Consider the following 57671-nt stretch of genomic DNA (forward strand, 5'->3'; position numbering starts at 1 on the left):
AATCGGTACCGACGTACCATTCAAGATTGCTCAGCCCTGTAATAAAATTAACGGTGTTCTGCGCATAAAATCCGCTATCGCCATAAAGCCCGGCGCTGTTCTCAAATCCGCGCACGTTCCAGCGGTTACCTATTGTAAACTGATCCTGTAACGTCAAAGCATCAGGAGAATACTGCCCGCCCATTCGGAGTTCGTAATAACTCTCGACCAACGGCAAATTCAATAATTTTGTGTAGTTCACGTCCAGGTTAAACAGGTTACTTTGTCGACTGACGTCACCTGAGTCCATGTCCGGCGTGTACTCAGCGCCAAGCCAGGGTAAAAATCGCTGATACGAAAGCGTCGTATCCAGCAGCGCACCTGGCATATTCTTCTTAAAATTAACACCAAAGCGCACGTTGTTCATATCACGTTTTTGTAGCGCTAACTCAACGTCTTCTAATTTATAATTGACCTTTCTGCGCAATAACTCTGCACTGAGAGTGACCTTCTTGTCCATGTCACGATAAACGGTTCTGGCTGCCTTCAGGCTTAAATACTCACTGTTACCGTTGTAGTTGAAGGCGTAAGGGTCAATATTAATGACCTGTCGGGATTTACTGTTACTGTAGAACAGCTCGTAATCCCAGTAACCATAAGGTATCGAGTAATAAGCACTGACGCTGTTGTAACGACCGCTTTCATGTTCGGCATTGGTGGTACCAGACAGGTAAAATACGTCGTTCATTTTGGTCAGGTTATAGAGATAACCTGCACCACCCATTAAATTTCGACCGGTACCCTTATCACCCCAGTTGTTAACCCAGGCGCGTGCATTCCAGTTTTTAGTGCGACCGGTATTAATCAGCACATTGCTGTAGCCGCCCTGACTGCCCGGTTCGATATTTATTTTTACGTTAAGGCCAGGCACTTTCTGCAGCACTTCCAGCCCCTGTTCGATATCCCTGACGTTCAGAATCTCGCCGGATTTAAACGGTAAAATCCAGTCGCGAACATCGTTACCCTCAATGATGACGCTTTCAATTCGGCCAGGAACAACATCGAGGATTAATTTCTTCGTCGATAAATCCTGACTGGGTACGTCGATTCGCGTGGTGACATAACCAGAATTAATGAAGTAATCCTGCAATTCAGTCGCCAGTTTGCCAACACCCACCGACCCCAGACAACGCCCGGCCACATCCGCTTTAATTTTTTTAATACTGGCGTCATGCAGAAAATCATTGTTTAAAATCAGTTCATCGATCTCAATACAATGTTCCTCTATCGGAAAATCAATGTTATTGATCTTAAAACTCTCTACTTTTGACCAGACATCCTTTTTAACAACCCTGTTTTCCTGACGCGTGCTGCGGTCAATGTCCTGCTGCGCTTTAATCAGCCGGTTTAAATCAACGTCAGCAACAGATTGCTCGCTAAAACCCAGAGCAACTAAAATCAATAACGGTTTTATTGTGCTTTTCATAACGCCTTTGCCAGGATAAAAGCAGCAGCATAGCTGCTGCTTTATTATCCTATTTAATTACAGTCCAACTACTTTACCGTTACCAGTAACGGTATTTGCAATCAGTTCCAGTCCCTGGCGACCGCCAAGCACGGCTGAACTGCCAGTGTTATTAACAGTTTTACCCGTAACACTTGCGGTACCTTCGGTGAACATATTACCGGAGTTATACACCGTGCCAGTGGAGTTAACGGTTAACTTATTTTCACCAACCATATCGTTGTAGTTGTAAATCGCGGTTTTTCCGTAAACATTGGTTTCTTTATCTGAGTAGATAGTATTACGGTTATACAACGTTCCTTCTGAATTAACGGTCACTTTTTCTTTACCGGTAATCCAGCCGTAGTTGGTAAAGTTGCTGCCGACATTCAGCGTCAGTGCGCCATCGGCTGCAATAATACCGGTAGCATTATTATCGATCATATTGCCGCTGCTGTATAAAGACAGAGTACGGGTATCAATCGACAGGTCACCTGTTGAGTAGACGGTTGAGTAGTTGCTGCTCATGGTTCCAGCCTTAATGCTTGACTCGCCAGCACCGACCAGCATGCTACGGTCATTATATAAAGCATTGGTAATAGCCAGAGTTAACGGTGCAGATTGGGCAATAATACGGCTGTTATTATTATTCAGCTCTTTTGCAGTAATCTCTACGCCGCCGTTACCAATCATGCCACCCTGCTGTTCAGGCATACCGAAGTACAGACCATACCAGGTCGCGAAACCTTTGCTATCCTGGTTGGTAACCGTAGCGCCAGCATTAACGGTCAGTTTCTTTTTAGCAACGATCAGCGCGGTATTGTTATCGACATTATTAACCGCATTAAGATTAATATTTTGTCCTAACACCAGGCCAGCGGTGTTGTTAATGCGACGAGCCTGAATATTCACATCACCATCTTCAGAAGAGATGGTACCGATACGGTTAGTAACGTCACCGCTTAAATCGATGTTGATACCGGTCTTGCCAACAATGCTCGACTCATTGTTGTTCAGCGAGGCTGCTTTGATAGAAACATTCTTCACAGTCGCGACTTTGCCATTGGCGTTATTTACGCTGGAGGTCGCCAGTAATCCGATATCGCCAGAAGAGGCTATCTGTCCATTACTGTTGTTCAGATTTGCTACGGAAATTTCGATACCACCTTCACCGGCAACAAGCCCCAGCGAGTCGGCACTTGATGCATCAGCAGTTTTGGTACGATTGTTTGTCAGAGTACTTTTCGAAGCATCAATTTTCAGATATCCCGCTGCGGCGCGGATCAGTCCACCGGTATTATTAATTGCACCGGTGCTGGACATATCAATGTTACCTGCAGACTCGATAATGCCGCTGGTGTTGTTAACGCTGGTTGACTTAGAACCAACATAATAGCCCTTAATCTGACCATTACTGTTGTTCAGCGTACCGGTTTCCAGTGCCACGATTGCCGCTTCCATACCGACGGTGGTTCCCTTGCCGTAGTTAGTCAGCGTATTATTATTGGTATTAAGCGCCAGAGTGTTGCCGGCAGCCACCTTACCGTTGGTGTTGTTAAATGCTCCGCTACTGATATAGACATTGGCGCCGGACATAATGTTACCCGCACGGCTATTGTTGATAGCGTTTTTATTGGTATCAATAGAAACGGTCTGATCGCTGACAATCTTACCGGTGATATTATCAATCGCACCATTCGTTTTCACGCCAATAGCACCGGCAGATTTAATCTGCGCAGCGTTATTAATCAGACGGCCCTTAGTATCGATCTGAATGCCACCGGTACCGGCAGCCAGCACGCCGACGTTACGCACGCCGATACCGCTTTCAGTACTGATCAAATTGATTTTATTTGCGTACATGCCACCCAGTTTGGCAACATCAACCGCATAAGTATTTCTGGAACCAGTGGCGGAAACGGTGCCGGTTACCTGATTATCCATATCGACATAATTATTGCCGGCAATCAGAGAGAGCTCTTCGCCAGAAACATTGATGTCGCCATTAACCACAATCGAACGCGCCAGAATCGCGGTTGGTGAATCGCTGGTTAAGCCATTGGTTGTAATAATGCCACCGTTAACTGAATATCCTTTCAGCTCACCATTATCCAGATCCGGTTTACCGGTGGTGACAGTCACTCTATCCGTGTTGATAAAGCCGCAGCTTTCACAGGTAATACCGTTTGGGTTGGCGATAATCAGGTGCGCTTTATCACCGGCCACTTCCATCATGCCACTCAGGGTACTTTTATTTCGCGAGGTCACTTCGTTCAGGATAACTTTGGCGGTTCCTGAAGCTAAGTTGCTGTTACCCGCAATCTGGCCAGCGAGGGTAGTATTAGCTCCATTCTGGCTGTTGTTGAAGATTAAGCCTTCTTTACCGACATTCAGCTTGTCATAGATATTATGAGAAATACCATTGGCATTAGCTTCATTGATATTAACTACCGGCACACCGTTTGCCATGGTGGTGCTGCCATTTGTCATGCTGAGATCGGCAGCATTGACGACCACTGGCAGTGCCAGCAGAATCGATACCGCTAACGGATTAAATTTCATTAAGCCATGCTTACTTTTCATTTTTTACCTACTTTATAAGTTAGTGTTTACTTTTAACGCTAAAATAGTGATTTCCAGTCGAAAAATTAGAAAAACTTATATTTAAGTATCTAATTTTTCAACATAATCACTAATTTCAAATTGATATTAAAACGCCAGCATGCCCGGCAAGCGTCAGGGCATCAAAGCTGAAGTGCGGTTAAGCGCGCTTCAAATTGTAGAAACTATTTTTGACTTCAATCTGGCCTGCCATGATAAACCCTCATTATCGGGCTATAGCTTTATGCCTATCGATATTTCATTTAAATAAGGTTTTACACAGCCAGCAAGCACGTCAGAAATCCATGATGGATATATTCACAGAAGTTTCTTACAGCCAGCTAAACACTGCGACTGAAATAAGTTTTTTTAAGATTACTGCCGGGTAAATTAGGAATTTTGCTTAAATTTATCGACTCCATGTCGTTGTATCATCCTTGCACAGTCAGTGGACAGAAGAAGTGTTGAGATTTCTTTTTGTTTGTTTTGTTGTGCTGTTTTCAATATTACTTTTCATGTTTTCCGTTCCAATGTCAAGTAATTGGTAACTGCAAATGACAAATAATTTCCATGAGAAAAATCTCTTCTCCTCGTTACACAGGAAATACTGGCCATCGTTGACATCCTGAGACTAAGAATAGGTTTAGTTATCGCAATCAGACAATTGCTAACATGCATCAGACTATACTTGTAATGCTAAGAGTAAATCTAAAAAACCTCCTCCTTCAAATTTCTCTAATTGGAGTCAGCTGGCATTATATTTCAATTGTTTATCGGCGTTATATCAGGCGCTGGCGAATAGAGTAGTAATAAAATTGGCTCTTAGTAGCTACGTAATCTAGATTTATATCATCCGGTAATAAAGTCAGTGAGGATCGGTTCACTACCTTGCCCAGTGCTTTATATATTCCTGGTAGCCATTTCCGGCGATGAATGCGGTTACAGAAGGCAGAAAAGGAGAGATTACTTGCAGAGAATACAGATTTCACGGCCGACTCAACGTTTATCCTACCGTGTCAGGGATTTGCAACCTGCACTTCATCTGTACGTGAGCCGTATGCACTCCTCCAACATAAGTACATCTGCTCATGTCATGCCAAAGATTTGCATGCTGCAATCGACAGAACGGAAATCGAAACGCAACATCCTGATTCAGGCCAGTCAGAATAATTTGAACTTATTCGTCCGGCATTAATCTTATCTGCGATGCGCTTAGTGATCAGATCAGAAAGACCCTGGTCCACCTCCTGGTATCGCCTTAACACGAGCGTCTGGCTTGTAACATTGTAAATGTTAATTAAATTGCTTACTTATTAACAAATTTGAAACATAAATTTACAAAATCTCCGCCTGTATTCGCTTTATAGCTCATTTTTGACTTTTTGTGCTGTTTTTTTTTAACCAATTCAATGAAAATATAGGAATTATTCTTATATCAGCAGGAAATAATCTTATCTAATTATACAAATGTAGTTCTTTTCAATGCCATATCCGATTGAATATGATCAATTTTTTACCCTCCCCATGTACATAATCTTTAAGAATTTTCCCCCTGGGAAAAAATCATTAATATCATATCCACATCTTGTCACATTATTTATTGATTTGTATTATGCGTCTCAATGGAAATTTGACAGGGTATGTTGATTCTAATGCAAAGTGAAAAAATCGAAATTGACGGGGATCATTTCAATCCTGAAACGAGCGGCGAACCGTCAATTGAAAACAATAACTATTCAGATAAAAAATATTCCATATGGCCGGATAACAATCTCTATCTGCGCGTTGGGATTTACTCAAAACTAATTGAAAAGCATTACAATCATCTGAATAGCAATTTAATCTTTGTTGATTTTTCACACTACAACATCAAACTTTTCACAGATTCACAGTGGATTGAAAAGTTAGCCACAACCGGCACCGGTTTAATCTTATTATCTGATTATAAGATGGATAACTTTGCTTCTTACTGGTGGAAGAAAAATCATAGCATTGCAACAGTCATCTATTCCAGCGACAGCAAATACACGATCAGAAGAAAAATAAAAGATGTATTCATTGGGCGCTGGCGCAGAGATATCAAGTCTCGCAGCCTGACTTCTCTTGAAGCCGATGTGCTAACTCTGCTAATAAAAGAGCACTCGGTAAAAGATATTGCAGAGCGCCTTGGTCTGGATAAAAAGAAGTTATACAACACTAAGTATTCTTTACAAAGAAAATTGAGCGGGGAGATAAACAAACTTTTTCTATCTTGTAGCGTTATTTGAAGTGTAAGTCGAAGTAAAATCATTGAAAAGATTCCTACTATGGAATGTATCTATATTTTAATTAAGGATTAAATAATGAAAAAATTAGTATTAGCTGCTTCTGTTGCAACCGCTCTGTTATCTGCCAACGCCATGGCTGACGTTACTGCCAGCGCAACTGCAAGCTGGGATGCAAGTGCAACTAAAGACACCAACAGCATTCTGGTGGTCACTCCGCTGAAATCCCTGACTTTCCAGTATGCTCAGGGCCTGCAGGCGTTTAACACTCAGAAAGGTGCTTTTGATGTCACTATCGAAGGTCAGTCAGGTGCAACTGATTTTGAACTGACTTCTCAGATTGTCTCTAACACCCTTGCACGCACTTCCGATGCTTCTACCCTGGATGTTGGTGTGGCATGGAACGGTGAAAAACTGAGCAAAACCGCTCCGGTTACTCTGATTGATACCTCTGAAGGTGTTTCTTCAGGTCTGGATGCACTGGCAGTTGCCTCCGCATATGCCGGTTCTGAGCGCGTAAGCACCCAGGGTAATTTTGACTTCTCTATCGAATCTGCTTCAAACGGCACTCAGACCACTGCATTCAGCGAGCTGGCTGACGGTTACTGGAGTGGCGATGTGAAAGTTCAGTTCACTGCCGTCTGGACCGTACCCGCTGCTACTGAGTAATACCGTTTTAATTCAGTAAATTAAAAAAAGGGGGCTTCTGGCCTCCTTTTAAGGATTCCCCGTGAAAAAAAAATACTCCATTAGTCTGGCTCTTACCGCCATGATGTCCTTTTCAGCCGAGGCAATTAATGTCGGAGAGATCACGTCAATGATGTCTGCCGATAGCAGTATTCTGGCTAAAGAGGTCTCAAATACCACCGATACCGCACGCTATGTCAGTCTCAGTGTGGAACGTATTTCCTCCCCAATGGCTGGGGGTGTCGTTATTCCGATGGAGAGCAAGTCAGAATTACTCTCTACTCCGGCCAGTCTGATTATGCCGGCTGACGCCAGTGAGAACTTCAGGTTTATTTATAAAGGGCCAGAAGATGATAAAGAACGCTATTACCGTCTCTCCTGGACTGACGAACCGGTGACTGAACAGGACGCCAGTAAAAGTGCCAAACTTGGTCAGGCCACAACCTCGGCAATTATTAGTACCATTCTGGTAGTCGCTCCTCGCAAGGAACGCTTCGACTTTGTCAGCAAGGATGGAAAGATAACCAATACCGGCAACTCTTCTTTTCGTGTGATTTCCTATGGACCGTGCCGTGATGCCAGCAGAGATATCGGTAAAGGCTGTCGTGAAAGATATTACTTAATGCCAGGAATAAGCACAAAGATTCAGTATACCGATCTTACTAATAAAAAAACCCGCATTGGCATCTGGCATGACGGGAAGTATATAAACGTAGAATAGAGATTCTTTTATGGATAAGTTAGATCAGGCAAAGGGAACGCTTTTCATTGGAATACTGCTTACTGCCAGCACTGCATATTCAGCTAACATTAATGCGCCAGTACGGATAAATAATTATGTTATTCCGGCAGTGTTCGCTAATGCACTTAATCAGGGTATGACCGTGCCGGTATTTATTCGGTATGAAGAGGAGCAAGGCACTCAGCGAAGCAATCAAAAAATTGCGGACGCGATAATTTCCATCAAAGATGGTGCTTTTCAAATTAATCAAATCACGCTGAATGAACTACCCAACCGCACTGAGCTAGCGCAAAACCTCAAATCAGGGCTTGCTGAGCTAAAAAATCGAAGCCTCGGTGAAAGCAATATCATCCATATCAGTAAAGATGCATCAATATCTCTTGATACCCGAACATTTTATCTGGAGATGACGGTAAACAAGGAAGCAATGGCCGCTGCGGTACTTCCACGTACTAACATTCTCGGCGAATCTTCAGCAGAAAATGTTTCAAATATACTGAATTATTCAGTCGGTAGCTATTACAGCAAATTCAACAATTCTGATAATGCCAGCAGCTATATTACCCTGGATAACACCACTTCCCTGCGCGAACATCATTTCAATCTAAACGGCAGTATTTATGGTATCGGCTCTACCGGGGGTACCAGCGGTCAGCTGTATCGCAGCATGTATGAACGCGATTTTCAGGGTCGTCGCCTGGCGATGGGCATGGTCGACACCTGGAACTTACAGTCGATTGCCAGCATGAGTGCGCTCAACTCGAGCCGTATCTATGGCGTCAGCTACGGTAATAAAAGCAGCACGCAAATTGAAGACAATACGCTTTCTCTGATCCCGATAACGGTGTTTTTACCCGCAGCCGGCGAAGTCCGTATTTATCGCGAAGAGCGGTTGCTTAGCATCCAAAACTTCTCGATGGGAAGTTATGAGGTGGATACGTCCCGCCTGCCCTTCGGTGTTTATAACGTCAATGTTGAAGTGGTGGTGAACGGCAGAATCGTCAGTTCCCGCACCGCACAAATCAATAAATCCTTTGCGCGTAGTTCCAGCGTAACCGGCGATTTATCATGGCAATTCTTTGGCGGTATGCTCCAGTATTCACGAATGGATTATCGCGATCGCAAAAACATCAATTATGGCGACAAAGATACCTGGATCTCCGGTGTGGCAGCATCGCTCAGTCAGCCATGGCTATCCGGGGTTAATTTTAAGTCCACGCTGTATGGTTTTGATCGTAATTTGGTGAACGAGAGCGAAGTTAACGTTGCCTTTAATGAGTTAGTGACCGCCAACCAACAGACGCTGCTGGCCAATGATTCCAGCTGGCAAAGTATCAGTACGCTTAATCTGAGCATACCGAATGGCTATGGCTCAGTATGGACCTCACGCGAATTCAGTTCGATTGGCGATCGTTTGCCGATGCAAAAAGGAGATTATTTCTCTGTCGGTGTTACTGCCAATTTAAGCAAATTCACACCGTATCTGGGGTCACTTACCGTTAGCAGAACAGATAATAAGTATAACGGTAACAAATACACCAATGCGGATTATAGCCAGTCATTGTTAGCTAATCGCTATGCTTCGATTTCAATGCGCGCCGGTATCCAGCGTTACTATTATGATAACCGCGATGGCGTTAGTGATAAATACATCAACCTCGATATCTCGCTGCCGCTTTCCACCTGGTTTAGTGCCGGCGTCTCCAGCGAAAATGGCAATATGCTGGCCAATGCTACGCTGCGTAAAAACTTTGATAACAGCCCGATTACTCAGGCAGGCGCCTCACTGTCGAAGCGTATAAAAAGTAGTAATAATGATAACAGTTATCGCTCTGACGATTTCTCTGCCAATGGCTACCTCTCGTATGACACCAAATACAATGCCGGTACGCTGTCAGCCACTCAAACCTCGAATAACAGCAGTAACTTCAGCCTTAGCTCACAGGGTAGCGTGGCCTGGACCAAAGACAATGTCGCCCTCGGTAAGGGCACCCAGACCTCTGGAGTGATGGTTAACACCAACTTCAGCGAAGCAGGAAAAATGATTGCACAGATCAATGGCCGCGCATATCCCCTGAGCGGTAAGAAAAACTTTATCAGCCTGCCTCCTTATGCTCAGTACAAGGTTGAGTTGATGAATGACAAAAAATCTGAGGACAGCGTCGATATCGTTAGCGGACGGACTAATAACGTCGTGCTCTACCCTGGGAACGTCAGCGTGCTTAATCCTGAGATTAAACAGTTAGTCACCGTATTTGGTCGGGTTAAAAATCCTGCCGGGGGAGTTTACGCTTTCACTGATATTCATAACCACATTGGTAAAAGTAAGACCGATGAACGCGGTGAATTTGCGATGGATGTTGATAAGCGTTATCCGGTGATCACGCTGATTGACAATAAAGGTGGCACTTGTGAAGCCGATCTCGATCTGCGCGAAGCGCGTGGTGCGGTCTGGGTGGGTGATATTCAGTGTCAGGTATTGCAGCAAACTGCATCACTTACAGAGGAAAAGCAAAATAATGTCTATTAATCTTAAATCGCTACTGCTGACCTCAGCGTGTATGTTGATGGCACCGTCCGTACTGGCGGCCACCGCCGGCAACGCTGGCAGCGGTGCAAATAGTTACCTGTTTATCGAAAATGCGGTCGATAATGAGTATTTCATTACTTCAAATACCCGTACTCCGCGTTTTAGCGGAGCTAACATCTGGACGCGATATAACAATGGCCAGGAAGCACTGGGATATATGGGGTGGGCTCTGGCGGCCAGTAATCGCTATGTGGATTTCTGGATAACAGACTCGCCGATTGCAACGCCCTTCGTCGGTCTCCGCTGTCGCCAGGATGGCGGTAACTGCCCGTCGGTTGGTCATATTCCGGCGACCTATCTCGACAGTCAGGGCTTATATCATACGATGAACGGTAATAGCATTAATAATGGTAACTCCAGCTATGGCACGTTCAGCCCCTCCTCCTTCGAATATTTTCGTCAGCTTCCGGTTGGCAGTACCAATGCCTTTGAGCTGAATTTCTGCTATACCACCACCAATTACGATTATGAGTCTGGGGTACGCTGTAAAGATATCACTACCGGCGGTGCAACCTGGCGATACTACACGCAAACGGTGACCAAAGTCGGCCATCTTAATTTGCTGAGCACCGGTTCAATGTCTGAAATTATGGTTGCCAGTGATGGCAGCGCCAGCGTCACCGGCAGTGGCGACTTGTGCAATGTTGGCGTGGTTGGAAACGTTAACGGTGTCATCTGCAAAATGGTTTCCTATAACTATCAACAGACGCAGCAGGTCACCAACCAGCTGTTTATCAGCATGATTATCGATACCGCGACTTTGGGCTTTACCCCTGGCAACCGTGATATTCAGTTTAGCGGTGACAATGCCAACTGGAAGCTTTACAACGCAACTAATACAGTCTATTCCGATATTTTCACCACCGGAGGACAATATGTGTATGTTTTCCTGTCAAACACCTTTTTCCGCAACGTGCTGAATAGTGGCAATAATATTACCAATAACGATGCGTTATTTACCTTCGCATTTAATAACACCGCCTATCCAACCTCCGGCTACTACCAGTTTACCGCATCCAATCAGGTGAACATCACGCCAAGAGAATATGGCATTAGTATTATATCGAGTGACGGCAGCAGCAAGCCGAAAAACGCGGGCAATATTGGTAGCGCCCAACCGGTGGAGTTTGAATATAAAGTCACGACCTCGGCCGTGCGTCAGGCAGACAGTATTACCGCCCAGGTGACCGGTGACAGCACCACGATCAATGGAATACCTTACTGCCTGTTTACCTCGACAGACGGCACATATAGCGTGCCCATTCCGGCCTATTTATCCTATACCGCGCAATCCGGCTCCACCGTCACCGAGCGCAACAGCTGTGCAGAGGCGCCGATTGATATGACCGCCGCTAACTGGGTACAGACAGCCTGGGATGCCGCAGTTAATGATGGCTTCTTTTACACCACCACATTGAAATTGCTGTTTCCAATGAATGACTCCCGCTCACGACTGACAGTAGCCGGTGATGACTGGATGGGTACCGTAAGCGCCAGTGGTGAGGTCAAAGTAACGGCAACCTGGGTGGGAGTGGATAAATAAATCTGACGGATACCGCCCCACGTCGGGGCGGTTTTTTAAAGGCTGGAAAAATGTTGCTTCAGTACTTATGAGAAAGCATATGGAAGGTAATATCATTCCCCATTTTTTTCTTTAATGCTGACTTATGAACATAAACGCTCTTCAGACTGCAGTTAAGCTTTGTCGCAATCTCGTGGGTATTTCTGCCAAGAGATATCATGCTTAGTACGTGCATCTCACGCGCAGTGGCGGCTGGTGCTTTAACGCGTATACAGCTTCTTCCACAAAGTATTTTTTTCAACTCTTCGGTAAAACCTGCGATCCCATCGTCCGTTCTGATGATGGCTTTTATGCTACTGGACTGTTTAAGCCAGTAGTTAGCAATTGCGATCATTCTTCTGTCAGAAATGAGTACAATACTCATGTCCGTTTTACTGAGGAACTTCAACCACTCATCATTGATAAGTAGTGCGACATTCCTGAATGAAAAGTCGATAACAATCACCCCTTCAGAGAGGTAACAGGGGCAACGCTTAAAAATCAGTTCATTTAATGCCAGTCTGAAGTAGTGATTATCTTCAGGCCAGACGAAGAGTTTTTTATCCGTGCAAAAATCTATCTTCATGTTTTCATCGTAACTAATACGACAACCGAGCCCGCATCCCATGCAACTCAACGTTTTTTTTATAGTGTGTGTCACCAGGCATCACCCCTTAGCTGAGTTTCACCGCGAATATCTTTAAATAGGTTTTACCATACCCAGCATTAAAGATTTCACCTAAGAAAAATCTGCTTGTCGTCGGTTCTTTACCTTTTAAAACATTCATTAAAATGACTTACAATTCATCCAGGAATAAGCCATATTTTATTGCATCAGGTCAAAGTTAGTGGCATCAGAATATGGTTATCTAAAAGGTATATTTATTTCTCAGCCCGTTAAATTCCTCATCTGTCACATAATAATAACTATTTTATAGCTGCTGCCGATCGGGGATGCCGGAGGTGCTCTGCCGCCACCAGGCTAAACTCTGCGCGGTTGGCCAGTTTCCTTACGCCACGACAGTTGGATCTCCCGGCATGACGATGCCATAATGAAATTTAATTGATGCTCTGATACGAGGAAAAGTTAACGCTATGAAACATATTGTTGAGGGTTTTTTAAACTTCCAGAAAGACATTTTCCCCGACCAGAAAGACCTGTTTCGCAGCCTGGCTTCCAGCCAAAATCCTAAAGCGTTATTCATTTCCTGTTCAGACAGCCGTCTGGTGCCGGAACTGGTCACTCAACAGGATCCGGGTCAGCTGTTTGTAATTCGCAACGCGGGTAACATCGTGCCATCTTTCGGTCCCGAGCCGGGTGGCGTATCGGCGACCATCGAATATGCCGTTGTGGCACTGGGCGTCACCGATATCGTTATTTGCGGTCACTCTAACTGCGGAGCGATGAAGGCGATTGCTACCTGCCAGTGCCTTGATTCTATGCCGGCAGTGGACCACTGGTTGCATTATGCTGATGCAGCGAAAGCCGTCGTTGAGAAGAAAAGCTATGCCAGTGAGATTGATAAAGTTAATGCGATGGTGCAGGAAAACGTCATTGCACAGCTGAACAATATCAAAACCCATCCGTCGGTAGCCGTCGGTTTACGTGACAAGACATTACGCCTGCATGGCTGGGTCTACGATATTGAAAGCGGCGTAATCCGTGCCCTGGATAAAACCAGCAAAGAGTTTGTTACTCTGTCCGATAATCCGGATGTTTGCTTCGAGTAATTTTTTTTGGGGCCGGGACGCCCCTGTAACTTCCACCAGCAGCAAATCAATGAGATGACTGCGACATCGCTGCACACCATCATTACCTGACTGAAGGTATCTATTCCCTCCATTTCGTCCCTCCCCTCGGCATACAGATCAACACGCTATCATCAACCGGACCAGTCTGTGACGCCTGGTACACATTTCGCACATTACTGTGATGACAAAACCGAATTATCATGCATAATCGTGCAAAATCAGGATTAAACATGAATGGAGCCGTTATGCTTTCCAGCCAGAGAAAAAAGCTGATTCTCGAGCTTCTCGCCCGGGATAAGCAGGTATTATCAACCGAGCTCAGCCAGCGATTTTCGATATCCGAAGACTCAATCCGTCGCGACCTGAGAGAGTTAGCCGCTGAAGGACTATTACAACGTGTGCATGGCGGTGCCCTTCCGGTTTCAGCGGCAAACGCGCCGTTTGAAACCAGAAAAAGCGTGCAGATGGACTCAAAGCGGATTATTGCGCAGAAAGCCGTAAACCTGATTCAACCCGGTCAGGTCGTGATTATTGATGGCGGCACCACCACGGGTGAGATGATTAAACTGTTGCCTGGCGATCTTGCCTTCACCGCCGTTACTCACAGCCCAGCCATTGCCGTGGGACTGGCCGATTATCCGCTGGTAGAAGTCATTGTGATCGGCGGACAGCTGATGAAGCAATCTCTGGTGACGGTTGGCGCCTCGATGCTGGAAGGCATCAGGCGAATCAATGCCGATCTGTTTTTCATGGGGGTGACCGGTGTTCATCAAAGCGCAGGCTTCACCACCGGTAATTATGAAGAAGCCTGTGTAAAGCAGGCGTTATGCGCAAGAGCTGCCGAAACGATGGTGATGGCTTCACCGGAAAAGTTAAATTCGGCTTCTCCTTTTACCATCGGCGACTTAACGCTGGCCAGCACGCTGCTGATCAATGGCACGCTGGATAGCGAGATGAGCCAGCTAATGCAAAAAAGACAAATTACCGTTATTTAATCACTCAGTGAGGATGACCATGAATCCGTCCGAAGCCCGTTTTGAACTGATCGCTGTTCCGGCACCCAAAACCTTTCCCAACGTCAAAACCCCGGTGATTAGCGATGAGGTTATGACCCAGCGCCTGAAGAAAATTCTGAACGCGCTGCATCAGCATAAACTCGATGCTGTGATTATCTATGCCGATAAAGAACATGGTGGAAATTTTGAATACCTTGCTGGCTTTATTCCACGCTTTGAAGAGGCATTGTTGATTCTCACGGCTGACGGACAACTCAGTTATGTCATGGGGAATGAGAACCTCAAACTGGTGCCGCATGCGCGAAACAGCGGAAAGTGTCTTCATGCTCCGGCCTTCTCGCTGCCCAATCAGCCAATGGATAACGATGCGCCGCTGTCTGAGGTGCTGGCTCAGGCTGGCCTGAAGAACGGAAATAAGATTGGCGTAGTTGGCTGGAAGCTGTTTACCAGCAAGCTTAGTGATACTCAGTATCAGTTCGATGTGCCTGCTTTTATTCTTGAGGCGATTATTGAAACCGCTGGCGACCGGAAAAAGGTGGTCAATGCGACCTCACTGTTTATCTCTCCTGCTGATGGCGCGCGTCGATTGAATACCGCCAGCGAAATAGCCTTTTATGAGTTTGGTGCAAATCTGGCATCGACCAACGTGATGGCGGCGCTGGACCAGATTGAACCGGGTAAAACGGAGAAGCAGATAGGGCACTGGCTGTCTGCCGACGGGCAACCGGGCAACGTAGTGATGATTGCAGCAACCGGCGAACGTTTTGCCGATGCCTGTTTGTATCCCTCGGATAAGCAGATTCAGCGCGGGGATAAATTCTCGCTGACCGTTGGTTTTAAGGGCGGACTGACCAGCCGTGCTGCCTATGTCGTGGCGGATGAAAATGAACTGCCCCCAGCCGTGGCCGATTATCTTTCAGCGCTGGCCATTCCTTACTATCGTGCGGTAACAAGCTGGCTGGAAACCCTTCGTCCCGGCCTGACGGGCGGTGAACTTTATCAAACCATCGAAAACGTCATGCCCAAAGAGAAATGGCACTGGCATCTGAATCCCGGTCATCTGGTGGCAGATGAAGAGTGGCTCTGCTCACCGGTATCTGCGGATTCAGCGATCAAGCTGGAGAGCGGCATGATTTTTCAGATCGATATTATTCCTTCGTTGCCAGGTTATGGCGGCTGCAGTATTGAAGATACTGTCGCGCTGGCTGATGCCACCTTGAGAAAGGAGCTGCAAAGCCACTTTCCGGAAGTCTGGCAGCGCATGGAGACGCGCAAAGCCTATCTGCATGATGTGCTGAATATTACCGTGTCAGAGGACGTTATCCTGCTGTCTAATACCGTGGGATATCTGCGCCCTTTCCTGCTGGATAAGCACAGAGCGCTGGTTCGACAGCCATAATAACGCTGCCAGCTACCTCATTGGTGGCTGGCGAAAAATAGCGCCTTAACCACTCAAGCCTGACCACGTTAAAAGCTGAGATATCAATCTCATCCCCCTCTGATACCCCCCCCATCTGATCATCTATATATCAACGCGTTGTCACCTTTATCGGCTGTTTTAATGACAACCAATGGGCTGAACGTGCCGCAAAATTTTCACTTTCAGGTTGACTTAATATTTAGTGATCACTATAAATATAATTAAATAGCAATCACTACATATTATGAACCTCTGCGCTGTCGGACACGTCAGCAAGGAATGATTAACGCGGGGGCAGGCCGCCCTCTTGTTCAGCCAGCAAACCGTAATACATCTTTTTGATGTGAGGATTGAATCATGACCAAACCCGTTTATGTGCAGGAATATAACGAAATCGTTAGGGTACTGAATAAGTACAATGAAGGTGGTAAGCAAGCTGACAGCAGCATTATGAAACCGGCTTTTAGCCCACAAGCCACCATTTTTGGTGTGGACGGTGACGGTAAACTGACCGGTGGGGCGATCAAGGGGCTGTTTGACACCATTGACTCCGCTTTCCGTCCGTCGCCTGAGGCACAGGGCGTAATTGTAAATATTGATATCGTCGGAACGGCGGCCAGCGCACGCATTGACACCAACGATATCTCTGGCTTCTGCTTCACGGATTTTTTCAATCTGCTGAAGGTCGAAGGAAAATGGACGGTAGTCAGCAAAATCTACCACACCCATGTCGCGCCATAATGCTCTGATATTGAGGGTGTAAACCCTTCAATGCTGCCCCCCGGCGTCCACTCCGGGGTGGCAACATTTTCGTCCTTCATCAGGCCGTTTGCTGATTTACAACGTGTATCGCCGCGTATCAGCGCCCGCTGGCATCCCATGAGGCTGAAACAGTCTCCCCTTTCAAAGGGAACAGCTTTTATCAGCGATGATTTACCGGGCGAGGTAAAAGCAGCACGGCCTGACTGGCGACGCGTTTCAGTTCTTCCTGCGTAATACCATCCTGCGCCGGGATCGACATCCCTTCCAGAAGCGTATTCAGCGTCAGGGCAATGCCCTCAACATCGGTATCAGGCGGCAGTTGACCCGACTCAATGCCTGCCTGCAGGCGCTGCCTGAAATAGACACGCCCCTCTTCTCTGAGTGCCTTCACCGCGTCGTAGACATCTTTAGATTCTGGCGAAACATTGATCGCGGCGAGAACAACCAGGCAGCCGCAAGGAGCATCCTGCGACGTCAGAATGACGGCGGACTCCTCAAAAAAGTCACGAATCGCGTCATGCACATTCGCTTTCTGCAGCATCCTTTCCCACGGGGCATCCCAGTAAGTTCTTTCGTAAAAGTTTACCGCTTCAAGAAACAGCTCCGCTTTGCTGCCGAATGCCGCATACAGGCTCGGCGGATTGATATTCATTATCCGGCAAAGTTCACCGACCGAAGCCGGTTCGTATCCGCATCGCCAAAACAGACCCAGCGCGCTGACCAGGGCTTTGTCTCGATCGAAATTACGCGGTCTTCCTCGTCGTGAGGGCGTGTTGTGCGTTGAATCTGTCATATATCCAGCCTGATAAAAAAGAAAAAACTAATGGCTCACTATACAAGATTTTAACGGGAGCTATCGCGCCGCTCCATAAAAGAGCGTAATCCGTCATCGCTGGTCAGGTTTATCTCACGGCGCAATGCTTCATTCTCAGACTCTGTTGCTGGCTACCGAACGTCTATCATGCAGATGCTGTCACATCGATCTCAATGACATCGGCGACAGAAAACGGTCCCTGTAACATGGAGAATCTCTGGAGCACCTTAAACTGTATCGGACACTACATATTAGTATTATTATATAGCGATTGATACATAAGCTTTGTGTTTTGTTATTGAGCTAATCAATGACAATTCGAACGCAACAGCCAGCCGTGCTGCCGTTCAAAGGGCATCCGCGAAGTCTTGACTGGGAGGAAACGGTAGAATACGCGGCCCGCATGCACCCCGGGGATAAATGCAGTTTTATCTTTAAATTCAGCCACCTGATAAATAATTCATCCAGCCGTAAAATCCATAAGACATTTTTCTATAGAAAATTGAAGAAAATCAGCTTGCCTTTTTATGTATCGATCGCTATAAATACTCAAATACTTAGTGACCGATACATAATTAGGCAAGCAACCTCTTCTGACGCGCAGCGGAACAAACAACATCACGAAACGATAAGGCTCCATCATCCGTTCCGTTCAGAGAATTTATAAGCTTACCGACAGCATATCGCTGGTGCCAACGGCAAAACGGCGAGATGACTATTACCAGGAAGAAAATATGATGAACCCGAAATACGCCCCATTATTCGAGCCCTTTACCCTGAATAACGGTGTCACGATCAAAAACCGATTTACCGTTGCGCCAATGACGCATTTTGCCTCTCATGAAAATGGCAGCATCAGCGATGAAGAGCGCCACTTTCTGAACGACCGCTTCGACGGCTTTGGCCTGTTTATTGCCGCCGCCACGCTGGTATCTGCGGAAGGTAAAGCCTTTGTCGGCCAGCCTGAGGCCATTGGTGAGAAAGACTTGCCCAGCCTGCGTGAAGTCGCCCGCATTGCTAAAAAACAGGGCGCCACGGCTGTTCTGCAGATCCATCACGGCGGCCACCTGTCAATTGCTGAACTACTGAACGGCCGTGAGATGGTCGCTCCGTCGGCAGATGAGAAGTCAGGCGCCCGCGCCCTGACCGACGAAGAGATCCGCAACCTGATTTCCGCCTTCGCCAATGCCGCACATTTAGCCATTCAGGCGGGATTTGACGGCGTCGAAATTCACGGGGCCAATAATTATCTGATCCAGCAGTTTGTCTCGGGGGAAAGTAATCGCCGGACCGACATCTGGGGCGGCAGCATCGAGAACAGGCTGCGCTTCCCGCTGGCGATCGTTGATGCCGTAACGGCAGTCAAACAGCAGTACGCCAGCGACAAGTTTATTGTCGGCTACCGCTTCTCTCCGGAAGAGCCGGGCGAGCACGGCCTGACAATGCAGGATACCTTTGCGCTGATTGACGCCCTGGTCGAAAAACCGCTGCAGTACCTGCACGTTTCGCTGTGGGATTTCTATAAAAAGGCGCGCCGTGGGGCCGATACGTCACTGACCCGCATGCAGTTAATTCACGAGCGTATTAACGGCAAACTGCCGCTGATTGGCGTTGGCAACCTGTTTACCGCGGAGCAAATTCTGGCAGCGTACCAGACGGGCTGGGCTGAGTTTATCGCCACCGGCAAAACGGTAATGATGAACCCGGACCTTATCCGCCTTATCGTTTCCGGTCAGGAAGAGCGGATTGTCACGGCCATCGATCCGCATAAAGAGGACCGCTACCGCATCCCGGATAATCTGTGGAATCAGAATATGCAGCGCCTGTCGTATCTGCCACCGGTCAAAGATGACGCCAACTGGCAGTCTCCGGATATTTAATCACTCGACAAGTTTAAATAATCTCCACGCCGGGTACGCACACCGGGCGAATAATTGAGAGGAACAGAATATGAATTACATTCAAAATAAAACCGCGATAGTGACGGGTGCCTCTTCAGGAATAGGTGCCGCAACGGTAAAAGCCCTGCTGGAAAATAATGTTAACGTAGTGGCGGTGGCACAAAACGAGGAGCGACTGAATCACTTCGTCGAGCCGCTGAAAAAACAGGGCCATAACATCTCCGGCTATGCCGCCAGCGTCGCAGATGCAGAAGCCATGAAAGTCGTTGCAGAATTCGCCAGTAAAACCTACGGTTCGGTCGATATTCTGGTGAACAATGCGGGCCTGATGCTGTTCTCATACTGGGAAGACCTGGCGGTCAACGACTGGAACAATATGGTGGACGTCAATATCAAGGGCTACCTTAACGCTATTGCCGCGGTGCTGCCGTTGATGTTGAAGCAGAAATCGGGCCACATCCTGAACATGGCTTCTGTTGCTGGCCATCAGGTTGATGCGGCAGCAGGTATCTACAGTGCCACCAAGTTTTTTGTTCAGGCGATGACCGAGTCCATGCGCAAGGATCTGGGCGTGAAACACGGCATTCGGGCCAATACGGTCAGCCCTGGCGTCATCAACACCGGCTGGGCGGATAAGGTTGTCGATCCGGAAGGCCGCAAAGCCGCCCAGGAACTGAACAAGATCGCCATCAGCTCTGAAGATGTCGCTAATGCGGTGATTTACGCGCTGAACCAGCCGGAAAATGTCACGGTAAACGATCTGATTATTTCTCCTACGCGTCAGAACTGGTAATGAGGGCCGTTGAACGAGTAACGGCCGTTAAGCTTTTATCCAACACCGTCACTGAGTTCAGAAAAATATACGATTATCGCTACCAGCCACTGCTGGTCTGGCACCCGATCAAACCTCACCTCGCAGAGGCTGGCGAGGCAAGCCGGATTCAGGCCATGCATCTTTACCCATTCTGACATATTATCTAGATACCCCTTTGCGTTGTATCAATTTCAGCCCCTGCGGTTGTGCCATGATATTGATAATCAGATAAGAGGTGTTGGATATGTTGAAGTTTCGCAGTGGTGCTTTTATGGGGTGCCTGTCTTTAATTGGATTAATGTCCACATCGGCTTTTGCCGGTGATGCTGAATTAGCGGGCAATACCGAGGGAGCCAGCATTATGCAGGTTGAGGTGACTCGCGGACAAATTGACGCGATAAATAATGTTGTTTACGCCCAGATTAAACAAACCCGTTCAAGCCGGCCGATGTCTATGTCGCTGCTGGTTCCCAGAAACGACAGTAAAAAACCGGCTATTCTCTACTTCCCTGGCGGCGGATTTACCTCTGCCGAACAGGATAAATTTATTCAGATGCGAATGGCGCTGGCTGAAGCCGGATTTGTTGTCGCCGCGGTTGAATATCGCGTTATTCCTGATACCTTCCCAGCCCCGCTAGTTGATGCAAAAGCTGCCGTTCGCTATCTGCGTCAGCATGCCAGCGAGTATGGCATCGACCCGACCCGCATTGGTGTGCTGGGTGATTCAGCCGGGGGCTGGCTTGCGCAAATGGTCGCCATGACCGCCGGTGAGAAAACATTCGATAAGGGTGATTTCCTCGATCAGTCTTCCGATGTGCAGGCTGCGGCAACTATTTATGGCATATCTAATCTGCTAAATATCGGCGAAGGTTTTCCTGAGTCGGTGAAAAAAGTTCATCAGTCTCCTGCGGTGACAGAAGCGCTGCTGGTTAACGGTGCCGCTTTCCGTGATTTTGCCGGCGCACCGATAGACTCAGATAAAGAAAAAGCGCTTTTCGCCAGCCCGCTGGGGCACATTAACGGTAAAAAACCGCCATTTCTTATTATGCACGGCAGCGCAGACACCCTGGTTTCACCAGAGCAAAGCGCTCAGCTTTATCGTGCACTAAAAAAAGAAGGTAATCAGGCCGACTATATTCTGCTTAAAGGCGCTGAGCATGGCGACGCGCAATGGTATCAACAGCCGGTTATCGATAAAGTTGTTTCCTGGTTCGCCTCCAGTTTTGGAAAACCTTCGGTGAAACCGACAGGCCAGCAGAGTACCAATCCTGATGATAACACCTGACAGCTAGCGATTGACCGGACGGTATGGCGCAATGCTCCGCCGTCCGGTAATCACCACCTGGCTCAACAACAGATTCGTTGTCAGCAATATTCATTTACATCGGTATTTCGCAATCTTTTATATCTGCCAGCGGGCCCAATATGCTGCTGTCGAATTCATTCAGTGGCTGCCCGTCCCTGACGCGCTGTGGCCAGTTGTGATTTGCCAGCGCACCGCGCCCCAGTGCGATAAGATCCGCACCATCGGCTAATAACGCCTCCGCCCTGTGTGGTTCATGCAAATTGCCGTTAGCAATGAGGGTCAACGCCGGGGCATATTTTCGCGCCAGCGCGACCAGTGAAAGACTATTGTCAGAAAATGCGGGCTGCCAGGCTTCATATTCGGTCAGGTGCAGATAATCAATCCCTGACTCCGCCAGCAAAGTAAACACTACGCGTGCGTCCTCTTCACCATTTGCCCATTTGTGAAAGAAATCATTCACTTTCCCCTGAGAAATACGGATACCGACCGGCACTTCGCTGCCAACCCGGGCGCGCACGGCTTTTATCACTTCCAGGCTTAGGCTGAGTCGCCCGGCGATATCGCCACCCCATTTATCGCTGCGCTGATTGGTGTAGTCGGTAAAAAACTGATCCAGAAGATAGCCGTTGGCACCATGGATCTCCACACCATCAAATCCGGCTTCGATAACCGCGCGTGACGCTGCGTCAGCAAAGCTTTCGATAATGCTCACAATTTCATTATCCGTAAGCGCGCGTGGAAGCGGATACTGACCTTCACCGCGATAGAAGGTCATCTGTTGGCCTTTGGGACGAACCGCTGAGGGAGCTACCGTGCCATCAAGGTACTCATTTCCTTGAGAAAGCGCGCCAGAATGCTGGATTTGAGCAAAGATTCGGCCATCCTGCGCATGAATGGCATCAGTAATTTTACGCCATGCTGATGCCTGTTCGGCATTGATCAGCCCGGCCTGGAACGCATAGGTTTGAGACCATGCATTATCGATATAGATGCCTTCAGTAATTGTCAGGGCAAAACCGCCACGGGCAAAATCCTCGTAATAAGCTCTCATTCGCTCACCGGGAAGCCCATTTTCTGAGGCAGACACGCGGGTCATTGGCGCCACGGCCAGACGGTTACTGAGCAAAAGATTACCGATTTGGGTTGAACTGAACAGCGATGATGAACGCATTAAACTCCGCCTTATTAAGGATTAAACACATAAGGCAATATAATCGCAGCGCCAGCGGGCTTAAACAGGGCAAACTGATAAGCCTGTATATCAAAATGAGTTATAATTGCCGTGAAACTGCCGCTTGTTAACGGCAGAAAATTTCCGCCGCTGACTTCAGTTTACTGAGTAACTACCCTGACCTATGAATCTCGACGATGTCCGCCTTTTTTTGACGATTACCGAAACCAGTAGCCTGACGCAGGCGGCAAGACGACTCGATATATCGCCGATGGCGGTTTCGCGGCGGCTGGCAGCGCTGGAAAAAATGCTGGGTGCGCGATTGCTTCAGCGCACAACGCGATCTGTTTCCCTGACGCAGGAAGGTAGCGAATTTTTGCCTTATGCTCGTGCGTTGATTGAAGCAGAGGCCGGAGCCAGGGCGTTGTTCTCTGCGGAAACTAAACAGGCTTCGGGTTTATTGCGGATAACGGCACCTTCGGGATTTGGCCGACGCAATATTCTGCCGCTGGTGCCTGCCCTGCTTGACGACAATCCGCAATTGCGGATTGATATTCAGCTTACTGAAGATGTGGTGGACATCGTCGGCCGGGGAATTGATCTCGCCATCCGCATTGCTCCACTGAAGGACTCCAGCCTTATTGCGCGAAAAATTATCCACAATCCGCGCATCGTCTGCGCGTCGCCTGCTTATCTGCATAAGTTTGGTGTGCCGGAAACGTTAAATGATTTAACCGGCCATCACTGTCTGAAATTGACCAATGTGCTGCAGTGGACCTTTGAGGCAGAAGGCCAAAGTATCAGCGTCAATGTCGATGGGCGTTTTAGCTCGAGTAATGTGGAAAGCGTCCGGGAGCTTTGCGTTCAGGGGCTGGGAATTGCCCAACTGACGCTCTGGGACGTAAAAAAGGAGCTGAATGATGGCTCACTGGTGGCGATTGCGTTATCCGATGTGACACAACAGGATCTGTCCGTCTGGGCAGTACTGCCCACTACCCGCTATCTTCCGCTGCGGGTGAGTATGTTTATTGATGCGCTAAAAAACTCTTTGAAATAATAACGTCATCAATGGGCGGAGATACCGCCCAGACTTATTACAGTTGAATGAACTCAGTTAGTTAATACCACGTTTAAATGTGTTTCCAGCCGAAGAAAGTCATTGGTAATATCCGGTGACTTCATCACATCAAAACAAGAGAATGAAGGCAAAATATCAACACCACAGAATTTATAGTTAGCGGTATTATAAGCAAAAATCTCATCAACAGATTTACCGGCAAATAACCGCTGAGCTTCATCATTGAATGCGGCAGCGGGTGCATTCCAGGTCAATGAGAGCATATATTTTTTATCAGTGAGCTTTCCACCGCTGCCATATTGCTTCGCGGGGTCCTGTCGCGTACGCCCGTCACCCGTCAGGAAAAGCTGTTGCAGCATGCCAGTAGTAAATACTTCATCAACATATTTTTTATAGATCCATGGCGTACTAAACCAGTAAACCGGAGATTGGGTAATAATCAAATCAGCCCAAAGATGTTTTTCAACTTCATCGTCGATGTCATAACCTTTTTCGATTTCAGTATGCTTGATATTGTAACCCAGTCGGTTAAGATTATCCGCAATTGCATTAACCATTGCCCGATTTAAATCGCCAGATGAAATACCGTCGTAAAACTGATGTGCATTGATAATTAAAACGTTTTTCATAATTACCTTATTAGATTAATCTTCAGAATGCGGATTATTTTAATATTAAATTTTTATTACGGTTAAAGAAAAATAAGCGATTACCTGCTAAACCAGCTGACACTTAAAGAACGGCTTCAGTTTTTTAGCGGCAGCCATTGCGCCCGCGCCATCATAGAGATCCCTATGCGTTGCGCCGGAAATAATAAACAGCTCCTTGTGCGTCGAGGCTGCCAGGATGAACAGCCACAATAGCGGCATAGTTGCGCTGCTCGCTGAAATCTTTTGGTCGATAAATATTACCGGATAATATTATTTCATTGTTTCGGAACGAAACGCCCTGCACAGTAACTTCACCCACCCGTATTGTCTTACCGGTAGTCTGCGGCGCAGCAGCCAGCTCCGCATTAGCACGACCTGCCATCAGCAGCCCGGCTGATGCCACTGAGCCCGTCAGGATAAAATTGCGACGGCTGAGTCCACTCGTTTTTTTGCACATGCCAGTACTCCATTATGATCGGATGTCGATCCCTGGCCTAACCAGATAGTGACCGATTCAGACTGCCATCATAATCCCCGTTGCATTAAGAGATTAGATAGCTAATTCCGCATAGGCTTAGAAAGGAGTTTTCTTAATCGCGCGTAAATGGCCTTGTTTTTGGCAAGGGTCACGCGCGTCGATAGCGAAGTGCCTCAAGAACCAGGGAAAATGCCGGTGAATGCTGGCGACGGCTGGGATAGTAGAGATGATAAGCGGGCCGTGGTGGACACCAGTCGGCAAGGATCTGTATCAGCCTGCCGTCTGCTATCGCCGTATCCACAATGTCCTTCGGCAGATAAGCGATACCCAGGCCATCAAGCGCGGCCTGCCGCATCATCGAAATGCTGCTGAACGCGCCGCGGCCCTCAATACGAACCTTTAGTTCATTTCCCTCTTTACTGAACTCCCAGACATAAAAACCCCCATGGGTTGGCAATCGCAGCTTGATACAGCTGTGCTTGCTCAGATCGTAAGGGGTTACAGGCTGCGGTTTATCCTGAAAATACGCGGGTGCCGCAACAACCGCGAAGCAAAAATTCGCCGCTAACGGAATCGAAATCATATCCATATCAATCTGTTCACCCAGTCGGACGCCAGCATCGTAGCGTTCGGCGACGATATCCTTAAGCCCATACTCGCTGATGATTTCGATATTAATATCGGGATAGTCGAGTAACAGCGGCGACAGTTTTGGCCAGAGAATCGTCTCGGCTGCATGCTCAACGGCATTGATACGTACAGTGCCGGCTGGCTTGTCTCGCATACTGCTGAGTGCCGCGATCTCACTTTCAATTTCGTCAAAATGCGGCCCGATGCGGTTGAGCAGTTGTTCACCGGCCTCGGTGACCGAAACGCTGCGAGTGGTGCGGGTGAGTAACCGCAGCCCCAGATGTGATTCAAGCGTGCGGATGGTATAGCTCAGCGCCGATTGCGAAACGCCGAGCTGTGCCGCCGCTTTAGTAAAACTCTGTTCGCGTGCAACCGCGATAAAAGCCAGGTAATCGTTCACATTCTTACGGCGCATTGCTCATCCTGTGGTAATGGCCTGGGCAATACAGACGTCCAGGGCGCGGCTATGGCAAAAAACGGGGAGCGTGTCTCCCCGCCCGGTGAGTTAACGAAGTTGCTGCGCAATCGCACTGTACATCAGCGAAGCCTCAAGTGGCTGTGCTTTAAAATCAGGTTCCGCCTGTGGCCATGTCGACCATTGAACAATCACCAACTGTTCTGCGGGATTTATCATAATCACCTGGCCGTAAATTCCCAATGCCCACATCGAACCTTGCAGTGAGTCGGCAGCGGCCGGCGTAACCTGCTGCGCATCAGCGGGCACCGCATTATTCCACCATTGATAGCCATATGATCCCTCCGGATGCGCCGCTGTGACAGAATTTTTCGCCGTGGTCCAGTCAGATGCCTGTTTCAGCCAGTTATCTGGCAACAGCTTTTTCCCATCCTTCAGTTGCCCACCGCTTAACACAAACTCGCCAAAACGGCCCCAATCCTCCAGCGTGGCATTAAAGCCGTGCGCGCCAACATCATGTTTACCTGGCTGGTAAGCATGCCAGACGCCGTCCTGCGCCATACCATAGGGTTGCCAGATGGTTTTTTCCAGGTACTGAGCCAGCGGCATTCCGGTGGCTTTTTCTAACACATCACCCAGTAGCCATGCGCCACCCGAGGAGTACGACCACGACTGTCCTGCCGGATGGGCGCGTTTCAGGCCAGTGATGATATTACGCACGCAATCATAGGTTCCCGGTTGGGCTTCACACTGCGTCAGGTGGGCGAAATCAGAGTCAGGATTGGTGTAGTCCTCATTCCACTCTACACCGGAAGTATGCTGAATGAGCTGCCTGAGAGTAACATCCTGCCACGCGGTTCCTGTTAAGTCAGGTTCATAGTCCGTAACCCGATCGTCCAGCGAGTGAATTTTACCCTGCTTAATCGCAATGCCCACCAGCGTCGAAACCACCGATTTTCCAACCGAGCGCGATGTCCATAACGTACTGTCGGTATTACCTTCACCGAGATATTTGTAGGCCACTTTGCCATTTTTCAGCACCAGCATACCGGTCACATTTTCACGCTGCAGGTAGTCCTTCAGGGTATAAGTTTTCCCCTTCACACTGTAAGTTGCGCCCTTCAGCTGCTTTTCTGCCAATTGAAGTGGTGTCGATTTGTCATGCTGGAATACGTCGCCAGCATAGTTACGATAATCATTACGAAAACCGACAACGCGCGCTGCCCGATCCCATTGCAGCATATCTTTCGCCTCAGGCAGCATCTTATCAAAGGGCGTCGGGCAAGCACTGAGCATCACCCCGCCGCAGTTTTGCAGCGATTGCGCAGCAACAGCAGACACAGAAGAGAATGCTGCACAGACCGTGGCAGCCAGCATCAGGGGTTTGATTATTGGGAAAGCAGAATTTCGCATGTTTTTCACTTATTGTTGAGTTAGATAACAGGCGAGATTATAAGAAGGAAAAACCGCTTGAAAAAATCACTATACGGGGGAAAATCCCCCGTATAAATTGTTGATACAGGAGCTGAAATAAATGTCTGCTCTGCGATATTCTTTCGCGCAAATAGAGGCTTTTGCCCGCGTTGCTGAATTGGGTAGTTTATCCAAAGCCGCACAATCACTCGGTAAAGACCGTACCACGCTGAGAGACCTGCTGGATTATCTTGAGGATGCGCTGGGCTATAAGCTGTTTTTGCGCGAGGGCCGCAGCTTAATCCTGACCGGGCAAGGACAGCAGCTGCATCGCCAGGCGCATTTACTGTTACGTCAAGCCAGAGCATTCGAGCATTACGTGCAATCGCTGCCGGAAGATGATCAGCGGGAAATCGTCCTGGTTTACGATCCTTTTATTGCGCCCTCGTTTATTGAAGCGGTGACGAGAGCGATGAGTGACCGGGGCATTCGCTTCAGCGCGTGGAGCGCCTCGAGAGAAGAAGCGGAAGCGGCGTTAACCAGCGGCAGAGCGCAAATTGCGCTATGTCAGGCCAACAACCGCGCGCTGGGAATGGATATGGAGTGGTGCGCGCTGGGTAATATCGAGCTTGATTTCTATGGGTCATCAAAACTCTTTCTTAACCAGCAAACACCTCTTACGCTACTTAATCTCTCTCTGGTGCCGCAAATAGTGATGCACCGCGCGCACGATGAGCAGATTGTCCGTCGTCTACAGATTTCCGGACGCACGCTGTACGTTAATGAGCGCAGCTCGCTGCGCTATCTGCTGGAGAATGCGCAAGGCTGGGGTTTTTTGCCAAAACATTTTCTGGCTGCCCAATGGAAAAACGTCCGGGTGCTGGACAGTGAAGTCGGCAACCAAGGGCTGAATATCACCCTGGTCGCGATCTGGCAGCCCGGAGCGGCTAAACAGCGCGTGACCGGAGAGTTGATTGCAGAGTTACCGATGCTATGGCGCAAAGTAATGAATAAATCAACGTTATGATACTCAGCGCGGGAAGATCCTCGCTGGTTTTTTCTTGAACCCAGCTCAGGGCTTAAGGTTCTCTTAAGGTTGTCAGGCGAAAATTATCCGACAACTTCTGGAGAATACAATGACACTAAAATTAACCCGCCCTGTTTCTGAAATCCTCTCAGTGATGCTGAGCATCTGCGTTATCCTCAGCTTCCTGGTTATCTGGTTCACAACCTGATCATTCGCGCCGCGCTATACGTCAGATTGGTTAAATCTGACGTATGCCCGACAACCTGGTGCAGACTGGCGATTTTCGAGAAAGAATTTCGCATCATGGAGCTGCACAATACGCGTCACGATGCTTAAGCCTAAGCCGATACCGCCGTAACGCCGGTCAATTCGGACAAAGGCTTTACTCAGCTCACTGATTTTATTTTCATCTATTCCCGGGCCCTGGTCCTCTACCATAAGAACAGGCTGGGGCAACGCCCTGACACCAAGGGTTATAGTGGTGTTTTCCGGACTGTATCGATGGGCATTCTCTACCAGATTTCGTAATAGCGCTTTAAGTAATGTCGCATCGCCGCGCACGATAACATCGCCAGTTATCACCAGATCAAGCTGCTGCTGATGCTGGGACAGCATCATTTTAAGCTCGCTTTCCATCGGGCGAACCACATCGGTAACCAGTGAAACGCGCTGATAGTTTCCCGATGAAAAAGATTGCCCCACCCGCGCCAGTTGCAGCAGCTGGGCAACACTGCTGGTCATCTGATCGATGCGTTGAATCAGTGGTTTGACGTTAATCTGGTGCTGGCGCTCAATAATCTCAAGGTGCAACCTCAGGCCGGCTAAGGGTGTTCTTAACTCATGGGCCACATCAGCGGTAAACAGCCGCTCGCGCTCCAGGCTGGTGGTTAATCGGGTGACTAATTGATTAATAGACTGAGTAACCGCATCAATTTCCTTAACCGAGCTGGAAGAGGTTATCCGCCCCAAATCTTCTTCCGTGCGACTCTCAAGCTCCCGTTGCAGTTCTGACAGCGGACGAGTAATGCGTTTGACCGCCTGCATACAAAGCAACAGCGTAAAAATAATCATGCTTAAACTTGGGATTGCCAGACTGGCGATGGCTTCGTGAATCTCATTATCGACATGCTGGCTCCTGTCCCGATGATCCAGGGCCTGCTGAACCAGCAGCTGGATCTGCTCTTTACTCTCATGCCATAGCCATAACACACTGATAATTTGGCAAAATAACAGTATCAGACCAATGGTTAAGATCAGCCTGAATCTTAGGGTAGCGGGATTGCGGTTCAACAACACTGGCTTTATTAACATGGGCTAAACCGGCTCATCAGGATTAATTAACGCGTAACCAAATCCACGCACGGTTTTAATCGTGGATTTCCCCACTTTATCGCGCAGGTTATGTATATGGACTTCCAGCGCATTAGTTGAAGGGTCACTTTCCCAGTTGTAGATATCATTATGCAGGATTTCACGATGCACCGGGTTGCCGGCTTTTAATATCAGGCGAGCGAGAATGGCATACTCTTTTGGCGTAAGTTCCAGATTGCGGCCATTAAGCTGGATTGTGCGGTGGGTCAGATCCAGCGCCAGATTGCCGGCCGCAACTTTATCATCGCCCTGATTCACGTTGCGGCGAATTAAGGCCCGGATGCGGGCCATTAACTCATCTAACGAAAACGGTTTAATCAGATAATCATCCGCCCCGCTGTCGAGACCCGCGATACGGTCTTCAACCGTATCGCGGGCGGTGAGAACCAGCACCGGCAGCGTGATCTTGTTGCGACGCATTCGGCCCAACAGGCGCAGGCCATCCTCATCCGGTAAGCCTAAATCCAGAATCATCATGCTGTATAAGCCGGTGGCAAGGCTGGCCTGCGCATCTCGACAGGTTGAAACGGCATCGCATTGATAGCCTTCGCTCTCCAGAGCGATCACCAGCCCCTGCTTTAGCAGCGCATCATCTTCAGCGATTAATACTTTCATTGGTTACCCCGGCATGCTGTCAGAATGTCATCCGCCGGAAGATACTCTTTGGTGATGACGCCAGTAAGCCCCAGCATGGTTGAAAATAAATTGTCCTGCGAGTAAGCCTGAGTGGCAGCCTGGTGCGCCAGACAATGCGAGTCCACCGCGTAGCGGTGTTTATAATCTTCCGATAACCAGAGCAGCATAGGAACATGCTTCTGTTGATCTGGTGCGATGGCGTAAGGCATGCCGTGCAGATACGCGCCACTTTCACCCAATGATTCGCCATGATCGGAAAGATACACCAGGCTGGTGGTAAACCGATCCTGATGGGCTTTCAATATGCCAATCGCTTTATCGACAATATAGTCGACATATAAAATCGTGTTGTCATAAGTATTGACCAGTTGTTCCCGGCTGCAGCTCTGAATCTGATTGGTATCACACGTTGGGGTAAACTTGCGAAAGCTTACCGGATAACGATGATAATAGGTCGGACCGTGGCTGCCGATAGTATGTAACACAATCACGCCATTACCTTTAAGCTGGCTGATATCATCATCGAGCTGATGGAATAAAACTTCATCATAGCATTCACCGTTGATACACATGGCTGGCAAATTTAAACCGGTCATATCCCGGTGCGGAACCCGGTCACAGGCTCCTTTACAGCCGCCATCATTGTCATTCCACAATACGCTGATGCCTGCACGCTGGATAATATCGAGCAAACCTTCCTGATGACTGGCAAGACCTTCATCGTAGTGTGCTCTGGGCATATTTGAAAACATACAGGGCACGGAAACTGCGGTGGATGTTCCACAAGAGTGGGTATGTGGAAACCAGATAACGCCATCGTTCGCCAGCAGTGGATTGGTTATTTTTGCGTATCCGGACAATGAAAAGTTTTCAGCGCGTGACGTTTCACCGACGATCAGAATCGTCAGATTGTTTTTTGCACCGGTCAGCATTAGTGGATTTTGTCTGGCATCCTCGCCGATTCTCACCAACGGCAGATTATCCAGCCGGTGGTGGACGTACCAGGACCAGAATGCAGCAATACTGTTTGAAGGTGACAGCGATTTGATTAGCTCTTTATCATTGCGGAAAAGCGAGGCGTAATCTTTATAAAACAGCAGCGCCACCAGCGCAATTAGCGCGACGGAAATCATCAGGCTGGCGACACGATAAAGTAAAGATTTCCAGCGCGGAACAGACTTTTTTATCCTGAGGTAAAAAACCAATGCGGCCATCAGCACACCGGATAACACCAGGCTGATTATCAGCTGAGGTGTGATCAGCGCCCAGCTCTCTGATGCGGTCGTATCCAGCATATTAGTGATCATCGAACGATCGAGAATAATGCCGTAATTCTGAATAAAATACTGTGCGGTGGCAGACACCAGGATAAACATCGCGATGACTATACGATCCAGCCAGAAAAACGATGCCAGCGTAGCGACAATATTGATGACGCTGAATGCCACTACTGGCATCGATAAAAACACCAGCATGTCATGCAGCGTTGCCAGCGGCATGACGGTTAAAACTTGTCGATAAAAAGCGATATTAAGCAATACGGCGATATACGCAGAAAACAGCAGCAGAAAAGCTACCCGGCTGAGGGTGGGTCTTTTCAAGATTGACGACAATGACATGAGTAAGTCCATTCTCTAACAGCTCAGTATTGAGTGCGGCCATACTGCCCGCCAAAGATTAGGAAAACCTTAAGCCAGCTAAGCTTTGTTATTTTCCTTCAATACTAAAACTTTCGTTAAATCATTAAGACTGACTCAGTCACGTCGGTATCGTAACTCTGACCAACGGCGCTTTATTGCTTAGCGCCGGTACCCAACAGCGGAAGCTGAGAAAGCATACTCTTGAGATTAGCAGCATCCCACGGCAGATGTTCGGCAATGGTAAGCCCGACAACCGGAGATTTTTTCGCCACCTGAGTGGTGAGTGAAAGCACATCCGAAATCAGCAGTTTGCCTTCTGCCGCACCGCCAAAATCATTGTCATTACGCCCCGGTCGCGCGAACAGCACTGAACGGAATGCAGCAGGATCAAGAACATCCAGATCCAGATGAATCGCGAGATACTCAATATTCTGACTCTCCATCCAGCTTATCACCGCTTCCGCACCCGAGTTAACCTCGGCTGGCGAACAGGTATTGATGCCGTGCTGGCGGATAAAGTCAGCCTCATATGCGCTGGGATGATGAATACCGGCAATCATGATTTTCTCTGCTGAAAGTGGCAAAGTGACGGCAGCGGTTAAGTCCGGATCGCCATTGCCCATCAGTGCCCCCAGCACATGCGCATGGGCGTTCTCAAACTGTTCCGGCGTCATCACGTCCGGATGGGTGTCGATCCACAATACGCCCAGCTTATCGCGGTATTTTTCACTTAACCATGCAAACGGTGCCAGCGAAACCAGGCAGTCACCGCCCAGTACCACCACGGCATCAGGGTTGTGCGACTGTAACAGCTGCTGCGCGCTGGCGAGCTGTGCGCGTAAGGCGGCCCTGCCGATAATTCCCTCTTCGTTTTCAAGAGGTGCCGACAGTGGCGAAGCGACGTTGACCTCTGCTACCGGGCCGGACGCTTCAGGAGCCAGCCAGGACAGCAACTGTGCACCAAACTGGTAAGCAGGATTATTGCCGCCCTGCCACTGGGGGAAAATCAGTCGTAAAGTTTTATCTGTGCTGATATTCATATTCGCTTCTCCCAAATTTGAGCTTAAACCAGCTCAAATAAAATGAATGACCGTTCATTCATTATCATGTCAGAGACCTTCTCTGCTGGCAAGCGGCATTATCATTAAAACGTTAACGAGCTCAGATCTGGCTCAGAATGTCAAAGCAGGGTAAAGTTCCGGCCTGAACTGATGATAAAAGGCCGATATGTCAAAGGACACCGAAACATACCATAAACTACTCACTGCCGCCGTCGCCTGTTTTGCCGAGAAAGGTTTCAGCGCGACCAGCGTGCGAGAGATTGCCACGCGTGCGGGTATCAGTCAGGGCGCGATGTACACCTACTTCAAAAGTAAGGATGAGCTGATTCGCCAGATTGTTCTCGAAGAGCAGCAGTCGGCGTTAACCTCGCAGACTGAGCCTTATTCAGGCTCTCATTTCCAGCGCCTGAGTAAAGTTATCAGTTCCTGCATCAGTAATGTCGGTTATCCGGTCACCCATCATCTCTGGGTTGAAATCATTGCAGAATCGGCGCGTAACCCGGAACTTCGCGATGTGTTTATCTCCAGCGACAAGATTATGCGTCAGGGAATCGCCGACATCATTGAGAACGGTATTAAAGCGGGCGAATTTCGTCAGGATCTCCGATTAGAAGAAACCACGATTATCCTCTTCGCCCTGATTGACGGGCTTATCAGCCGTAAAGCAATTAACCCGGCCTTTTCACTGGCGAGCGATCTGCCAATATTTCCCGAGCTGCTGAGAAAGATGTTGATGTAAGTTAACCTGATATTCTGAGATGCAATTTTGACGTGATTCACTCCGGGCAGCACGAACACGAAAAGTCATCCTGTGATGACTTTTCGCTGAAACACCGGTCAGGGCCGAGACTTAGTTCTTTAACCGGTTGTTGGAACGCATAAGATAATAAATTCTATGAAGAATATTCATTTTTTATCCGCGTTGCCAGATGATTGATTTACGCACATCTCATCCAAAGGAATATACTTCCCCAACGCCACGATAAACTTCTTATTTTCACCGCGCACGGCAGCTGACTGATAACTTTCACCCGGCAGCATATAAAACTGTTCTGAGCTTTCATCATCGCCATTGCATCCCTTTTGAATAATCACCCTGAAAAACGTATTTCCGGTATTTTTTATCACGCCATTGCGTTCATCAATGGCGTGCATAAGATTAGTATTCCTTGGGCGTACAATCAGTATCGCGCTCATAGTCACCATTGGCACTACATCGGTGGCTTTTTCATCATTCCTGAAAGGGATGATGGTTATCGGGGACTCTCTGAACACTATCCTGAAGTAGCGTTCCTGATTATCTTTTGGTCCGCGATAGAAAACCTTAAAGAAATCTTTTCCTCCCGCCGGGATCGTGATGCTCAGGGGTGACCAGATAACGTCCATCTCACTCCCCCGAATACGATTTTCGCCGCCCTCCCCGGGCTTATCAATCCTGAAGGCCGATACGGTGTATAAATTAGAGCGGGAGGTATCATTGACCACGGGAATTGACAGGAATTGCTTGTCTGATTCAATATCAAAAATCAATGAATTCAGATAGATGGCTCTGACTGGCTGCACAACCAGCATCAACCCGAAGAGTAAACCGACAAATTTAATTACACGTAGCGATCGCATCATTCACTCCTGACGGTTAACGCCGACCCAGGTCGCCGTCACTTTCACTTCACCACTGGCGCTTACGGTTCCCATCCACTGATCGCCGTCCAGAGTAGACTCAGACCGCGTATCGTTCATCGGAAACTGTAATTTAAGATTGGTGGTGAAGAAAAACCCACTGTCTACGGAAGCATCCCATGCGGTTTGAGTCCAGAGCGCATTCGTCATATCTATCGGCTCCTCGCCACAACTGTTGCGTTCTCTGACGGTTGCACCAGACTGCGAGGTATAAGAGAGATACGCCGGAACAGGCACTTTATGCGTGTTGTCCGGAGAGCTGAAAATACAATAAGGCACGCCATTAAGCGTCGTAGCGTCACCGGTAACCTGAGCGGTAATGCTGTCCGCCTGGCGGATGGCAGAAGTAGTGACAGTATATTCAAATTCGATCGGTTGCTCGCTCCCGATATTACCCGATTCCGTCGGATGTGACTGGCCATCGCTGGAGGCAATACTGATACCATATTCTTTCGGAAGGATGCTAAGTGAGTTAGAAGCGGTAAACTGATAGTAGCCGGATAGAGGAACAACACTATTATAAAAATTGAAGGTGAAAATCGAATCATTATTGGTGATGGAAATACTCCTGTCGACAAGGTTTTTTAGAAAAACATTAGACAGAAAGACGTAAACATAACCATTACCCGCCTGCTGGAATATATTATTATAAGGTCTGGAGGCACTGTAATTGTACCACGTTGATCCATCTCCACTGTATCTTATAGTAGTAGCTGCGGGAGTAAAACCCAGCGTTGTGGTATTCAGAACCATGCTAAAAACCAAATTGGTTGTAATGTCCGCAGAGCGTTGATAGTTATATGAAACCATTCGGCATGTTATGCCATTTACGTTGTTAACAACGGCGATACTGCAGTGATCAGAATTTGATGAAGTGCTTGGCGTACCATCACTGGCCACCCACACTTCTGCCAGCGCATTAGTACTGTTTAGAGTAAGGTGTCCGACTTTGGTCAGGTTCATATTCACCGCACGCCATGTGGCTTGACTGCTGGTCAGATCCTTGCAGCGGATGCCCGAGCCATAATCGTAATCCGTGGTAGTAACACAAACATTTATTGTGTAAGCATCGCTTGTACCTACTGGCCTGGAACCAAAATACTGATAGGCTGCATCAGTTAACGATCCATAGGCAAAACCACCATTCGCTTCATTACTTCCACCCTTGGTGTGATAAAAGCCTTTTTCATCAATAACGTCTGCTGCCAGAAAACCCGAGGCCGGACAATTAGCTCCGGTAGTAATACAGCGTAATCCCTGGAAGGGCGTGTTAATTGGTGAATCTTCAATCCAGATATCATAGTAACGGTTTGGCATTGACCAATTATATCCCAAAAAACCCAAACTGGTCTGATTGGTAGCATATTTCGTCCAGACATTTGATCCGGTAAAACGCGGAGAGAACGAATTGGGCGTTATAAGATAGCCACCATCTACCTCATTTTCAATAAATACATAAGTGTTACTACCAGCATTGATTGTTGTTGGCGTCACGGCTAAAGGTGATGATGAGAGGATAAAATATAATAAATATAGCGTTCTGTACATAACATGCCCTTTAACGATCAACACCGACCCAGGTCGCCGTCACTTTCACTTCACCACTGGCGCTTACGGTTCCCATCCACTGATCGCCGTCCAGAGTAAACTCAGACCGCGTATCATTCATCGGAAACTGTAATATAAGATTGGTGGTGAAAAAAAATCCACTGTCTACGGAAGCATCCCACGCGGTTTGAGTCCAGAGCGCATTCGTCATATCTATCGGCTCCTCGCCACAACTGTTGCGTTCTCTGACGGTTGCACCAGACTGCGATGTGTAAGAGAGGTATGCCGGAACAGGCACTTTATAAGTTTCATCCGGACTGCTAAAAATACAATAAGGCACACCATTAAGCGTAGTAGTGTCACCAGTTACCTGAGCGATAATGCTATCTGCCTGTCGCGCAGCGGAGGTGGTAACGGTATATTCAAACTCTATCGGCTGCTCGCTACCAATTCTGCCTGATTCAGTGGGCCGTGAGTTGCCGTCGCTGGAGGTAATACTGATTCCATATTCTTTAGGAAGAATACTGATTGAATTGGATGCGGTAAATTGATAATACCCTGATAATGGAACAACAGCATTGTAAAAATTAAAGGTAAATACCGAATCATTATTGCTGATGGAAATGCCATTGTTTACAAGATTTTGTAGAAATGTTTTGGAAAGAAAAACGTAAATATAACCGTCGCCAGCTTGTTTAAAAATATTAAAATAGGGAGTTGTTAAGTTATAATTAAACCACGTTTGACCATCACTACTAAATCTCACTGAGTCAGCGACAGGAGTGAATCCGAGCGTGGCCGTATTTAAGACCATGCCAAAAATCAAGCTACCTGTTATATCAGCAGATCGCTGATATTTGTAAGAAACCATACGACATGTTATACCAGTAACATTATTGACCACTGAAGTGTAGCAATCGTCTGAATTTGTGGATGTACTTGGTGTTCCATCGCTGGCAACCCAAATTTCTGCTGAAGAATTAGTTCTATTCAAAGTCAGATGTCCGACTTTATTCAAGGTCATATTTACAGCATACCAGATTGCACCAGCAGTCAGATCCTTACAGCGAACGCCTGAGGCAGAATCGTAATCTGTAAGTGTCACACAAATATTTAACGTATAAGCATCGCTTGCACCGACAGGCCGCGAACCAAAGTATTGATAAGCCGCATCTGTTAGGGAGCCATAGGTAAAGCTCCCATTCGATTCATCGATACCCGCTTTAGTGTGATAAATCCCGTCGTTATCGATAACTTCAGCAGGTAAGTAGCCAGATGCCGGACAATTAACCCCCGTAGTAATACAACGAAGCCCCTGGAAAGGTCGATTAATCGGTGAGTTTTCGAACCACAGATCAATATAATAATAGGGAACCGACCATGCATATCCCAGGAATCCCAAGCTTGTCTGATTGGTAGCATATTTGGTCCAGACATTCGATCCAGTAAATCTTGGTGCAAATGTGTTTGGAGTTACCAGGTAGCCTCCATCGATTTCATTTTCAATGAAAACGTAATTATTATTCCCTACATTAAGCGGAACAGATGTCGCCGCTATACACGGTGAGGAAAAAATAAAAATGAATACGAATATTTTTAATTTCATAACTTTTTTGTCTATGGCATAATAATAATTTATAAAACTTTAACCCTGTTTTTCCAAAAAACACAATCAACATTTCACTAATTATTTATTTCTACGCAGTGCATATTTTTTCTGAACCTGACAAGTAAGATCGCCAAGCCAAATTGCACCACGCGCCTCCCTCAAATCAAGTTCAACTTCACAAAGATTATTGTCCTGATTGGTCATAGTGATAAAAGCATAGCGCTTGTCAATATCCATTGAAAACTCACCCTGATCATCCGTTCTGGTTTTCCCGATGTGATTTTGGATATCCATATTGGCAAATGGCGTTCCGTCCTCAGATTTTATACGACCAAAAACAGTAACCAGCTGTTTAATTTCAGGATTAATCACGCCAACGTTACCAGGATACAGAACGATCTGGTTTTGACGCCCATTCACGACACTTACACTATCTTCTGAATTTTTATCATTCATTAATTCAATTTTATATTCTGCATAAGCTGGTAAACTAATATAGTTGTTCTTACCGCTGATTGGATAGTTACGCCCATTTATATTAGCCAGCATAGTGCCTGTATCATTGAAGTCTGTCTTGATCATCACACCTGAACTCTGCGATCCTTTTCCCATCGCAATGCCATCCTTTGCCCAGCCAACGCTGCCTTGTGAACTCATATTGAATGTAGAACTGCGATCCGAGGTATGAGTCACTGAAACATTGCCGGTATTATATTTAGTGTCAAAAGCCGCGTAGCCATTGGCAGCAAAGTCATTCGTTTGATGGCTGCTGTCATCCTTTTGGCTAATTCTTTTTGAAAGCGATCCACCTACCTGAGTTATGGCACTGTCACTGATACTCTTACGCGCGGTGGCATTTGCCAGCATATTGCCATTTTCACTTGATACGCCAGCGCTAAACCAGGTAGATAGTGGTATCGACACATCGATATTGATATATTTATCGCGGGATGTGTTGCGATCATCATATGTATAATGTTGTATGCCGGTGCGCAGTGAAACCGTAGCATGCCGGTTAGAGAACAGTGACTGATTATAGTCTACATTAGTATATTTATTACCGGCAGTCCTGTCATTGGTAGTGCTTAGCGTCAGAGAACCCAGGTAAGCGCTTATCTTGTTTAAATTTGCTGTGGCCCCCACTGAAAAAGCCTCGCCTTTCTGCATACCTAATCGATCGCCAATATAACTCTTTTCACGTGTGGTCCAAAGACTGCCGTAACCCTGTGGCAGACTAAGATTTAATGTTGAAATACTGCGCCAGCTACTATCGGTAGCCAAAAGCACTTGCTGATTAACAGTGAATTTATCGCTAAAGATAAAGTTGGCTTCGGTCTCATTTACGCCATTGTTGTCAAATCCATAGAGCGTAGATTTCAAATTAACGCCGGAAAACCACGGCTGTGTCGTCGCCACTGCCACACCTGATATCCAGGTGTCCTTTTTACCATAGCTTATGTTTTGACGATGGCGATAATCTCTTTTATTGTATTCCAGCGTACCACCAAAAATCTGCCAGGATAAGTCACCGGTAATGCTGGATCTACGTGAGAAGGTTTTGTTTATCTGGGCATTACGGTTGCTGACTACCCTGCCATTAACCACAACCTGAACATCTACGTTATAGACGCCAAACGGCAAGCGCGAGGTATCTATTTCGTAACTGCCCATGGGAAAATTTTGGATACTCAGCAGCTTGTTATCACGATAAATATGCACTTCGCCTGCAGCGGGTAAAAACACCGTGACAGGTAACAATGACAGCGTATTGTCCTCGATCTGCGTACTGCTTCTGTAGCCAAAACTGGCACCATAGATGCGGCTGGAGTTCAGTGCACTCATACTGGCTATAGATTGTAAGTTCCAGGTATCAACCATACCGACAGCCAATCGGTGCCCATCGTGATCCCGCTCGTACATTGCGCGATAGAGTTCGCCGTTACTGTAGGGAGTGCCGATACCATAGATTGAACCGTTAAGGTTAACATGATGTTCACGCCAGGCCATAGTATTATTCAGCGTGATATAGCTACTTGAATTATCTGAATTTTTTAGCTTATTATAATAGCTACCAAAGGTATAATTTAACACGCTCGTTACGCCTTCAATCGAGGAATCCCCCAGGGTATTTGTACGAGGTATTATCGCGGCAGCTAACGCGTCCTGGCTTACATTTAACTCAATATAAAAAGATTTTGCCTCTAATGAGAGAAAAGCTTCCTTTGTAACATCCAGCCGTGAACCATCACCAAAACTGACATCCTTCAATTCTATCAGTCTGGATTTAAGCGCGGGTGATAGCTCAGTACGTTGTGGCTGCTCATCCAGGATGACTTGATTGATATGAAAAGATCCCTCTTTAATGCTTAAGACCACATCTGCAATTTTTTGCTCGCTTCGGGCACTGGTGGTATCACCTTTATAACGAATATAGACAGGAACATTCATACCTTGATTAAGCGCACTGACAAACACCGCAGGAATAACATAGTTATTAATACGCACAGAGGCTATTTTGTTATCCGAAAAGGCATTTTGCGACATTAAAATAACCCCAAGAATAAAAATTAATTTTACGCAATCAAGGTTCTTCATAATATGAATTAATCTACATTAATATATTTCTGTCCGTGCCATATTCCTATGCGAGATTTTTTCTCATTAAGATCTATATGTTGTATTTTTATGCTAACGCCTGGCATCACGTAGTAACGCTCGCGGCAACCCTTCCCCAGATCCTTCTTTTTATCGCGACATGGCCCGAAAGAGATTACCCGAAATGAAGCATTTCCGGTATTGGTCACCGTAGCCCCCTGCCGTGAAAAATCGAACTTCTCTTTGCGCGGCGCAACTACCAGAATGGTGTTGATGATTGCCGAAGTCATTGCCTGACCCTGTTTTCGGCTGCTGGTGGCGCCATCATCAGTAACCGGCTCATCAGACCAGGACAGACGGTAGTATCGCTCTTTATCATCTTCTGGTCCTTTATAGAAAACACGAAAGTTTTCTTTTGAGTTACCCGGCATTATCAGGTTTGCCGGAGTTGAAAGTAGTTCCGATTGACTTTCCATAGGAATAACAATACCGCTTTCCATCGGGGATGAAATGCGCTCAACTTTCAAACTCACCAGGCGGGCAGAATCCGTTGGATTGCTGATCTCTTTTGCCAGGCTGAATGCACTCGGAGACATAATAGAGGTAACCTCACCCACATTTATCGCCTGAGCCGAAAATGAGGCTAATAATGTAATAATAACAGCTATCGGATGTGTGACTTTCACGAGATATCCTTAAAGGAGGCCGCAGCCTCCTTTCTAATAATTGACTCAGCCAGCCGCTATTAAGCGCTTGAATCTTAGGCTTCAGTTGGTACGGTCCAGACTGCAGTAAACTGGACTCGAACTTCTCCATCCCAGTAACCGTCAGTCAGCTCTTTAAAGGCAACTGTTTCACCGTCTGCAGACGCTGATTCGATTGAGAAATTAAATGACCCCTGAGTGCTTGTACGATCAGCACCGGCAAATGCAGTACTCACGGCCAATGCGTCCAGACCAGCAGACACGCTATCTGCAGTATCAATCATGGTTACCGCAGAAGTTTTGGTTAACGGCGTTCCGTTCCAAGCAACTCCAACATCCAGGGTGGAGTCATCAGTAGTGCGCGATAAGGTATTGCTTACCAGCTGAGAAGTCAGCGTAAAATCGGTTGCGCCTGACTGTCCCTGAATCGTGATATCAAATGCGCCTTCTTGAGTGTTAAATGCTTCAGTACCTTCCGCATATTGAAAACTCAGTGACTTTAATGGCGTAACTACCAAGGAACTGGTGGTATCTTTAGTTGCGCTGGCATCCCAACTTGCGGTAGCTGAAGCGGTAACATCAGCGAATGCATTGAAACTAATCAGCGCCAGAGCCGCTGCGGCACAACCTGACAATTTAAATTTTGTCATTACTTTTCTCCAATATTTGATGCTCAAACAATGAGCAATAAACTGCAGGAGTTGTTCCTGCGAAATATGAATTCGTTTCATTTGTATGTGTTTAAAGCGTCGTAGTTAACAGCCACTTTTAATGCCGTTAGGCAGTTAATTTCCAATCATCAAAATAGCTTCCGCTGCGTAATCAACCTGATTAATTAACATTTAATCTTCATTGCAGCGAGATAATTTCACATCATCTGTTTATTACTGTGAGTTATTAACCTAAATAAAAGCCTTAGTAATGAAAATTGATATATATCAATTTATTATCAAGCTAAATTATACGCTGGTAAAAAGCATCATATTTTAAATCAAATCTTATTGTGGGCTGAAATTTAGCTTAATTGCATATTGGCGGGAAATCGTTTTTACAGATCAATTTCGGATCAATTGATAGGGACTGACAATCATTCAAGTCGTTTAGATTGAAAACACCGATCGATGCTCTTTTATTGACAATACTTTACAATTCCTGGTTAACACTCAGCTTTTTTAAGTGCTCACTCCAGGTTACCTGGATTTATACAGCTAGTGTAACTGGAATAATAAATTTGAACTTCCCTTACATAAACCGATAGTATTTAACTTGCTCTCAATAGCATTAATGAAAATTTCGATTACTTAATGCAAGTACAGTCAGATCAGTAAGTTTATCCCGATTATTCTATAAAAATTGATCCGGGTGAGTATCTCCGCCACAATCACAATTCGAGCCAGAGAGTTCGCTTACCAAGTTGAAAAGGCCATTTAGGTTATCCTTACGGACCAATACTTCCTTGGTTGTACTCGCACTGTCAGCCCACTGACAGAAATGCATGTTAAGAAGAATTTAAACAGGTTGGAGATATAAGCTATACGGTGATCTCCAGAAGAAAAAAGTCACTCAGCGCTAAATCAAAGTGATTGACTCAAAAATTTTTCAATTGCTCTTATGCATACACTGCCTGTACTTCTCGCTAACTCAGCTACCAGCACTGCACCAATTAAGGCAAGCAATGCGCAGAGGCCATATCCTGGAATGTAGAGCAGCCGCCAGCCGTCATTCCCCTCACCTCTACCGGCATCCGCTTCGTTGCCACTACCGCCATAGCAGGGAAGATGAAAATCCCAGGTCATATTACCGGTCAGAATCACGCTTTGGCCATATCCCATAATGATACGGGCAATCAGCACTAGTACAAATTTCGCCATGATACTTGAGAATATAAATCCAGAAAGCAGAGAGAAAAGACAGGCAATGGCGCAAAACATCATGCCGCGGCGAGTGAGATAGCGACCGCCGCGTTTCAGCCAGCATGCACGCATCTCTGCGTGTAAGAATCGTAGATAAGAACTGCCCACCCGTTACCAGGGCGACAGCGAAGTCTTCCATCTGCAATTCTTTACGCATCCATAGCGATAATGCCGATAATGGCAAAGAGATGGTAAGACAGGTAAGAAATTCAGCGCTGGTCAGAGAGAGCAAATAACGAGTGTCATTATCTTTATTGCCCTACTGTTGGATGACAGAATCAAAAGTATGTTCTTGTTGGCAACCAGTGGATTCAGTTAACAGAGAGGGTTAGCCTTAACCACAACTTTCCACCGCCAAGATAAACAGATATTTTAATCAGCAGCAGCTTCAGCAAAATGACATTATCATGTCCAGGTTAATATCATTGCCACATTGACAGCCTTGCGGCTACGGAATTACCTTTCCAGATGCGATCTGAGGATCGATTATGTGCATTATTCGTCACAATACCCTCCAATTGAGTATTTTTCTGGCAGTTTGCAAAGGGATATTTACTGGAAGACAAGCCGCTATCGGGTGATACGGTGGAATACGGACAAAAAAAAAGTCACCCAAAGGTGACTTTTTCCTGAATTGATGGTGCCCGGGGCGGGACTTGAACCCGCACAGCCATAAGCCGAGGGATTTTAAATCCCTTGTGTCTACCGATTTCACCACCCGGGCAAGGTGTAAACTGGAGGCGCGTCCCGGAGTCGAACCGAGGTAGGCGGATTTGCAATCCGCTGCATGGCCACTCTGCCAACGCGCCTTAATTCTTGCTTAGCCTTTTCAGGCTGTTACCAGATAAGGTCTGATAACGTAAATTTGGAGCGGGAAACGAGACTCGAACTCGCGACCCCGACCTTGGCAAGGTCGTGCTCTACCAACTGAGCTATTCCCGCAGTCATCAGCAAACAACCGAACCTGCTGATTTAATTTATCTTCTGGCGACTGAGCTGCCGTTCGATGCGTTGCATTCTACTGACCTGTAGAAATGAGTCAATAAAATTATCCTCACTTCGTGTCTGTTTGCTGCTTTTTAAATCGTATCGATCAACGTTCAAACAAATCGCCACGTGCTGCGCTTAAATACTGGAACATAGACCAGAACGTCAGCACCGCTGCAATGTACAGTGCAACCACGCCAACGCCTTCTACCATACTGTCCGGACGCCATAACAGCGCGAACAGCGCCAGCATCTGTGCAGTGGTTTTCACTTTGCCTATCCAGGATACTGCCACGCTGCTGCGTTTACCGATTTCCGCCATCCACTCGCGTAACGCCGAGATAATGATTTCGCGAGCAATCATGGTTGCAGCCGGTAAGGTGATCCACCAGGAGTGAAAATGTTCGGCAACCAGCACCAGCGCCATTGCCACCATCACTTTATCCGCGACCGGATCGAGGAAGGCACCAAAGCGCGTGGTCTGCTTCCAGCGTCGAGCCAGGAAGCCATCAAACCAGTCGGTTACGGCCGCGACGATGAAAATCAGCGCGCAGGCCAGGGGCGCCCAATGAAATGGCAGATAAAATGCCAGCACAAAGAACGGGATAAGAATGACACGAAACAGGGTGAGCCACGTCGGAATATTAAATTGCATATGCTACGGTAACTGTCTGGCCGAAGTAGGATTTACCCGTATGTTCCTACATTGCACCCCGGTATTCAATGCTAGTGTTTCAGCGAATAGAATATTTTTTCCGCGAGGGCATGTGAAATGCCCGGTACTTTGGCAATTTCATCCACTGTTGCCGCCATCAGCGGTTGCAGTCCACCCATGTATTTAAGTAGCTGCTGGCGGCGCTTCGGGCCGATTCCTTCAATCAATTCCAGCGCGCTGGTGTTCTTCACTTTCGCCCTTTTATTACGATGTCCCGTAATTGCATGATTGTGAGAGTCGTCACGAATATGTTGAATCACATGTAACGCCGGAGAGTCCGGCGGCAGAGAAAAACCTTCACCTTCTGGTTCAAAAAACAGCGTTTCCAGTCCTGCCTTACGATCGGTCCCTTTCGCCACGCCTAATAATATCGGTCGATTTTTATCCCACGGCACGTCCAGTTCAGCAAAGACGCTTTTCGCCTGCGACAGCTGCCCTTTGCCGCCATCGATTAACACTACATCCGGGATTTTATTCTCTTCCAGCGCCTTACCGTAACGACGTCGCAGCACCTGGTTCATTGCCGCATAATCATCGCCGGGAGTAATACCGCTGATATTATAACGCCGATATTCCGCTCGCAGCGGCCCATTGCTGTCAAACACTACGCAGGAAGCGATGGTTTGCTCACCCATGGTATGGCTGATATCAAAACACTCCATGCGATTAATCGCCGGCAGTTTTAGCAATTCAGCCAGTGCCGCCAGACGCTGATGTATCGTCGAATGCTGCGCCAGTTTCGTGACCAGCGCCGTCGCGGCATTGGTGCGTGCCAGTTTCAGGTAACGCGCGCGATCGCCACGCGGTTTGCTCTGGATATTGACGCGACGGCCCGCCAACTCGGTTAACGAGTCGGCCAGCAGCTGGCGTTCGGGTAGCGCGAAGTCGAGCAGAATCTCTGAGGGCAAGCTACGTGCTTCACTGCCCTGCAGATAAAACTGTCCGACAAAGGTCTGCACCACTTCCGCCAGATCGGTGCCGCCCGGCACTTTTGGGAAATAACTGCGGCTGCCCAGTACTTTACCCTGACGAATAAACAGCACGTGCAGGCAGGCCATACCAGAATCAAAAGAGACACCAATCACGTCCAGATCGTCACCCTGATTGGAAACAAACTGCTTCTCAGTGACGCGGCGTACCGCCTGAATTTGATCGCGCAGGCGTGCAGCCTCCTCAAACCTTAGCCCAATGCTGGCCTGTTCCATGCGGCTGACCAGCTGATTAAGCACCTGGTCGTCTTTACCGGCGAGAAACAGCCGCACATAGTCAATCTGCTGCGCATACTCTTCATCGCTGACCAGTCCGGCGACACACGGCCCGAGACAGCGTCCAATCTGGTATTGCAGGCAGGGACGCGAGCGGTTGCGATAGACACTGTTTTCACATTGCCGTACCGGAAAGACTTTTTGCAGCAGCGCCAGCGTCTCACGTACCGCGTAACCATTTGGAAAAGGTCCGAAGTACTCGCCTTTGGCGTGTTTGGCGCCACGGTGAGACGCCAGACGCGGATGCGTGTCCGCGCTCAGGAAAATATAAGGATAGGATTTATCATCACGCAGCAGCACGTTGTAGCGCGGCTGATACAGTTTGATGTAATTATGTTCAAGCAGCAACGCTTCGGTTTCAGTATGAGTAACGGTCACGTCAATCTGCCGGATGTTACTGACCAGCACTTCGGTTTTGCGACTGCCAACATTGCTGCGAAAATAGCTGGATAAGCGCTTTTTCAGATCTTTGGCTTTACCCACATAGATAACCGTACCACCAGCATCGTACATCCGATAGACGCCCGGCTGGCTGGTTACGGTCTTCAGGAAAGATGTTGCGTCAAACGCTTCACTACTCACTGCTTATCAACGACTCCGCATTAAACATGCCGTGACGAATGGCTAAGTGCGTTAACTCTACGTCACCGCTGATATTCAGCTTGCTGAACATGCGATAACGATAGCTGTTAACCGTCTTGGGGCTGAGATTAAGCTGCTCCGAAATCTCGGTCACCTTCTGCCCTTTGGTAATCATCAGCATAATCTGTAATTCGCGCTCCGACAAACAGCTGAACGGTGATTCTGCTTTTTGTGGTTCGATCTGGCTAAGCGCCATTTGCTGCGCGATATCAGAAGCGATATAGCGCTGGCCCGAATTAACTGAACGAATTGCACTGATCACTTCCTGCGGTGCCGCACCTTTGCTCAGGTAGCCAGCGGCTCCCGCCTGCATCACTTTAGCCGGCAACGGATTTTCTGTGTGAATAGTGAGCATGATTATTTTAATATCGGGATTAAAGCGCACGATCTTACGTGTGGCTTCCAGCCCGCCGATACCCGGCATGTTCATATCCATCAGCACGACATCAACGTTGTTCGCACGACACCACTTAACCGCATCCTCGCCGCAGCTTGCTTCCCCGGCAACCAGAATGCCTTTGATATCTTCCAGTATGCGACGAATCCCTGCGCGTACCAGTTCGTGGTCATCTACAAGAAGAACGCTGATCAAAAGAGATCTCTCCAGAAAAGTCGAAGGTGGAATAAAGTAAACCGGCAAATTTAGAGGGTAATGTTACTCTTTTTTCGTTCAGGAATGAACACAAATCATATGGCTGAGGCCGCTGAACGATACTATTTACATGAAGAAATAATTGAGATTAAAAAGTTATATTTTTTTTAAGGTAACGTGCGGTTAATTATGCATATAGCTAATTTAATGTTGCGGCAGTCGCGCCACATAAAATGACAAAACATGACAATTCAACGAGTTAAATTAGTAACATCTGTTATCAATCATTAGCTGTCAATTACCTCCTCGTCGAGCAGAAAATTGCCGTCAGGCAGTAAAATCTCTGGTTAATGTTTATCTTTCATTGAACTGGCTGGCGTGCTCATCCGCTGCGTTTCCTCTTGCAGCCATTAGCGGCCGGACGAGTTGTGATATACTTACTGCACTTTTTTTATTCACATAACGCAAGCGATATGTGGGGGATTAATCTTATCAAGGAGACATCAATGAGTCAGATTGACTTTACTACCTCTGAAGAAACTCAGGCGCTGGCCAATGAAGTGGCCTGTCTTAAGGCGATGGTCACTCTGATGCTGAAAGGCATGGGTCAGGCAGACGCCGGTAAAGTGATTATCAATATGGAAAGGTTTATCGCGCAGCTGGAAGACCAGCAGCAGGCGGACGTTTTCAGTAATACCATCAAACAGATCAAGTTCGCTTACCGTCAGTAAGCGTTTTACTGCTTTAGTTTGTAAGCCCATTGATTTTCCAGCTGAATTAACCCAACGTGTAATCTTTAGGGTAGACAGAAAGAAGCAATGGGCTTTTATAGCAACGCACTATTGGATGATGTCTGTGTCTGGACGACAGACGCGATCAGCCGGCGTCCCAGTTAACTGACATCGCCAGCGAAGGCAACACCTCCTCCGGGCTGAAATGGCGCGATCCCTGAAACTTTTCCACCAGCGCCGGTTGCCTGACCGCCAGTCTCACCGCAAACAGATTATCTTCCGACTGGATCAATCCTGGCGTTAAGGGTTCAAAAATAATCTGGTGGCGTTCAAACATTTTTTCCATCATCGGCGTCGCGGCACTGGCGACATACTGAATACCAGCCTGTTTCGCCATCCGCAATGCATGCCAGAGAATTTTCAGCGGCAGCTCATTGTCGATATCCAGACGCGCAGAAAAACGCGACATCTCCCAGGTAATATGCCGATCAACCGCCAATGAAGCACCTTGAGGATTATCACTTTCTGGCCACTTCATCAGGCGCGCGCAACCACAAATGCCATGATTTTGGCTCCAGGCGATCAGCCAGGTAACATCTGAACGGTCAAAACGGTCATACTCCTGGCCCGGCGTGCTCAGCCGCGAGGGGATCGACCAGCCCTCACCGCGCGCAAAAACGTTGTAACGGTAACTTCCCAATTCCGCTAATAACGAGGATGGCATATCTTTAAGTTGGGTCTGAATAATCTTCATTATTGTCACCTGTCGCATTCCATGATTATTGCCGCGCCATCGCGGTCTGGCAGGTTTGTTACCCTGCGCGCAGGGTAGACAACCGATTAATGATATGGAACTACCAGTTCTGGTAGTTGCAATAACTTCACAGCAAACCAATTGCCGCGGCATAGCAGGCAATTTGCGTTTTATTCGCGGTATTAAATCGTTTTTGCATATTTTTCTGATGAAAATTAACCGTGTGTTCAGAGATAGATAAAATCAGCGATATCTCAGAGGCTGTCTTTCCTTCAGCAGTCCATTTCACTATTTCCAGCTCGCGCCGGCTAAAGCCAATATCGATAACGGATACCGTCGGGTCGTTGAGTCGTTCCAGCGTCGCCAGATACACTTCAGCCAGATATTGCAGTTTCATTTCAAACACCAGGCTGGTGTCACGATGATGTATTCCACTGCGGGAGGATAACGACAGTATGCCGGTAATCCTGTTCGCTCCCATCACCGAGCAGGAATATCCCGATATCAGACCGGCATCCTGCGCATCACCCCACAGCTTTTCGCAGCCGATAAACAGCTCGTCACGCCATTGAACGGTATGCCCGGGCAACTGGCGCATGGCAACGATCGGATCGATTTGTAGAAAGTTTTCTTTTTGATAATGCTCTAACCAGAATTCCGGATAAGTGGTGAAGAACCAGGTTTTGGGCCGGGTAAAAGGCACCGGATGCTGAATCAGAAAAGTGCAATAGTCATAGCCTAAACTCTCAGCCTGCTGCTGAGCAATTTTGATTAACTGGCCTGTTTCAGTAGCGGACTGGAAAAGAGCAAACAGCTCTTTGCGCCAGCTGAAATAGTTTTCGGATATCATGAAACCCTCACCAGTCGTGATGTTAATTCGCGCCGCGGTTATAATTGTTAATTGCAAATACAATTACAAAAAAATAAATATATTCCGTCAATTTAACTTATTCCATCTGCAGCGCGCTGATACTAATCCATTGGTGAAAAACAGTGATTAATAAATTTTCTGTCACTAATTAGAGCATCTGGTCGGACATCATTAAAAGCGGTGCATGTTAGTGGCTCGCTGACGTCACAATTTCGTCATAAAGGTTTTGGCCGAATTGTTGTCTTTAATCTGCATCTTTTTAGAATAGGATTTTTCTGAAGAATATTCAATATTTTTGATCTTATTATTGGAACATAATTTTACATTTGGTTACTCAAGTTAAATCCGATGAGAAAAATTTCAATAAAATCCATGCATAACATACAGTTAAATTCGGTGACGTCAATTATAACCAATAGCAGTGACGGTTAATGAGTGATGCTGCTCACACTGGCTGGTTGCCCGTGCGTTATTCTTTTTTATTATTAGAAAATTCTTTCCTGACCTATTAAACGCTATCTGCACAGGCCAAACCCGCGCATTCCGAGATGAAAATGGTTAGCGTGAGCCGCGTTGTAATCCGGCCCCAGCGAATTGCCAAAATAGTCGCAGCTTTGCTGGAAAGCCTGATGCAACCAGGCCGCTTTCTCTTCCGGCTGCTGCCAGTGACGTAATACGCTTATTTTCTCGCCGTTTTTCAGCTGGAATCCGGCGATATCCCAGGCATCGGCGGTGGCATGCTCACTCAAACGCCCCTGGGCTCGATGATAAATATTACGACAGGCATAGCTCCCCAGATGATCGATTCGCGCCAGCGGCGAGGCCATACCCGGTACTCCATTGCCGCTACTGACGCGATGCACAAACATCACGCTACTTACCGCCATCGGACAGCTGGCCAGAAAGCTACTGCTCAGCGAGACAGCGCCAAAACTTTGCAGGCGCAACGGATTATCCAGCGGACAATTCCCCGCCATTTTACCGGGCCGGCTCCAGGCGACCAATCCGGCTTCGCGTGCGCGCTCCATCACCGCCAGGCAAGCTTGTGGGTCCGAGTCCAGCTGACGAAGTTTGTAGCGCGTGATAAAACTGGCAGGATCGGTGACCGACAGTGGCGTGAAGGGATTATATTCCGCAGGCAGATGCTGTTTTATCCATGGCATTGCCAGCCATCCCGCCAGAATAATAACGATGATCGTTAACAGAAATTTCACGGATGACTCTTTCCTTACGCGACAACGGTGGTCAGTTTCGTGTTAAGCATATAGCTAACAATAGACTCTGTCGGACTGGCCCGGGAGGTCGGTGGGCTGTTTATACTGAACTTTACCTGCCCGCTGTCGGTTAAAAGCGCATTTCTGCGATGCGATTAACCCTGGAATCCCCTTGTGGCAGTGATTACCAGGATATCCCTCACGTATGTTAAAAAACAATTACCCGCTAACGCCTTAATTACACTATCTTATGCCAACTTACCTGGGGACACCTCAGATTAAATAACAGCCAACAGAGCTGACACAACATCACTGACAGGAACAGAACCGTTATGGTTGATCAATCTAAACAGGCCGCGCCGGCTACTGATACGCCGGACAAGCTCCAGCGTAACCTCCACAATCGTCATATCCAGCTTATCGCCATCGGTGGTGCCATCGGTACCGGCTTATTTATGGGCTCAGGTAAAACCATCAGCCTGGCCGGACCGTCAATCATCTTCGTGTATATGATCATCGGTTTTATGCTGTTTTTCGTGATGCGCGCAATGGGTGAGCTGCTGCTCTCCAATCTGGAATATAAGTCTTTCAGCGATTTCGCCGCCGACCTGCTCGGTCCGTGGGCGGGCTATTTTACCGGCTGGACCTACTGGTTCTGCTGGGTTGTCACCGGTATTGCCGATGTGGTGGCCATCAGTTCCTATTTCCAGCTGTGGTTCCCCGGCTTCTCGGTCTGGATGAGCGCACTGCTTTGCGTGGCCGTGTTCCTCGCGTTGAATATTGCCACGGTTAAAATGTTCGGTGAGATGGAGTTCTGGTTCGCGATTATTAAGATTGTCGCCATCATCGCGCTGATTGTCACCGGCATTGTGCTGGTTGCCATTCACTACCCTTCTGCTAACGGCAGCCATGCGGCGTTATCCAATATCTGGGATCACGGCGGTATGTTCCCGAAAGGCTTGAGCGGCTTCTTTGCCGGCTTCCAGATTGCGGTGTTCGCCTTTGTCGGTATCGAACTGGTGGGTACCGCTGCGGCAGAAACGCATAATCCGAAAACCGTGCTGCCACGCGCGATTAATGCGATTCCAATTCGTATTATCTTCTTCTATGTGCTGGCGCTGATGGTGATTATGGCGGTAACGCCGTGGAACCAGGTAGTGGCGGATCGCAGCCCGTTTGTCGAAATGTTTGTGCTGATTGGCCTGCCCGCGGCGGCCAGCATCGTTAACTTTGTGGTACTGACCTCAGCCGCGTCCTCAGCAAACAGTGGTATTTTCTCCACCAGCCGTATGCTGTACGGTCTGGCTGAACAGGGTGTGGCGCACCGTGCCTTTGGTCGTCTTTCACGTCGCGCGGTGCCCACCAACGGCCTGTTCTTCTCGTGCCTGTGCCTGCTGGGCGGCGTGGCGTTGATCTACCTGATTCCCAACGTGATGACGGTGTTTACTATGGTCACCACCGTTTCGGCAATTCTGTTTATGTTCGTCTGGACCATAATTCTCTGCTCGTATCTGGCGTACCGTAAGAAGCGTCCACAGCTGCACGCCGAGTCGGTGTATAAAATGCCGCTGGGCAAATTTATGTGCTGGGCATGTATGGCGTTCTTCGCGTTTGTGATTGTACTGCTGACGCTGCAGGAAGATACCCGTCAGGCACTGATGGTGACGCCAGTCTGGTTCCTGATTCTGGCGATTGGCTGGTTTATGCGTAAAAGAAAGCAGGCTTAATTTTCATCGTGCAGAGGAGCCGAAAACGGCTCCTCTGCACAACTCCAGTCATCACCGTCGCCAGTGCCTGTAGCCGTCCCGCTATAACCTTTCCCACAACTCACGAAACGAACCGGACACCGATGGCCGTGGTAATGGCTCGCGCGTCGGTCGAAAATCCGCTTGTTGCCCTTCTCCTTGATTGCCAAGGTTAAAAGTAAAGGTGTAATCCGGTTCTTCTCCCATGCGCAAATCAGTGATCATCAGCTTGCCCTGCTGCTCGCGCATGGCAAAGAAGCCGTGACTGAACCAGGCTACGCGATCGACGTACCAGTCACCTTTATAACGTTGATATAGCGCCGCACCACTGTCGTGATGGCTGAATTTCAGCGGGCGCTGTTGTGACAACAAGGAATAATAGCTCTCGGCATAGCCCTGCGGCGTCATCACCAGCACGCGCCACACCAGCGTATTAAAAGCGGTTGGCGTCACCAGTAGCTGCTGCGCCGGAATTTGCTGACGCGCAATTTCGGCTTTAACCTGATGAGTAGCATAGCTTTGTGCCACCATACTCCAGCCAAGATAGAGCGTACTAAGCGTCAGCCCCAGACTGTTCCACCACAGGCCACGCTTACCACGCAGGCAGAGCGCCACCACCAGGCAAATCAGTAGCGGTAAGGTATACAGCGGGTCAATAATGTAGATACTGCTGATTGCGTAAGGGAAGTCGGTCAGCGGTAGTCCAAGCTGGGTACCGTATACCGTCATCAGATCGAGCAGCGGATGCGTAATCAATGCCAGCCAGACCGCCACCCACCAGCGCACCCACAGCTGTTTTTGCCGCACAATACCGGCAATCAGCCACGCCAGCAGCGGTGATGCCAGCGTCAGCCAGATCAGCGCATGGCTTTCCGTACGGTGTAACGTCATATTACGTATAGCATCGCCGTGATCGACGAACACATCCATATCCGGCAGCGTGCCACAAACCGCGCCGACCAGCGCAGCCTGCCACAAAGGCGCCTTACGCCCCATTACCGCCACGCTTACCGCAGCACCCAGAACCAATTGTGAGACCGAATCCATACTCTTTTCCCTGATTATTAAACTCTTTTAAGCCTGGCTTATGCTGCCTTAATCAGTGTAAAGATTTTACAGAGCGATCAAATAAAGCGGTCAGCGCACGCGAATACCTTCAATTACCATGCGCTGTACATTCTCCACCGTTTGCTGAAAGAAACTTTCATCGCTGAGTGTTTGTCCGGTAATTGCCTGCACCTGAGTCGCAAAGTCGGCGTAATGCTGAGTCGTGGCCCACAGCATAAAGATCAGATGATGCGGCTCGACCGGCGCTAAACGCCCCTGCTCGATCCAGCCTTCAATTACCGCCGATTTCTCTTCCACCAGCGCTTTCAGCATGCCGTCCAGTTCGCCTTTCAGCAGCGGCGCGCCCTGCAACATCTCAAGGCAGAACAGTCGTGACGCCTGCGGATGATCGCGGGAGACTTCAAGCTTCATGCGGATATATTCACCGATCGCCTCCAGCGGCTGTAAATCATCGCGCAATGCACGCAGCGGGGCCAACCAGACATCGAGAATATGCTTCAGCACCGCGATATACAGCTCTTCCTTTGACGGGAAGTAGTAAAGCAGATTGGTTTTTGACACATCAGCCCGCTCCGCCACCTTATCCAGACTGGTGCCATGAATACCGAATTGTGAAAAGAACTCCAGTGCGGCGGCAAGAATCGCCTCACGTTTCGCGGCAACCGCGCGCGCGCGGCGCGTCGGGGCTTTTTCTACAGACTTCACGGCTATTCCTTCTCCAGTCATTTCGGCACGGCTCAGTCAGGCACCCGCGCCTACCTCGTTTGGGTGATGCACCCTGATAGCACATCTCTGCCTGCTTTTTGTGCAGCCATTTTTTACCAAATGGTCTGTTTCAGACCATCCGCTCAACATTGCGCTTAGCTATTTTATATAACCATATGTTTGTAAACATCTTTTATTTTCTGGCACAGGCTTTGCAAAATACTTTACGAGCGCCGCCTCGAGGAAAACTGCAGGACGCACCGCAGCGCGTGAACCACATCCATCGTTAAGCAGAGGGTTTCACATGAAAATTGGTGTCTTTATTCCTATCGGTAACAACGGCTGGCTGATCTCGACCCATGCTCCGCAGTACATGCCAACCTTTGAGCTGAACAAAGCCATTGTACAAAAAGCCGAACACTATCATTTCGATTTTGCGCTCTCGATGATCAAACTGCGCGGCTTTGGCGGTAAAACCGAATTTTGGGATCACAACCTTGAATCTTTTACCCTGATGGCCGGTCTTGCCGCCGTCACCTCACGCATTCAAATCTACGCCACCGCCGCGACGCTGACCTTACCGCCCGCCATTGTCGCACGCATGGCGTCGACGATCGATTCGATTTCCAACGGCCGCTTTGGCGTCAATCTGGTGACCGGCTGGCAAAAGCCGGAGTACGAGCAGATGGGAATCTGGCCTGGCGATGACTATTTTTCACGCCGTTATGACTACCTGACTGAATATGTGCAGGTACTGCGCGATCTGTGGGGCACTGGCAAATCCGATTTAAAAGGTGATTTTTTCACGATGAATGATTGTCGCCTCAGCCCGCAGCCACAGCAACCGATTAAAGTTATTTGTGCCGGGCAAAGTGACGCCGGTATGGAATTCTCGGCGAAATACGCCGATTACAACTTCTGTTTCGGTAAAGGCGTTAACACCCCCACCGCTTTTGCGCCAACCGCATCACGTATGAAAGCGGCAGCGGAAACCAGCGGCCGTGACGTCGGCTCCTATGTGCTGTTTATGATTATCGCCGATGAGACCGACGAAGCGGCGCGCGCCAAATGGGAACATTACAAAGCCGGCGCAGACGAAGAGGCGCTTGCCTGGCTGACCACTCAAAGCCAGCAGGATAAGCGCTCCGGCAGCGATACCAATGTGCGCCAGATGGCCGATCCCACCTCTGCGGTCAATATCAATATGGGCACGCTGGTTGGCTCTTACAGTAATGTGGCGAAGATGCTGGATGAGGTCGCCACTGTTGACGGCACCCAGGGCGTGCTGCTGACTTTTGATGATTTCCTGCAGGGTATCGACGCTTTTGGCGAGCGCATTCAGCCGCTGATGCAGAGCCGTCTCGACCTGATTGACGCTGCAAGAGAGGTGGCCTGATGAACCCTCGGAACACTGTTGTCTGCTCCACCGCCGCCACTGAACATACTCTGACGCTGCCTGCGCGGCCGGAAGCTATCGCTTTTCCCCCGCAGCAGACGGCACTTATCGTGGTGGATATGCAGAATGCCTACGCCACTGAGGGAGGCTACCTTGACCTGGCTGGTTTTGATGTTTCAGCTACCCAACCAGTGATTGAAAATATTCACCTTGCGGTTACCGCCGCACGCGCAGCGGGCATTCAAATTATCTGGTTCCAGAATGGCTGGGACGATAACTATGTCGAAGCCGGAGGCGCGGGATCTCCTAATTTTCACAAATCCAACGCGCTGAAAACCATGCGCCAGCGCCCTGAGCTGCAGGGAAAACTGCTGGCCAAAGGCGGCTGGGACTACGATTTGGTCGATCAACTGCAACCGCAGCCGGGCGATATCGTGCTGCCGAAACCGCGTTACAGCGGCTTTTTCAATACGCCACTCGACAGCATGTTGCGCAGCCGCGGCATCCGCCACCTGGTGTTTACCGGTATCGCCACTAACGTCTGTGTGGAATCAACGCTGCGCGACGGTTTCTTTCTCGAATATTTCGGCGTGGTGCTGGAAGACGCCACCTATCAGGCCGGACCGGCCTTCGCCCAGCAGGCAGCAATTTTCAATATCGAAACCTTTTTCGGCTGGGTTTCCGATGTAGAAAGCTTCTGTAACACGCTGCAATCCGCCGCTACGCCGTTGATGCGTTCGGCTTAATCGCGAAAAGGAGCAGTTGCCATGCCAAAAACAGTTATTACCCCGCCGGGCAGCGGGACTCCACTGGCACCGTTCTCACCCGGCACGCAGGCTGACGGTATTGTTTATGTCTCCGGCACGCTGCCGTTTGATAAACAGAATAATGTTGTGCACGTTGGCGATGCGGCGGCACAAACCCGGCACGTGCTGGAGCTGATCAAAAGCGTGATTGAGACCGCCGGCGGTTCGCTGGATGACGTGACCTTCAATTCGATTTTTATCACCGACTGGAGCAATTACGCGGCGGTAAATCAGGTGTATGCCGAATACTTCCCCGGCGATAAACCGGCTCGCTTCTGCATTCAGTGTGGGCTGGTAAAACCGGATGCCCTGATTGAAATCGCCAGCGTTGCGCATCTTACTCAATAACGGAGCCCGCTTATGCATCTCGAGCTATCAGGTCTGCAACATCCGCAGGCTGCTGTTTTAGTGCTGTCGGCAGGTCTTGGCGGCCTCGGCAGTTTCTGGCTGCCACAGCTGAGTGCGCTGCGCGAGCACTATCGCGTCGTGGTTTACGATCAGCGTGGCACCGGTCGCAGCGCAGATTCACTGCCAGAGGGCTACAGCATGCAACAGATGGCGACCGAGCTGGCTGATGCGCTGGCACAGCACCACATCCGGCAGTTTGATGTGATTGGTCATGCGCTGGGCGGCATGATCGGTCTGCAACTGGCGCTGGATTACCCTGAACGGGTGTCGCGGCTCGTCGTGGTGAATGGCTGGCTGAGTCTGGATGCCCACACCCGGCGTTGTTTTCAGGTACGCCAGGATCTGCTGCTGAATGTCGGCGTCGAGGCGTTTGTCCGCGCGCAGCCGCTGTTTCTTTATCCCGCGGACTGGCTGTCAGAAAATCAGGCGCGGATTGAAGC

The 57671-nt window shown here is 48.1% G+C and carries 49 protein-coding genes and 3 tRNA genes (2 of these 52 only partly in view); 21 read left to right on the forward strand and 31 right to left on the reverse strand.

Annotated elements, in window-relative coordinates; all coding sequences use genetic code 11:
* Both ACP3TC_RS13180 and ACP3TC_RS13185 read right to left on the reverse strand, forming a co-directional pair.
* Nucleotides 1–1465, reverse strand: partial view of a ShlB/FhaC/HecB family hemolysin secretion/activation protein gene (locus tag ACP3TC_RS13180; RefSeq protein WP_426816620.1) — the 5' portion only. 194 nt of this gene lie to the left of the window's left edge; the window shows 1465 of its 1659 coding nt (coding positions 1–1465); the start codon lies at nt 1463–1465; its stop codon lies beyond the left edge, outside the window.
* 57 nt (nt 1466–1522) lie between these two features.
* Nucleotides 1523–4066 carry a filamentous hemagglutinin N-terminal domain-containing protein gene (locus tag ACP3TC_RS13185; protein ID WP_426816621.1) on the reverse strand — a complete coding sequence of 848 codons (2544 nt, stop codon included), beginning with the start codon at nt 4064–4066 and terminating at the stop codon, nt 1523–1525.
* Nucleotides 4067–5736: 1670 nt separating this feature from the next.
* Here ACP3TC_RS13185 and ACP3TC_RS13190 point away from each other — a divergent pair.
* From ACP3TC_RS13190 to ACP3TC_RS13210, 5 genes are all read left to right on the forward strand, one after another.
* Complete coding sequence (locus tag ACP3TC_RS13190) at nt 5737–6351, forward strand: helix-turn-helix transcriptional regulator (protein ID WP_313856882.1); 615 nt, start codon at nt 5737–5739, stop codon at nt 6349–6351.
* A gap of 75 nt (nt 6352–6426) precedes the next feature.
* Nucleotides 6427–7017: a common pilus major fimbrillin subunit EcpA gene (gene ecpA / locus ACP3TC_RS13195; RefSeq protein WP_313856881.1), complete on the forward strand. Its 591-nt coding sequence runs from the start codon at nt 6427–6429 to the stop codon at nt 7015–7017.
* A 100-nt stretch (nt 7018–7117) separates the two neighbouring features.
* The gene (locus ACP3TC_RS13200) at nt 7118–7756 is read left to right on the forward strand and encodes a hypothetical protein (RefSeq protein WP_313857666.1); all 639 of its coding nucleotides are present in this window, start codon (nt 7118–7120) and stop codon (nt 7754–7756) included.
* 10 nt (nt 7757–7766) lie between these two features.
* Nucleotides 7767–10307, forward strand: a complete 2541-nt coding sequence (locus tag ACP3TC_RS13205) for a TcfC E-set like domain-containing protein (RefSeq protein ID WP_426816622.1) — start codon at nt 7767–7769, stop codon at nt 10305–10307.
* Entirely contained in the window at nt 10297–11910 is a 1614-nt protein-coding gene (locus ACP3TC_RS13210; RefSeq protein WP_313856878.1) for a fimbrial protein, read from the forward strand. The genes ACP3TC_RS13205 and ACP3TC_RS13210 overlap by 11 nt, the downstream gene beginning before the upstream one ends.
* 58 nt (nt 11911–11968) lie before the next feature.
* On the opposite strand, the gene ACP3TC_RS13215 is transcribed toward ACP3TC_RS13210, so the two are convergent.
* Nucleotides 11969–12514: a helix-turn-helix domain-containing protein gene (locus ACP3TC_RS13215; protein WP_313856877.1), complete on the reverse strand. Its 546-nt coding sequence runs from the start codon at nt 12512–12514 to the stop codon at nt 11969–11971.
* 509 nt (nt 12515–13023) lie between these two features.
* Here ACP3TC_RS13215 and ACP3TC_RS13220 point away from each other — a divergent pair.
* The 4 genes from ACP3TC_RS13220 to ACP3TC_RS13235 all read left to right on the forward strand — a co-directional run bounded on the left by ACP3TC_RS13220 (nt 13024) and on the right by ACP3TC_RS13235 (nt 16857).
* Nucleotides 13024–13659 (forward strand): carbonic anhydrase, encoded by a 636-nt coding sequence (locus tag ACP3TC_RS13220; RefSeq protein WP_313856876.1) that lies wholly within the window; start codon nt 13024–13026, stop codon nt 13657–13659.
* Nucleotides 13660–13925: 266 nt separating this feature from the next.
* Nucleotides 13926–14675, forward strand: a complete 750-nt coding sequence (locus ACP3TC_RS13225; RefSeq protein ID WP_313857665.1) for a DeoR/GlpR family DNA-binding transcription regulator — start codon at nt 13926–13928, stop codon at nt 14673–14675.
* Nucleotides 14676–14694: 19 nt separating this feature from the next.
* Entirely contained in the window at nt 14695–16095 is a 1401-nt protein-coding gene (locus ACP3TC_RS13230) for a M24 family metallopeptidase (protein ID WP_426816623.1), read from the forward strand.
* 378 nt (nt 16096–16473) lie between these two features.
* The gene (locus ACP3TC_RS13235; RefSeq protein ID WP_313856871.1) at nt 16474–16857 is read left to right on the forward strand and encodes a nuclear transport factor 2 family protein; all 384 of its coding nucleotides are present in this window, start codon (nt 16474–16476) and stop codon (nt 16855–16857) included.
* Between the two features lie 181 nt (nt 16858–17038).
* On the opposite strand, the gene ACP3TC_RS13240 is transcribed toward ACP3TC_RS13235, so the two are convergent.
* On the reverse strand, nt 17039–17671 hold the full coding sequence (locus ACP3TC_RS13240) for a TetR/AcrR family transcriptional regulator (protein WP_426816624.1): 633 nt from the start codon (nt 17669–17671) through the stop codon (nt 17039–17041).
* A gap of 755 nt (nt 17672–18426) precedes the next feature.
* Here ACP3TC_RS13240 and ACP3TC_RS13245 point away from each other — a divergent pair.
* The 3 genes from ACP3TC_RS13245 (at nt 18427) to ACP3TC_RS13255 (ending at nt 21692) form a co-directional block, all read left to right on the forward strand.
* The gene (locus ACP3TC_RS13245) at nt 18427–19572 is read left to right on the forward strand and encodes an NADH-dependent flavin oxidoreductase (protein WP_426816625.1); all 1146 of its coding nucleotides are present in this window, start codon (nt 18427–18429) and stop codon (nt 19570–19572) included.
* 70 nt (nt 19573–19642) lie between these two features.
* Nucleotides 19643–20386, forward strand: a complete 744-nt coding sequence (locus ACP3TC_RS13250) for an SDR family oxidoreductase (protein WP_426816626.1) — start codon at nt 19643–19645, stop codon at nt 20384–20386.
* 292 nt (nt 20387–20678) lie between these two features.
* Nucleotides 20679–21692 (forward strand): alpha/beta hydrolase fold domain-containing protein, encoded by a 1014-nt coding sequence (locus ACP3TC_RS13255; RefSeq protein WP_426818277.1) that lies wholly within the window; start codon nt 20679–20681, stop codon nt 21690–21692.
* Nucleotides 21693–21786: 94 nt separating this feature from the next.
* Here ACP3TC_RS13255 and ACP3TC_RS13260 read toward each other — a convergent pair whose 3' ends face one another.
* A complete protein-coding gene (locus ACP3TC_RS13260) occupies nt 21787–22884 on the reverse strand; it encodes an NADH:flavin oxidoreductase (RefSeq protein WP_313856862.1) in 1098 nt (365 codons plus the stop codon).
* A 184-nt stretch (nt 22885–23068) separates the two neighbouring features.
* On the opposite strand from ACP3TC_RS13260, the gene ACP3TC_RS13265 reads away from it, so the two are divergent.
* On the forward strand, nt 23069–23941 hold the full coding sequence (locus ACP3TC_RS13265) for a LysR family transcriptional regulator (RefSeq protein ID WP_313856859.1): 873 nt from the start codon (nt 23069–23071) through the stop codon (nt 23939–23941).
* 53 nt (nt 23942–23994) lie between these two features.
* On the opposite strand, the gene ACP3TC_RS13270 is transcribed toward ACP3TC_RS13265, so the two are convergent.
* From ACP3TC_RS13270 to ACP3TC_RS13285, 4 genes are all read right to left on the reverse strand, one after another.
* Nucleotides 23995–24591: an NAD(P)H-dependent oxidoreductase gene (locus ACP3TC_RS13270; protein WP_426816627.1), complete on the reverse strand. Its 597-nt coding sequence runs from the start codon at nt 24589–24591 to the stop codon at nt 23995–23997.
* A gap of 163 nt (nt 24592–24754) precedes the next feature.
* On the reverse strand, nt 24755–25069 hold the full coding sequence (locus ACP3TC_RS13275; protein ID WP_426816628.1) for a hypothetical protein: 315 nt from the start codon (nt 25067–25069) through the stop codon (nt 24755–24757).
* A 169-nt stretch (nt 25070–25238) separates the two neighbouring features.
* Nucleotides 25239–26135: a LysR family transcriptional regulator gene (locus ACP3TC_RS13280; RefSeq protein ID WP_426816629.1), complete on the reverse strand. Its 897-nt coding sequence runs from the start codon at nt 26133–26135 to the stop codon at nt 25239–25241.
* A 90-nt stretch (nt 26136–26225) separates the two neighbouring features.
* Nucleotides 26226–27548, reverse strand: coding sequence for a serine hydrolase domain-containing protein (locus ACP3TC_RS13285; RefSeq protein ID WP_426816630.1), 1323 nt, complete (start codon nt 27546–27548; stop codon nt 26226–26228).
* A 121-nt stretch (nt 27549–27669) separates the two neighbouring features.
* Here ACP3TC_RS13285 and ACP3TC_RS13290 point away from each other — a divergent pair, with 121 nt between their 5' ends.
* Nucleotides 27670–28575: a LysR family transcriptional regulator gene (locus ACP3TC_RS13290; RefSeq protein WP_426816631.1), complete on the forward strand. Its 906-nt coding sequence runs from the start codon at nt 27670–27672 to the stop codon at nt 28573–28575.
* A gap of 222 nt (nt 28576–28797) precedes the next feature.
* Here the strand turns inward: ACP3TC_RS13290 and pmrB are convergent, their stop codons facing one another.
* The 4 genes from pmrB to ACP3TC_RS13310 form a co-directional block, all read right to left on the reverse strand.
* On the reverse strand, nt 28798–29886 hold the full coding sequence (pmrB, locus tag ACP3TC_RS13295) for a two-component system sensor histidine kinase PmrB (RefSeq protein WP_426816632.1): 1089 nt from the start codon (nt 29884–29886) through the stop codon (nt 28798–28800).
* A 3-nt stretch (nt 29887–29889) separates the two neighbouring features.
* Nucleotides 29890–30561: a two-component system response regulator PmrA gene (gene pmrA, locus ACP3TC_RS13300; RefSeq protein WP_426816633.1), complete on the reverse strand. Its 672-nt coding sequence runs from the start codon at nt 30559–30561 to the stop codon at nt 29890–29892.
* Nucleotides 30558–32201: a phosphoethanolamine transferase EptA gene (gene eptA, locus ACP3TC_RS13305; RefSeq protein WP_426816634.1), complete on the reverse strand. Its 1644-nt coding sequence runs from the start codon at nt 32199–32201 to the stop codon at nt 30558–30560. Before eptA ends, pmrA begins: the two co-directional genes overlap by 4 nt.
* Before the next feature lie 173 nt (nt 32202–32374).
* Nucleotides 32375–33262 carry an arginase family protein gene (locus tag ACP3TC_RS13310; protein WP_426816635.1) on the reverse strand — a complete coding sequence of 296 codons (888 nt, stop codon included), beginning with the start codon at nt 33260–33262 and terminating at the stop codon, nt 32375–32377.
* 187 nt (nt 33263–33449) lie between these two features.
* On the opposite strand from ACP3TC_RS13310, the gene ACP3TC_RS13315 reads away from it, so the two are divergent.
* On the forward strand, nt 33450–34022 hold the full coding sequence (locus ACP3TC_RS13315; RefSeq protein ID WP_426816636.1) for a TetR/AcrR family transcriptional regulator: 573 nt from the start codon (nt 33450–33452) through the stop codon (nt 34020–34022).
* Nucleotides 34023–34189: 167 nt separating this feature from the next.
* On the opposite strand, the gene ACP3TC_RS13320 is transcribed toward ACP3TC_RS13315, so the two are convergent.
* The 13 genes from ACP3TC_RS13320 to uvrY all read right to left on the reverse strand — a co-directional run bounded on the left by ACP3TC_RS13320 (nt 34190) and on the right by uvrY (nt 47533).
* Entirely contained in the window at nt 34190–34906 is a 717-nt protein-coding gene (locus ACP3TC_RS13320) for a molecular chaperone (RefSeq protein WP_426816637.1), read from the reverse strand.
* On the reverse strand, nt 34907–36511 hold the full coding sequence (locus ACP3TC_RS13325; RefSeq protein WP_426816638.1) for a fimbrial protein: 1605 nt from the start codon (nt 36509–36511) through the stop codon (nt 34907–34909).
* Between the two features lie 10 nt (nt 36512–36521).
* Nucleotides 36522–38117 carry a fimbrial protein gene (locus ACP3TC_RS13330; protein ID WP_426816639.1) on the reverse strand — a complete coding sequence of 532 codons (1596 nt, stop codon included), beginning with the start codon at nt 38115–38117 and terminating at the stop codon, nt 36522–36524.
* An 81-nt stretch (nt 38118–38198) separates the two neighbouring features.
* Complete coding sequence (locus ACP3TC_RS13335; protein WP_426816640.1) at nt 38199–40715, reverse strand: TcfC E-set like domain-containing protein; 2517 nt, start codon at nt 40713–40715, stop codon at nt 38199–38201.
* Between the two features lie 8 nt (nt 40716–40723).
* Nucleotides 40724–41401, reverse strand: coding sequence for a hypothetical protein (locus ACP3TC_RS13340; RefSeq protein WP_426816641.1), 678 nt, complete (start codon nt 41399–41401; stop codon nt 40724–40726).
* Nucleotides 41402–41475: 74 nt separating this feature from the next.
* Nucleotides 41476–42069 (reverse strand): common pilus major fimbrillin subunit EcpA, encoded by a 594-nt coding sequence (gene ecpA / locus ACP3TC_RS13345; RefSeq protein ID WP_426818278.1) that lies wholly within the window; start codon nt 42067–42069, stop codon nt 41476–41478.
* Between the two features lie 924 nt (nt 42070–42993).
* Complete coding sequence (locus ACP3TC_RS13350) at nt 42994–43404, reverse strand: hypothetical protein (protein ID WP_426816642.1); 411 nt, start codon at nt 43402–43404, stop codon at nt 42994–42996.
* Between the two features lie 566 nt (nt 43405–43970).
* A tRNA-Leu gene (locus tag ACP3TC_RS13355) sits at nt 43971–44056 on the reverse strand.
* Nucleotides 44057–44067: 11 nt separating this feature from the next.
* Nucleotides 44068–44141: transfer RNA gene (locus ACP3TC_RS13360), tRNA-Cys, on the reverse strand.
* A gap of 57 nt (nt 44142–44198) precedes the next feature.
* Nucleotides 44199–44274: transfer RNA gene (locus ACP3TC_RS13365), tRNA-Gly, on the reverse strand.
* Between the two features lie 151 nt (nt 44275–44425).
* The gene (gene pgsA / locus ACP3TC_RS13370) at nt 44426–44974 is read right to left on the reverse strand and encodes a CDP-diacylglycerol--glycerol-3-phosphate 3-phosphatidyltransferase (protein ID WP_313856850.1); all 549 of its coding nucleotides are present in this window, start codon (nt 44972–44974) and stop codon (nt 44426–44428) included.
* Nucleotides 44975–45045: 71 nt separating this feature from the next.
* A complete protein-coding gene (gene uvrC, locus ACP3TC_RS13375; protein ID WP_426816643.1) occupies nt 45046–46881 on the reverse strand; it encodes an excinuclease ABC subunit UvrC in 1836 nt (611 codons plus the stop codon).
* Entirely contained in the window at nt 46874–47533 is a 660-nt protein-coding gene (uvrY, locus tag ACP3TC_RS13380; protein WP_313856847.1) for a UvrY/SirA/GacA family response regulator transcription factor, read from the reverse strand. The genes uvrC and uvrY overlap by 8 nt, the downstream gene beginning before the upstream one ends.
* A gap of 506 nt (nt 47534–48039) precedes the next feature.
* Here uvrY and ACP3TC_RS13385 point away from each other — a divergent pair.
* The gene (locus tag ACP3TC_RS13385; RefSeq protein ID WP_313856846.1) at nt 48040–48264 is read left to right on the forward strand and encodes a DUF2594 family protein; all 225 of its coding nucleotides are present in this window, start codon (nt 48040–48042) and stop codon (nt 48262–48264) included.
* A 145-nt stretch (nt 48265–48409) separates the two neighbouring features.
* On the opposite strand, the gene ACP3TC_RS13390 is transcribed toward ACP3TC_RS13385, so the two are convergent.
* The 3 genes from ACP3TC_RS13390 to ACP3TC_RS13400 form a co-directional block, all read right to left on the reverse strand.
* A complete protein-coding gene (locus ACP3TC_RS13390) occupies nt 48410–49018 on the reverse strand; it encodes an autoinducer synthase (RefSeq protein WP_426816644.1) in 609 nt (202 codons plus the stop codon).
* A gap of 127 nt (nt 49019–49145) precedes the next feature.
* Nucleotides 49146–49868 carry a transcriptional regulator SdiA gene (sdiA, locus tag ACP3TC_RS13395; RefSeq protein WP_426816645.1) on the reverse strand — a complete coding sequence of 241 codons (723 nt, stop codon included), beginning with the start codon at nt 49866–49868 and terminating at the stop codon, nt 49146–49148.
* A 536-nt stretch (nt 49869–50404) separates the two neighbouring features.
* Nucleotides 50405–51103 (reverse strand): extensin family protein, encoded by a 699-nt coding sequence (locus ACP3TC_RS13400; RefSeq protein ID WP_313856843.1) that lies wholly within the window; start codon nt 51101–51103, stop codon nt 50405–50407.
* 332 nt (nt 51104–51435) lie between these two features.
* On the opposite strand from ACP3TC_RS13400, the gene cycA reads away from it, so the two are divergent.
* The gene (cycA, locus tag ACP3TC_RS13405) at nt 51436–52830 is read left to right on the forward strand and encodes a D-serine/D-alanine/glycine transporter (RefSeq protein ID WP_313856842.1); all 1395 of its coding nucleotides are present in this window, start codon (nt 51436–51438) and stop codon (nt 52828–52830) included.
* 81 nt (nt 52831–52911) lie between these two features.
* Here the strand turns inward: cycA and ACP3TC_RS13410 are convergent, their stop codons facing one another.
* Both ACP3TC_RS13410 and rutR read right to left on the reverse strand, forming a co-directional pair.
* Complete coding sequence (locus tag ACP3TC_RS13410) at nt 52912–53895, reverse strand: metal-dependent hydrolase (RefSeq protein ID WP_313856841.1); 984 nt, start codon at nt 53893–53895, stop codon at nt 52912–52914.
* Nucleotides 53896–53985: 90 nt separating this feature from the next.
* Entirely contained in the window at nt 53986–54642 is a 657-nt protein-coding gene (gene rutR, locus ACP3TC_RS13415) for an HTH-type transcriptional regulator RutR (protein WP_313856840.1), read from the reverse strand.
* Nucleotides 54643–54925: 283 nt separating this feature from the next.
* Here rutR and rutA point away from each other — a divergent pair, with 283 nt between their 5' ends.
* The 4 genes in view from rutA to rutD are tightly spaced (at most 21 nt apart) and all read left to right on the forward strand, a layout consistent with a single transcriptional unit that may run on beyond the window.
* The gene (rutA, locus tag ACP3TC_RS13420) at nt 54926–56017 is read left to right on the forward strand and encodes a pyrimidine utilization protein A (RefSeq protein ID WP_313856839.1); all 1092 of its coding nucleotides are present in this window, start codon (nt 54926–54928) and stop codon (nt 56015–56017) included.
* On the forward strand, nt 56017–56763 hold the full coding sequence (gene rutB, locus ACP3TC_RS13425; protein ID WP_313856836.1) for a pyrimidine utilization protein B: 747 nt from the start codon (nt 56017–56019) through the stop codon (nt 56761–56763). The genes rutA and rutB overlap by 1 nt, the downstream gene beginning before the upstream one ends.
* Nucleotides 56764–56784: 21 nt before the next feature.
* A complete protein-coding gene (gene rutC, locus ACP3TC_RS13430; protein WP_313856835.1) occupies nt 56785–57171 on the forward strand; it encodes a pyrimidine utilization protein C in 387 nt (128 codons plus the stop codon).
* A gap of 12 nt (nt 57172–57183) precedes the next feature.
* On the forward strand, nt 57184–57671 hold the 5' portion of the coding sequence (rutD, locus tag ACP3TC_RS13435) for a pyrimidine utilization protein D (protein ID WP_426816646.1). The gene runs 340 nt beyond the window's last position; 488 of the gene's 828 nt are visible here — the first part of the coding sequence; its start codon is at nt 57184–57186; its stop codon lies off the right edge, out of view.

It is taken from the genome of Winslowiella sp. 2C04 (assembly GCF_050037805.1).
Classification (GTDB): Bacteria; Pseudomonadota; Gammaproteobacteria; order Enterobacterales; family Enterobacteriaceae; genus Erwinia; species Erwinia toletana_A.

Bases quoted from the DNA above. Each gene is read 5' to 3' on its own strand.
- ACP3TC_RS13250 (WP_426816626.1), top strand. From the start codon at position 19,643: ATGAATTACATTCAAAATAAAACCGCGATAGTGACGGGTGCCTCTTCA.
- sdiA (WP_426816645.1), bottom strand. From the start codon at position 49,868: ATGATATCCGAAAACTATTTCAGCTGGCGCAAAGAGCTGTTTGCTCTT.
- ACP3TC_RS13225 (WP_313857665.1), top strand. From the start codon at position 13,926: ATGCTTTCCAGCCAGAGAAAAAAGCTGATTCTCGAGCTTCTCGCCCGG.
- ACP3TC_RS13325 (WP_426816638.1), bottom strand. From the start codon at position 36,511: ATGTACAGAACGCTATATTTATTATATTTTATCCTCTCATCATCACCT.
- ACP3TC_RS13215 (WP_313856877.1), bottom strand. From the start codon at position 12,514: ATGAAGATAGATTTTTGCACGGATAAAAAACTCTTCGTCTGGCCTGAA.
- ACP3TC_RS13235 (WP_313856871.1), top strand. From the start codon at position 16,474: ATGACCAAACCCGTTTATGTGCAGGAATATAACGAAATCGTTAGGGTA.
- rutA (WP_313856839.1), top strand. From the start codon at position 54,926: ATGAAAATTGGTGTCTTTATTCCTATCGGTAACAACGGCTGGCTGATC.
- ACP3TC_RS13245 (WP_426816625.1), top strand. From the start codon at position 18,427: ATGATGAACCCGAAATACGCCCCATTATTCGAGCCCTTTACCCTGAAT.
- ACP3TC_RS13200 (WP_313857666.1), top strand. From the start codon at position 7,118: ATGATGTCCTTTTCAGCCGAGGCAATTAATGTCGGAGAGATCACGTCA.
- ACP3TC_RS13190 (WP_313856882.1), top strand. From the start codon at position 5,737: ATGCAAAGTGAAAAAATCGAAATTGACGGGGATCATTTCAATCCTGAA.
- ACP3TC_RS13290 (WP_426816631.1), top strand. From the start codon at position 27,670: ATGTCTGCTCTGCGATATTCTTTCGCGCAAATAGAGGCTTTTGCCCGC.
- eptA (WP_426816634.1), bottom strand. From the start codon at position 32,201: ATGTCATTGTCGTCAATCTTGAAAAGACCCACCCTCAGCCGGGTAGCT.
- pmrB (WP_426816632.1), bottom strand. From the start codon at position 29,886: ATGTTAATAAAGCCAGTGTTGTTGAACCGCAATCCCGCTACCCTAAGA.
- ACP3TC_RS13350 (WP_426816642.1), bottom strand. From the start codon at position 43,404: ATGCGTGCATGCTGGCTGAAACGCGGCGGTCGCTATCTCACTCGCCGC.
- ACP3TC_RS13275 (WP_426816628.1), bottom strand. From the start codon at position 25,069: ATGTGCAAAAAAACGAGTGGACTCAGCCGTCGCAATTTTATCCTGACG.
- ACP3TC_RS13280 (WP_426816629.1), bottom strand. From the start codon at position 26,135: ATGCGCCGTAAGAATGTGAACGATTACCTGGCTTTTATCGCGGTTGCA.
- cycA (WP_313856842.1), top strand. From the start codon at position 51,436: ATGGTTGATCAATCTAAACAGGCCGCGCCGGCTACTGATACGCCGGAC.
- ACP3TC_RS13210 (WP_313856878.1), top strand. From the start codon at position 10,297: ATGTCTATTAATCTTAAATCGCTACTGCTGACCTCAGCGTGTATGTTG.
- ACP3TC_RS13265 (WP_313856859.1), top strand. From the start codon at position 23,069: ATGAATCTCGACGATGTCCGCCTTTTTTTGACGATTACCGAAACCAGT.
- ACP3TC_RS13270 (WP_426816627.1), bottom strand. From the start codon at position 24,591: ATGAAAAACGTTTTAATTATCAATGCACATCAGTTTTACGACGGTATT.
- ACP3TC_RS13330 (WP_426816639.1), bottom strand. From the start codon at position 38,117: ATGAAATTAAAAATATTCGTATTCATTTTTATTTTTTCCTCACCGTGT.
- pgsA (WP_313856850.1), bottom strand. From the start codon at position 44,974: ATGCAATTTAATATTCCGACGTGGCTCACCCTGTTTCGTGTCATTCTT.
- ecpA (WP_426818278.1), bottom strand. From the start codon at position 42,069: ATGACAAAATTTAAATTGTCAGGTTGTGCCGCAGCGGCTCTGGCGCTG.
- ACP3TC_RS13390 (WP_426816644.1), bottom strand. From the start codon at position 49,018: ATGAAGATTATTCAGACCCAACTTAAAGATATGCCATCCTCGTTATTA.
- ACP3TC_RS13385 (WP_313856846.1), top strand. From the start codon at position 48,040: ATGAGTCAGATTGACTTTACTACCTCTGAAGAAACTCAGGCGCTGGCC.
- ACP3TC_RS13260 (WP_313856862.1), bottom strand. From the start codon at position 22,884: ATGCGTTCATCATCGCTGTTCAGTTCAACCCAAATCGGTAATCTTTTG.
- ACP3TC_RS13335 (WP_426816640.1), bottom strand. From the start codon at position 40,715: ATGAAGAACCTTGATTGCGTAAAATTAATTTTTATTCTTGGGGTTATT.
- ACP3TC_RS13320 (WP_426816637.1), bottom strand. From the start codon at position 34,906: ATGATGCGATCGCTACGTGTAATTAAATTTGTCGGTTTACTCTTCGGG.
- ACP3TC_RS13315 (WP_426816636.1), top strand. From the start codon at position 33,450: ATGTCAAAGGACACCGAAACATACCATAAACTACTCACTGCCGCCGTC.
- ACP3TC_RS13230 (WP_426816623.1), top strand. From the start codon at position 14,695: ATGAATCCGTCCGAAGCCCGTTTTGAACTGATCGCTGTTCCGGCACCC.
- ACP3TC_RS13220 (WP_313856876.1), top strand. From the start codon at position 13,024: ATGAAACATATTGTTGAGGGTTTTTTAAACTTCCAGAAAGACATTTTC.
- rutC (WP_313856835.1), top strand. From the start codon at position 56,785: ATGCCAAAAACAGTTATTACCCCGCCGGGCAGCGGGACTCCACTGGCA.
- ACP3TC_RS13185 (WP_426816621.1), bottom strand. From the start codon at position 4,066: ATGAAAAGTAAGCATGGCTTAATGAAATTTAATCCGTTAGCGGTATCG.
- ACP3TC_RS13240 (WP_426816624.1), bottom strand. From the start codon at position 17,671: ATGACAGATTCAACGCACAACACGCCCTCACGACGAGGAAGACCGCGT.
- ACP3TC_RS13310 (WP_426816635.1), bottom strand. From the start codon at position 33,262: ATGAATATCAGCACAGATAAAACTTTACGACTGATTTTCCCCCAGTGG.
- rutR (WP_313856840.1), bottom strand. From the start codon at position 54,642: ATGACTGGAGAAGGAATAGCCGTGAAGTCTGTAGAAAAAGCCCCGACG.
- ACP3TC_RS13205 (WP_426816622.1), top strand. From the start codon at position 7,767: ATGGATAAGTTAGATCAGGCAAAGGGAACGCTTTTCATTGGAATACTG.
- ecpA (WP_313856881.1), top strand. From the start codon at position 6,427: ATGAAAAAATTAGTATTAGCTGCTTCTGTTGCAACCGCTCTGTTATCT.
- ACP3TC_RS13285 (WP_426816630.1), bottom strand. From the start codon at position 27,548: ATGCGAAATTCTGCTTTCCCAATAATCAAACCCCTGATGCTGGCTGCC.
- ACP3TC_RS13410 (WP_313856841.1), bottom strand. From the start codon at position 53,895: ATGGATTCGGTCTCACAATTGGTTCTGGGTGCTGCGGTAAGCGTGGCG.
- ACP3TC_RS13255 (WP_426818277.1), top strand. From the start codon at position 20,679: ATGGGGTGCCTGTCTTTAATTGGATTAATGTCCACATCGGCTTTTGCC.
- pmrA (WP_426816633.1), bottom strand. From the start codon at position 30,561: ATGAAAGTATTAATCGCTGAAGATGATGCGCTGCTAAAGCAGGGGCTG.
- rutB (WP_313856836.1), top strand. From the start codon at position 56,017: ATGAACCCTCGGAACACTGTTGTCTGCTCCACCGCCGCCACTGAACAT.